The organism is Sporosarcina sp. SAFN-015, assembly GCF_051966875.1.
Classification (GTDB): domain Bacteria; phylum Bacillota; class Bacilli; order Bacillales_A; family Planococcaceae; genus Sporosarcina.
The window spans coordinates 1-57,671 of sequence record NZ_JBQCKP010000011.1; the positions used below are offsets into that span (position 1 = coordinate 1).

Below are 57,671 nucleotides of genomic sequence, written 5' to 3' on the forward strand. Positions count from 1 at the left end.
GGTCCCGTGGTGTAGCGGTTAACATGCCTGCCTGTCACGCAGGAGATCGCCGGTTCGATCCCGGTCGGGACCGCCATCTTAATTTAAACTGTCAACCGATTATGGATTTATTCCAGGATCGGTTTTTTGTTGTTTTTATCTTTTATTAGTCCATTATATACCTCCACCAAACCTCTTGGCTTTCGAAAACGCCTTATTTTCGGTACACTAAAGCAAAGTGGAGATGAAAGGAAAATACGATGACTATAGAATTCAATGTTCATTCCTTGGCGGAAACTGAACAGATTGCAAATACATTAGCGGGGCTGCTTTCGCCTCCTGACGTTTTGACGTTGGAAGGAGATCTTGGTGCAGGGAAAACGACCTTCACAAAAGCACTTGCACGCAGCTTAGGTATTACTCGAACGGTAAACAGCCCGACGTTTACAATTGTAAAGCAATACGAAGGACGGGTTCCTTTCAATCATTTGGATGTCTATCGATTGGCAGATAGTGATGAAGATCTTGGATGGGACGAACTGTTCTACGGGGATGCGGTTTCTGTCGTTGAATGGGCACATCTTATAGAAGATGATCTACCGAAAGAGCGATTGGAGATACAAATTCTTCATACAGGAGAAACTTCGAGAAAATTTGTGTTCACTCCAAGAGGAGAACGTTTTGAAAAGATTTGTGAGGCGATGACGTTATGATATGGTTAGGAATAGATACGGCGAATACGCCTTTGTCTGTCGCGATTGTGAAAGATGGAGCCATTTTGGCCGAGGTGAACTCTTCGATGGCTGTCAATCATTCGTTGCGGGCGATGCCGGTTATTGAGGAGCTATTTGAGACGGTGCAACTCAAGCCGAAAGATATAGATGCAATCGCGGTATCGGAAGGACCTGGCTCCTATACAGGAGTCCGCATCGGTGTGACGATTGCGAAGACGTTGGCTTGGACGTTGAAGAAGCCATTGTTTGGCGTCTCAAGCTTGAAGGTCCTTGCAATGAATGCTGTTTATTTTGAAGGGCTGATCTGCCCGATTGTGGATGCACGAAGAAATAATGTGTACGCAGGGATTTACGAATTCGTGAATGGCGAGCTAATCGCCAACGCGGAGGACGGGCATTTTGCGATTGAAGATCTGCTGGATGTTTTAGCAAAGAAGGAGCGTCCTGTTCTATTTGTCGGTAAGGATGTTGCGATGCATGAAGAGCTGATCGGTACGAAGTTAAGGGAGAATGCAATTATTGCACCGTTTCCGCTGCAGCTTCCACGGGCGTCTTCATTGATTTACGTCGCGCAGCAAAGTGGACAAGAGGAGAATATACATGCATTTACGCCGGAATACCGTCGTATCGCAGAGGCGGAGGCGAATTGGCTCATGCAGCAACGGAAGGATCATGGCGGTGAATAAAAGTATCGAATATCGGAAGATGACAATAGAAGATATCCCGGCAGTTGTCGAAATCGAGCAGGAAGCGTTTGCGACTCCATGGACGCAGGAGGTTTTCGAGCATGAGATGACTGGGAATGATTATGCTCATTATATTGTTGCCGTCGCGGATGGAGAAGTGATCGGGCATTTTGGGATGTGGGTTGTGCTCGATGAATGTCATATTACGAATGTGGCAGTGAGGAAGCATATGAGAGGCCATGGAATCGGTGAGGCGCTCATGCGTAAGGCGATAGAGCTGTGCAAGGTGAATGATGTGAGGCTGATGACGCTTGAAGTCCGCGTGAGCAATCATACAGCGCAAAACTTGTACCGCAAGCTTGGCTTCCAAGATGGCGGCATACGAAAAAACTATTATACGGACGACCATGAAGATGCGCTCGTCATGTGGGTGGAATTGTAATGGACAAAGATATGTATATATTAGGAATTGAAACGAGCTGTGATGAGACGGCGGCTTCGGTCGTGAAGAATGGGCATGAGATCGTCTCGAACGTCGTTGCTTCGCAAATCCAGAGCCAGCAACGGTTCGGAGGCGTCGTGCCGGAAATCGCTTCTCGACATCATGTCGAACAGATTACGCTCGTCATAGAGGAAGCGTTAGCGAAGGCAGAGCTTGCTCCATCGGATTTGGATGCGGTTGCTGTGACGGAAGGTCCCGGGCTTGTTGGGGCATTGTTGATTGGCATTAATTCGGCTAAGGCGTTTGCGTTTGCTAACGGATTGCCGATTGTCGGTGTTCATCATATCGCTGGGCATATTTATGCGAATCAATTGATGCAGCCAATGGAGTTCCCGCTGCTAGCTCTTATCGTATCCGGTGGGCATACGGAGTTAGTTCTAATGGAGAAGCATGGGTCGTTCAAATTAATTGGAGAAACGCGGGACGACGCAGCAGGAGAAGCATATGACAAAGTTGCCCGTGTTCTTGGTCTCCCTTATCCTGGCGGGCCGCATATCGATAAGCTTGCGCTTGAAAGCGATGAAGCAGTCGATTTTCCGCGAGCTTGGCTAGAACCGGATTCATATGACTTCAGCTTTAGCGGGTTGAAATCCGCTGTTATTAATTACAAGCATAATATTGAGCAAAAAGGCGGGGAAGTCAATCCGGCTCACGTAGCGGCAGGCTTCCAGCAAAGTGTTGTCGACGTGTTGACAGAGAAGACGTTGAAGGCTGCGAAGGAGTTCGGTGTGAAGCAAGTTATCGCAGCAGGTGGTGTAGCTGCGAATAAAGGATTAAGAGCGTCATTGGATGCAGCGTTTGAAAAAGAAGGAATTCCTTTTTACGTCCCTCCGATTTCCCTTTGCACAGATAATGCAGCAATGATTGCGGCAGCAGGCAGTGAGATGTATGCGAGCGGCAAACGGGGTACGATGGGAATGAACGGCAGACCTGGCATGGAGCTTGCTTCATGGGATGAATAATAATAAATGAAGGAAATCGTCGAGTTGTGACGATTTCCGTTTTTATTTGTCCTATAACGAGTTCGTCTTGTCAAGAGGGAACGTTCGTACTTATGCACAATTGTTAATAAGTTGTGGATAATTAAAAGATTCGTGTGAATGACTATGACATCTTTTGGATAACTATGTGGGTATTGAATACAGTTAATGTGGATAACGTGGATAACTATGTTCATATCCTATTATATCAACGTGAATGATGTTGATAAGATTGTGGAAATCAAAAGGGAACCCTTGTCGAAAACAAAAGAAAGCTGTCGAAATGGCGTTCGTTCCATTCGACAGCTTTCTAATCGTTATGAATTCAATTGTTCAAGTTCTTCCTGCAAATTCAACCATTCCTCTGATTGGTTGTCGTGCTGCATTTGGAGTTCGTCGATCTGTTCTTGGAGCTCCATCAGTTTCACATGGTCATCAGCGAAATCGGGGTTCAACAACTCTTCCTGCAGAACAGCGATGTCGGCATCCATTTTTCCGAGTGACTCTTCAATTTCAGCAATCGCCCTTGTCAATCGGCGTTCTTGCCGTTTGAATTCCTTGTCTTCCTCATTCCGTCCGTTTTTCTGCTGTTTTGGCTGTTCCGAATTGCTATTGTCGGCTTTCAACTCTTCCAGCTCATTTTTCTTTTCAACGAAGTAATCATAATCACCAAGATACTCTGTGACACCGGAAGGACCGACGTCAATCACTTTCGTCGCGATCCGATTAATGAAATAACGGTCATGGGAGACGAAGAGGATTGTTCCCGGAAAGTCGTCTAACGCATTTTCCAGCACTTCCTTGCTGTCGAGGTCAAGATGGTTTGTCGGTTCGTCAAGCACGAGTGTGTTCGATTTTTGAAGCATGAGCTTCGCTAATGAAAGACGTGCTTTCTCGCCGCCGGACAATGAAGCGACAGGCTTCTCGACGTCTTCACCCGTGAACAGGAAGCGTCCGAGTACGGAGCGGACGTCCTTTTCATTCATCATCGGCCACTCATCCCACAGCTCTTGAAGGACTGTCCCCGTACCGAGGATCGTCGCTTGATTCTGGTCATAATACCCGAATTGGACATTTGTTCCGTAGCGGATCGTTCCGTCGATCGGCTCCTGTCTTTTGACGATCGTCTTCAGAAGCGTCGACTTTCCGATCCCGTTCGGTCCGATGATCGCGATCCGGTCCCCTTTGTATGCATGCATATTAATATGCTCAGAAACGGCTTGGCCGTTATAGCCGACAGCGATATTGTCCAATGTGAGCACATCGTTGCCGCTTGGCCGTTCGATGGAGAACGAGAAGCTTGCAGACTTTTCATCCCCATCAGGCGCGTCCATCCAATCCGTTCGTTCGAGCAGCTTCCGCCGGCTTTTCGCCATTTTGGAAGTCGAAGCACGGGCGATATTCCGCTGGATGAAGTCCTCAAGTTTCGCTTTTTCACTCGTCTCGCGTTCGTACAACTTCTTATCGCGTTCATAGTTCTTCGCCTTCTCAACTAAATAGGCGCTATAGTTGCCGACGTACTTCGTCACTTTCTTCCTCGACACTTCATACGTGATCGTCACGATCTGGTCGAGGAAATAGCGGTCATGGGAAACAATGAGGATCGCGCCTTCATAGGAGACGAGGTATTTTTCAAGCCAGCCTAATGTCTCGATATCCAAATGGTTCGTCGGCTCGTCCAATATGAGCAGATCCGGTTTGCTAAGCAGCATTTTCGCAAGCGCCAGCCGCGTTTTTTGCCCTCCGGACAACAGATTGACTTGCTTCTCGTAGTCTTCAGGATAAAATCGCATTCCGTGAAGAACCGAACGCATATCAGATTCGTATTGATACCCGCCCGAATCCTTGAATTCGATTTGCAACGTGTCATAATCTTTCATGACACGCTCATATTCTTGCTGGTTCTCGTAAACGGAAGGATCCGCCATTTGTGTTTCTAGTCCACGGAGCCGCTTTTCCATTTCAAGCAACGGTCCAAAAACGGTCAGCATCTCTTCCCAAATTGTAAGGGAAGAATCAATTCCCGCATGTTGTTCGAGATAGCCGACTTGTACGTCTTTCGGCATGATTAAGTCGCCGGAGTCAGCGGACATTTCTCCCGCAATGATTTTTAATAATGTCGATTTGCCGGCGCCATTCCGTCCGACGAGCGCAACCCGGTCACGGTGCTGCACTTCGAGGCGGACGTTTTTCAATATATCAGTTCCAGAAAAGGATTTCGTAATTCCATTCACTTGTAATACGATCATTCAGCACACCTCTATTCCACTTTTAGTGTAATCGAATGGGCCTGTCGGTGCAATGGTTGGCTTTACATCAGCACGTATCTAGAGTACGATAAAAAAAGGTCCATTTGCACGTATAGGAGGTAAGCTATGGCTGATACGACTCAGAGAGTTCCACAGGCGACGTCAAAACGCCTTCCTTTATATTATAGATTTCTGCAAAATTTCGCGAATGCGGGTAAGAAACGCGTCTCTTCCAGTGAATTGAGCGAGGCAATGAAAGTCGATGCTGCTACAATTCGCCGTGATTTCTCCCATTTCGGGGCGCTCGGGCGCAAAGGCTACGGCTATGACGTGAACGACCTCCTTCTATTCTTCCGAAGGGCGTTGGATCAAGACGAAGAGACGGATGTCGCGTTGATCGGCGTTGGAAGCTTAGGGAATGCATTCTTGAAATACAATTTTCAAAAGAACCATAATACGAGAATTGTTGTCGCATTCGACCCGAAAGCACCAAAGGAAGGGAAGATGGTCAGCAATATCCCGGTGTTCCATCCGGATATGATGGAAGAGAAAATTAAAGAGTTAGGCATTCAACTCGTCATCTTAACTGTTCCGACAAGGGCGGCGCAAGAAATCGCCGATCGGATGGCGGCTATCGGCGTGAAAGGAATTCTCAATTTCACACCGGTCCGGCTGGCAGCACCCGACTGGATGCGTGTTCATACGATCGATTTGTCGGTGGAGCTGCAGACAATGATTTATTTCATAAAAAATGACGAAAAAGATTCACAAATATAAAGGCATTGTCAATAGTAATACAAGCTGTTTTCATGTAAGATGGATTATATATGAAGGAGGTGTCCGAAATGGCTCCAGGTGTAGGAAGTCTACTTATAATCGCTGTCATTGCATTGCTCATTTTTGGACCGAAGAAGTTACCGGAAATCGGAAAGGCATTTGGCTCTTCATTGCGTGAATTTAAAAACGCGACAAAAGGTCTTGCAGCCGATGATGATGACACAGTCAAAAAAGTGGAAGATAAGAAAAATGATGTGCAATAAGTAAGGATGTCTGTCCGATGAAAGAAAAAAATTTAACAGTCATTGAACATATAGATGAAATTAGAAAACGACTGATGGTAATCGTCGTTTTCTTTGTTATTGCAGTAATCGGCAGCTTTTTCATTGCGAAGCCGATCATTAAGCTTTTGCAAGCAGAAGCCGGGTATGAGGAATTTCACGCATTCAATGTTGTGGATCCGATTGCCCTGTACTTGAAAGTCATCATCTTTTTAGCAGTGGTGCTCATTTCACCGGTCATCATGTATCAGTTCTGGTCGTTCATATCGCCGGGACTTCACGAGACGGAGCGGAGAGTGACGTTAAGCTATATCCCGTTCGCGTTTATCCTATTGCTTGTAGGGATTGGTTTTTCCTACTTCGTTCTCGTGCCATTCGTCATGAACTTCATGAAGGAATTATCGGGAGAGCTTGGGATTACACAGACGGTCGGCATTAATGAATATTTTACGTTCCTGTTTCAAATACTGATCCCGTTCGGAATCGTCTTTCAGTTGCCGATCGTCCTTTTATTCCTATCGCGGCTCGGCATATTGAACCCGAATAAGTTAGTGAAAATCCGGAAGGTAGCATATTTTGTCCTGTTTATCATTGCGGCGTTCATCACACCGCCGGATATTATGTCGCATTTATTAGTAACCGTCCCGTTATTTGCACTTTATGAAATTAGCATCATCATCTGCCGCGTCGGGTATCGAAAATTCCTGAAGGCGGAGGAGAAGCGGAAGCTGGAAGAAATAAAGGCAGAGCAGCAACGCCAAATCGATGAAGTGATGGGGAATTTAGAAAAATAAAGTAGTGTCCCGCTTCCCGCGTTATTATTGGGGGAGCGGGATTTTTGTAATGAAATCCCAAAAGGATTCCCGTATGATAGGACTTGTAGAGATTTCATATACATAAGAAGTAAAGGGGGATATACATGAATCCATTACTATCCATTTGGAGCCAGCCGACGAAAACGCTGCAATATATGCTGGAGAAAAAGTCGGCGGGATATGGCTTTCTCATTTTTCTGCTAAGCTCGATCAGCGGCGGCTCAATCGCGATGGCGACGACTGGCATTTTTGGTGGCATGCCGTTAGCATTCATCATTATTTTATCCATCATCATGACGTACGGTTTTGCGCTTATCGGTTGGGTGATCAATGCTGGACTTTATACGTGGGTCGGAAAATGGCTAGGCGGGAAAGGGAAGTTCTCCGATATGCTTAAAATCACTCCCGCGCCTGCGATTCCGACGATCTGGCTCGCTCCGATGAACTTCCTGCTTATTGCGGTGTACGGGTCTCGTCTATTTGAGGTGCCGACCGATAATTTCGGAATTACGAATTTGCCGCTCGGAATTTATTTCTTGCAGAATCTTATTATCATTGGAGTTGGCATATTCGGAACAGTCATCGCCTGTAAAGGAATCGGTCTCGTCCATGGATTCTCTGCTTGGCGCGGTCTTGGTGTAGTGGCAATCATCTTTGGCATCGTTTTCGTCATTATGTTAATGATTATGCTTATTTTTGGGGCTATCATCTTTTCATTAATTGCAACACTTGGGTGAAATGAAAAACGACTTCCTTTAAACGGGAAGTCGTTTTTCATTGTTGGAAAAAGATGAACGTTTGCTGAAGATTTTTTTGCCACTGCTCGAGCTTTTCGTAATTCAGTTGAACGACCATGACGAAGCTGTTCATGAGAAAGTGGGCAATCATCGGAGCCCAAATGCGCTTCGTGTAATAATAAATAAACGCAAATACCATTCCCGGCGCCATATAGACCAATGTATGCTCAAGCTCGCCGTGGACAACTGCGAAAATGACTCCACTCAAAATGGCTGCAATCCAGAAATTCGATTTTGCATAAATGCCGCCGAATAGTACCCTTCTGAATACAATCTCCTCTAATAGAGGTGCAAAGATGACGATGGAAAAGATAATGATCGGCGACAGTTTGGCAATGTCGCTCAGCAAGGTTGTGTTTTCAGAGCCGGGCATGATGCCGAGCGCCACTTCGATAATGCTAGCAAGCATTTGTCCAGCCATCGCCATGAAAAATCCTAGGACACCCCATAGTACTGTCATCCAAGGTGTCGCTTTCTTCCCTTTTTTAAAGATATCCCAAAATCGCTTGTTGCGCGTTGTCATGAACAGGATTAAAGGGGCTGCGATCAGATTTGTGAGGAAAAGCGCCCAGGCGAAGCCGTAATAGACCGCGGCTTCCTTTTCCATGCCAGCGGTGTTTTGAAAATAGTGGAAGAGAGCCTTCGAAATAGGGACGCTTCCGAACTGCATGGCGATATATAAAAGAACGATCGAAATAGAGATTTTCCAGTTTTTCATTGCCAACTTCCTTTCTTCTACTGTTTATTTTAGCTGTTTCAATGATGACAAGCAAAGAGAAAAGGATACAAGGAATGCAGACTGCCAGAAAGCATGGAAAACGGTCAAACATTGTTCAGTTTTTATCTATGAGGACATAAGTATTTTGCTTGCAATTTTTGGGCAACTTTATTATGATAAGAAATGTATTAGCACTCTTGATTGATGAGTGCTAAAAAAGAAGATAATATGTCGAGGAGGTTGTTTCACTTGTTGAAACCATTAGGTGACCGTATCGTAATCGAACTAATCGAAGCAGAAGAAAAGACGTCTAGCGGTATCGTATTACCGGATTCTGCGAAAGAAAAACCGCAAGAAGGAAAAGTTGTAGCGGCAGGTACTGGACGAGTTCTTGAAAACGGCCAGCGTGTTGACCTGGAAGTAAAAGAAGGCGACCGCATCATCTTCTCAAAATATGCTGGAACTGAAGTGAAATATGAAGGCAATGAATATTTGATCCTGCGTGAAAGCGATATCCTAGCTATCATCGGCTAAGTCGCCCCTTATAAATAAGTACAATCAAAACCAGGAGGGAATTCATAAATGGCTAAAGAAATTAAATTTAATGAAGACGCGCGCGGCGCAATGCTACGCGGTGTAGATACACTTGCTGACGCTGTTAAAGTGACGCTTGGACCTAAAGGACGCAACGTCGTTCTTGAAAGAAAATTTGGTTCACCACTTATCACGAATGACGGTGTAACAATCGCAAAAGAAATCGAACTTGAAGATGCATTCGAAAACATGGGTGCAAAACTCGTAGCGGAAGTTGCTTCCAAAACGAACGAAATTGCTGGTGACGGTACGACAACAGCAACGGTTCTTGCACAAGCGATGATTCGCGAAGGCTTGAAAAACGTAACAGCTGGTGCGAATCCTGTCGGCATCCGTAAAGGGATCGAAAAAGCGGTTGCAACAGCAATTGAAGAGTTGAAAGGCATTTCCGACGAAATCGAAAGCAAGCAAGAGATCGCACAAGTTGCGGCTATCTCTTCAGGCGACGAAGAAGTCGGCGAATTGATCGCTGAAGCGATGGAGCGCGTCGGCAACGATGGCGTCATTACAATCGAAGAGTCAAAAGGCTTCACGACTGAGCTTGACGTCGTGGAAGGTATGCAATTCGACCGCGGATACGCGTCTGCTTACATGGCTACTGACACAGACAAAATGGAAGCGGTTCTCGACAACCCTTACATTTTGATCACAGATAAGAAGATTTCCAATATCCAAGAAATCCTACCGGTTCTTGAGCAAGTTGTTCAACAAGGCAAACCATTGTTGATGATTGCGGAAGACGTAGAAGGGGAAGCACTTGCAACTCTCGTTGTGAATAAGCTTCGTGGTACTTTCAACGCGGTAGCTGTTAAAGCACCAGGCTTCGGCGATCGTCGTAAAGCAATGCTTGAAGATATCGCAATCCTTACAGGCGGGGAAGTCATTACTGAGGATCTTGGCCTTGACCTTAAATCCGCTGACATCACTCAACTTGGACGCGCTGCGAAAGTCGTTGTTACAAAAGACCATACGACAATCGTTGAAGGAAACGGAGATACTGATCAAATCGCATCACGTGTCGGCCAAATCCGCGCGCAACTTGAAGAAACAACTTCCGAGTTCGACAAAGAGAAGCTGCAAGAACGCCTTGCGAAACTTGCTGGCGGCGTAGCAGTCATCAAAGTCGGAGCAGCAACTGAAACAGAATTGAAAGAGCGCAAACTTCGCATCGAAGACGCATTGAACTCAACTCGTGCGGCTGTTGAAGAAGGAATTGTATCCGGTGGTGGTACAGCGCTTGTGAACGTCTATACAAAAGTTGAAAAACTTCTTGAAAGCACAGAAGGCGACGTCGCAACTGGCGTGAAAATCGTTCTTCGCGCTCTTGAAGAGCCAGTGCGCCAAATCGCGACAAACGCTGGTCTCGAAGGCTCCATCGTCGTTGACCGTCTAAAACGCGAAGAAGTCGGCATCGGCTTCAACGCAGCAAACGGCGAATGGGTCAACATGATGCAAGCGGGTATCGTAGACCCTACAAAAGTTACTCGTTCTGCACTTCAAAATGCAGCGTCCGTAGCGGCAATGTTCTTGTCCACTGAAGCGGTCGTTGCAGATATCCCAGAACCAGCTGCAGCAGGCATGCCTGACATGGGCGGTATGGGCGGCATGATGTAATAAGAAAAGCGGAAGCGGCTTGCTCAGCCCCGACAAGCATAAGACGATCTAAGCAAGAAGGCGCCCTTTGCCTTCTTCTTAGAGTGGCTTATGACCTCGAGGGGCTAGCCGCAGGAGCTAGACATTACTTCATACTAAAGAAGCTTCCCACAAGTTCAATGAACTTGTGGGAAGTTTTTTGTTCATTTCCAACAATAATGTTAGCCAAAGTGAACAAGTCCTGCTATAATTGCATAGCACTCAGAGTGGTTTAGAACAGCTTTTTCAGTGCATACTTCGGTTAGTAAATATTTATCAAGAAGGGAAATCGTATTATGAGCAACTATAACGCAGTAGCAGCAAGAAATACGGAGAATGCTCCAAGTGGTAACGGTCTATATTCACAAACTGTTGCATTCTCTCATTACAACAATCTGTCAGCACAATTGCCGATCGATCCAACAACAGGGAAATTGGTAGCTGGTGGAATAAAAGAGCAAGCTGAACAGTGCTTTAACAATATTAAAGCGATTGTAGACAGCATCGATCACGTTATGAGCGATATTGTACGAATTACAGTATTCGTTAAAGATATTAAAGACGTTGACGCTGTAGATGAAGTTTATAAAACGTTCTTCCCAACTTATGTTCCTTCACGGACAACAGTTGCAGTAGCAGCTTTGCCAATGGATGCTTTAGTGCAAGTTGAAGCACTTGTTTCACACGGTGAAGGTACAATTCCAAACGCTCCACAAGCAGGCGACCTCATCAAACTTACAAATAACACGGCAAACGCGCCAACAAGTCCTCTATCTACACAAACCGTGTCGTTCTCTCATTACAACAACCTTTCAGCTCAATTGCCGATCGATCCAAAAACGGGCAGATTGGTAACTGGCGGTGTAAAAGAGCAAGCTGCACAGGCTTTGAAAAATATCAAGGCAATTTTAGAAAGCATCGATGTTCCTTTTGACGATATTGTCAAAATTAATATCTTCCTTAAAGACCTTGCAGATACGGAAGCTGTCAATGAAGTATATTCTACATTCTTCCCAGACTCCGCTATCGCTAGAGCTGTTGCCTATGTCCCTGCACGCACAGTTGTTGCAGCTGCAGCGTTGCCAATGGATGCTTTAGTACAAATCGAAGCAGTCGTATCACACGGAGACGGTACACCTCCACAAGCTATTGAAGACAGACACGGAATCGTTATTTGGGCACGCAACACTGACAATGCACCAAAGGATTCTCTATCTACACAAACTGTAGCGTTCTCTCATTACAATCACCTTTCAGCTCAATTACCTGTAGATCCAAAAACGGGCCAAATGGTAGCTGGCGGCGTAAAAGAGCAAGCTGAACAGTGCTTGAAACACATCAAAGCAATTGTTGAAAGCATTGACCACGTTATGGACGATATCGTTAAAGTAAATATCTTCGTTAAAAATATTGCGGATATGGACGCTGTAGACGAAGCATACAAAACATTCTTCCCGAGCGGTGTTCCTGCACGAAGAACAGTTGGCGTATCTGCTTTACCTCAAGATGCTCTAATCCAAATCGATGCAATTGTAGGAAACGCTGAAGGAACTCCTCCAAAAGCATAATAGAAATAAAATGGCTAAACCTCTTTCAAGTCCTATTTGCGGACTGGGAAGGGGTTTATTTTATTACAGTAAGATTTTTTCACTTACAGACAGGTTAGTGCGATAATGGAGCCTAGAATAAACAGGATAATGTTAGAGTATCGTAGAAAAAGAAGATTATTCGCTTATTTACTCATGATATGATAGTTGAAATCTATAAAAGAATGAATCTTTCAGAAAGGCGGCTAGCACATGGCGAGTAATCGTATGAACAAGAGGGATGCCCAATCGGCTTTGGTACAAAGCTACGTCGGTTCCCCGGAAAAACAACAGCAATTATATAAAAGAACGTTAATCGTTGTGATCATTTCCCAAATCTTCGGAGGGGCAGGGCTTGCTGCCGGTATTACGGTAGGGGCACTTCTAGCTCGTGATATGTTAGGCGTGGACAGTGTAACGGGAATCCCGACAATGTTATTCACGTTAGGTTCAGCTGGGGCTGCGCTGCTCGTAGGTCGTCTTTCTCAACGGTACGGACGTCGTTCCGGACTAGCCGCAGGATTTCTGGTCGGTGGTCTCGGTGCAATTGGAGTCGTTCTCGCAGCGATAACAAATAACATTTTCCTTCTATTCGGTTCATTGCTTATATACGGTGCTGGATCAGCGACAAACTTGCAAGCGAGATATGCGGGGGCTGACTTGGCTAGCTCGACGCAAAGGGCAAAGGCTGTTAGTATGGCCATGGTATCTACTACATTCGGTGCTGTTGCCGGACCGAACCTCGTAGGAATAATGGGTGGGGTTGCTACATCCATTGGAATTCCTTCTTTGGCGGGGCCGTTTTTATTAGCTGCGACCGCTTATATACTTGCCGGCTTGGTTCTCCTAATTTTACTTCGTCCGGATCCTTTACTTGTCGCGAAAGCTATTGCGACTGCTGAAAGTGCAAACAGCAAGTTGCAGGCAGGAGGGGATTCTGTTCCGTTCTCAATGAACAAACGAGGTGTTATTGCAGGAGCTACAGTAATGATCATTACTCAATTCGTGATGACGGCGATCATGACGATGACCCCTATTCATATGGGGCATTACGGTCACAGTCTACAAGCGGTGGGAATTGTTATCGGATTCCATATTGGAGCTATGTTTTTGCCTTCGTTAGTGACGGGCTATCTTGTCGATAAAATCGGACGTGGTGTAATGGCGATCGCCTCGGCCGTCACATTGCTTTTGACGGGCATCATAGCGGCAATCGGACCAGCCGATTCAATGTTTGCACTTGTGACAGCCCTTGTGTTGCTTGGTCTTGGCTGGAACTTTGGATTGATTAGCGGTACGGCGATTATTGTGGACGCCACATCGACATCCACTCGGGCGAAGACGCAAGGTTCTGTTGACGTAGGAATTGCATTGTCCGGAGCGATAGGTGGAGGATTATCCGGATTGGTTGTCGCACATTTCAGCTATGGAATCCTCTCAATCGCCGGAGGAATGTTCTCATTACTATTGATTCCGCTTATTATATGGGCTCGTATCGGCAAGCAGAAGGAGCCGAGTCGCATCCAAGCGACCGAAAACTAACTATCAAATTGTTTGGGTGCCTGTGCAGCACACTATTCAGATAATGCACTACAATTGTATAAAGTAAAATAAAGAAGCTGATCAACTTAACGTTTGATCAGCTTCTCTTTGTATTTATATAAAAAGCCTTGAATTGTCATAAATGTGTGCTGCACAGGCACCATACATAAATTCACTACTCTAAATTATCATCAAAAAATGAATTTATTGCACAATTAGTTGTGCAATGTTAACAGATTGGATTTTTTTATTGTATTTTCTAAACAATGCAACTTGATTTAATTGGATAGAAGGTCTAACGACTTAAGCGTAGTAAGCCTGTATAATAAGCAGAGTTAACGATTGTAAGCGAGAATAATGCAGGCTACTGGTTTAAAAATCGTTGATAAAAAACATTCGATTCATTCGTCTGTATAAATTTACTTAATGGAGGTTACTAATGCAAAAGGAAAAAAGAGAGAAGAAGTTTCAACTTCCCCATATTTACGTCATCCTATTTATTTTCAGTGCTCTGGCGGCCATTTCGACGTACTTTATTCCTGCAGGGCAGTTTGACCGTGTGCCAGGTCCGGACGGAAGAACATCGATTGACCCGAACTCATTCACAGAAGTGGAAGCTACTCCAATTGGAATAGCTGATTTTCTTACTGTTATTCCGCGTGGATTGATTGACGCGGGAGAGATTGTATTTTTCACGTTTGTAATCGGTGGTATGTTTGCGGTGCTAAAGGCAACCGGAATTATTGAAGTGGTTGTTGACAGGCTAGCAAACCGTTTTGCAAAAAATAGTATCTTGCTGATCCCAATTTTGACAACAGTATTTGCGATTGGAGCAACATTAATTGGAACCCCTGAACTATCGCTAGTTTATATTCCTGTCATTATGCCATTAATTATCGCTTTAGGGTACGATTCAATTGTTGCTGCTGCAATTGCTCTTGTCGGTACGAGTGTCGGGTTTACTGCCGGAGTTTTGAACCCGATTAACGTCGGATTGGCGCAAAAAATTGTAGGCATTCCTGTTTTTTCAGGACTGGAAATGCGCCTAATTCTATTTGTCGTTTCTTTATCGGTCGGAATCATTTTTATCATGCGCTATGCGAAAAAGGTACAGCAGAATCCTTTAAACAGCTATGTTTATGAAGATGACGAAGAAAAAAGATTGCTTTACAAGCAGAAAGAAAAAATTGAAGCGAAGAGCATGAACACAAGACAAAAATATGCTTCGATTGCTGCGCTCCTCTTCCTTGTTATATTAGTATTTGGTGTGCTTCAGCTCGGCTGGTTCATGGTAGAGATGGCAGGTCTGTTTATCTTTATGGGTGCTGTTGTCGGCCTGATTGCTGGACTCAATGCTACACAGATTTCTAATGCATTTACGGAAGGTTTCCGTGAAGTGCTCATGGGAGCCATTATTGTTGGTCTAGCCAGATCTGTAGCTGTCGTGCTTGAAGACGGTCAAATTATGGATACAATCGTTCACAGCATGGGCTCATTAGTCGGCGAATTGCCATCTGTCCTCGGTGCAGTAGGGATGTACCTTGTTCAGCTTGCCATTAACTTTATTATCCCGTCAGGAAGTGGACAAGCCTTAGTCACGATGCCGATCATGGGGCCGCTTGCAGACATTATTGGTGTAACAAGACAGACAGCAGTACTAGCGTTCCAGATCGGAGACGGGTTTGCTCATATTTTATATCCGACTTCAGGTTACTTTATGGCTGCACTCGTTATTGCCGGCGTAACTTGGCAAAAGTGGATTCGCTTCTTTTTACCGGTATTTGCTGTATTTTCAGCCATTGGGATTGTCACATTAGTGATCGCTCAGATGATTCAATATACAGGCTGAGCACATTTGGATATAGAAAAATCCCGCACCTTCGTTATAAAAGGCGCGGGATTTTATATTGCTTAAGACACTGCATACAATTTCAGTACTCCACACCACTTCGGGAATGCGTCTTGAACGCTTCTTCATCCGGTTCGAAGTAATCTTCTGTGTAGTTTGCTACAAACTCACCGTCTTTTATATAGCCGGCGCCCCATGTCGGGTCCATTGTGAGCCATTCGCCGTCCACCTTCACTTCCACCCATGCGTGGCGGGACCAGTTGAAGCCGGATCCGGCAGTGCCTGCTATATATCTTGCTTCCATGCCGGATGCACGAAGTAGGGCAAGGGCGAGATACGTGTAATCCTGGCAAATTCCTTTTTCGAGCTCTAGCACTTTTAATGCGCTATCATCCCACTCGAATTCACTGTTTTTCTGTTTTTCCACGTCATACGCGATTGACTTTGCCGTAAATTCATAGATGGCCTTCGCTTTCTCGCGATCTGACATATCGTCGGTTATAAGACCTTCCGCAATCGCGATAATATCAGGGGCATCCGATTGAACTCCCCGTGATGGCAATAAATCTCGTAAGTCCTCTGTGCCCGTGCTTTCGACTGTGAATTTAGCTACGTCATAATAATAAAACTTGGAACTGTTTTTCTCTTTTATTTCCGGTACACTGACGGTTACGTCATATGTACCCGGTCCGAAGCGCAAGTAGAATTCATCATCAAACTTGTAGTTGACAACAGGAATGACGGCTAATGCCTTATCGTCATCTTTCTTCGTCGTAATATACAGATGTGTCGTCTCTTTTGCGAATGGTGCGTCTTTATCGATGGTGCCTTTTATGCGATACGTTAAGTTGGTTTCTTCACCGCCGGCTGTCGGGTAGGTGAGATTGACCCCACGTTCGTTATAGGTCGTCATGTAATTGATCGGTTCAGTGACAACGTCTGATTCATTGTCGATGTAAAGGATCGTTCCTTCTTGAAAATAATTGTCTCTCTCCTCGTCAGGAACGTAGACTTTTAGCTGATGGACGCCTTTTCCGTAAAATAAAGGAACGTCATATGCGAATTCACCGTTCTTAACAGGAAGCACGTGCTTCCACATTTCACCGTCCTTTTTGAGTTCGAGCATCAGCTGCTCGTTTGTCCCTTTGATGGAAGGGATTTTCCCTTTCAATGTGAACACTTCGTTTTCATTCACATAACCGCTTGCAGGCGCTTCAAGTGATAATCCTGCATCCTGGGCAAAAGGAGTATACGTAAGATCTCGCTGCATCGCAGGGTTGACGTTAAAGACAGTGAATTTTGCCAGATCATAATAGTAATTTTTCCGGTCCTTGCTTGGGAGCATAACAGTAACTTGGTATTCTCCCTCTCCATTGAACAATCTTACGTCCTGTTTAAATTTACCGTCTTGGATAGGCGCATAGTATTCCATCGAGTCGTCGGAAAGCGCTTCTCCATCAAATCTGATTTTGATCCATACATACTTTTCTTGTAATTGGTCCTGATTTTCAACAGTTCCCACCACTGTGAAGACTTCATTCACCGCAAAGTTTGTATGCGTCGGTTCGAGTAACGCAGCTCCCACTTCTTCGCTATAGGATGTTAATTCCAATGGAGCCATTTCAAGTTCAGCGTTTTTCTTTTCCACAATCGCTTCATAATCAACCTTCTGCTCCTGCTTTTGCTCGGTAGGTTGATGCGTTTCTTTTATAGCAGCAGACTTATCTGCACAGGCGCTTAATAAAAGCAGACATAACAACGAAACAATCGGTATATGTATTTTTTTCATAGACGACGGATTCCCCCCGGGATTTTTTTGATAACTATACTATAACAAGTTTTCAAAACTAAATCCTAAGCCTCTCGAATGAGGTAGTAAGTACTGGATTTCACCAAAAGCTAATTTATTTTGTTAATTATACATAACTTAATGTTAATAATACTTTACATGATGTTAAGAATACTGTACATTTAATATAGGAGGAGTTTACATGCTGAAAAACAAGGTTCGTGAGCTGCGTGCCCGTCAAGAGTTTACACAAAGTGACCTCGCCAAAATGGTAGGTGTCACAAGGCAGACGATCGGCTTTATTGAAAAAGGGGAGTTTTCACCATCTGTTACGTTGGCATTGAAAATTGCGCAAGCATTCCAATGTGATCTTAATGAAGTATTTTGGTTGGAAGGGGAGGAATGAAATGAAAGGCGATATGAGGTATACGTATCCGATATGGCAAATGGGTTGTATTTTATTGCTAATCGCTCTCACGTCGATAATTGGATTCATGTCGGACTTTGAATACTCAAATAGTCCGGAAAGCTTTCTATTTCAGTTTAATTTAGAAGGCCTCGGCTTTTGGTGCCTTCTCGCTTGGCTCATCGTCTTAGTTATGTATCTACTTATATTTAGATGGAAAATTCATCTCCATAATAAGCGGAATCCGAGTCATCGGCTGAAAATCATGACATTAAAGCCGCAGGAATATATGGATGATGACGAGTTGTTTGAGGAAGTGACACGACGTGCGACGCAGAAAGTCTATTCTTATTTCACAGTCGGCCTTCCGTTCTTGGCAACCATCTTTTTGATTTTACCGATTGGGAAGGTCGGAATGCTGAACATTTTGCTCTTGCTCGCCATTGGACAATATTTTATTTATTACCGGACAATGAGGCGGTATATGAAAGAGGATACCGAATAACTAGGGGGAAATTGAATGCATGTTTAAAGAAAAGGGGTTTATGGAGTTATTTCCTTATTCGGAAGACACAAGATTGGGCGAAGCAAAGTTTCAATGAGGTTAAACAAAGAAGCTGATCAACCCAATCGTGGTCAGCTTCTTTTGGTATTTATATAGATTACGATGAATTGTCATAAGTGTGTGTTGCACAGGTACCGTTGCTGATAAATCTGTACTACACTGAAATAAATTTATAGTTTTAATTCTGATTTTCCAATCCGAATCTTTTTGCATTACGAGCCCGAGCCCGTTCAGCTTCAATTTCTCGATTTCGGGGTTCGGCATTTGTTACCAATGTGTTTAGTAATTTTTGTGTAGCGATCGCCACTTCCTTAACAGCGAGATTGATAGCGTCCTCGTTTACCTTGGAAGGCTTGTTATATCCAGAAACTTTCCGAACGTATTGGAGCGAGGCGGCATGAATTTCATCCGTGGTAGCTGGAGGGGAAAAGTTGAACAGCGTTTTAATGTTTCGGCACATGTCGTCTACCTCATTTATGTAGTATTTTTACGATTGTACCATATTCCACTTATTCACATCACGGCCTGTATAGGAGGCTGAAGAAAGTGGAGACCCCTTACTTCTGTTATAATGGAAAGCAGATTACGTAAAGGGGAGAGATAGATGAATTTTATTCGTAACCGGCTTTTAGGTTACGGAGTGGATGACGCTTTGGTTGACACGCTGTCATTTGTCATCCTGGTAACTATAATCACACTCCTATGTATCATTGCGAACTTTATTACAAAACAAGTGATTATCCGATTTATCGCTCATATTGTGAGAAAGCACAATATTAAGTGGGGTAATATTCTGTTGGAGAGGAAAGTGCTCCGGAGATTGTCCCATTTTGTGCCGGCGATCATTATTTATTCCTTTGCAGCCAGCTTTCCCACGTATCGTGCGGCGATCGAAACGTTGGCGCTGACATATATGATGATAGTGGCATTCAGTGTCATCAATCGATTATTAAGTGTGTTTAATGATATTTATCAGACGTATGAAATATCAAAAACGAAGCCGATAAAAGGGTATATTCAAGTTGCTAAAATAGTTGTCATCATCGTTGGTATCGTTTTGGTCATTGCCAATTTGATGGGGAAAAGTCCGCTTATCTTGCTTAGTGGAATCGGGGCTCTGTCAGCGGTGTTCATGTTAGTGTTTAAGGATTCGTTATTAGGTCTTGTGGCGGGTGTCCAGTTATCAGCAACTGAGATGGTTCGCATGGGCGACTGGATTGAAATGCCGAAATACGGTGCAAATGGGGATGTCATTGATATCTCTTTAAATACGGTAATGGTGCGAAATTTTGATAAGACGGTGACGATGATTCCGAGCTATGCGCTCATATCGGATTCATTCATCAACTGGCGCGGTATGCAGGAATCTGGCGGACGACGCATTAAGCGGGCTTTGCATATCGACATGACGAGTATTACGTTTTGCACGGATGAAATGATCGAGCATTTTAAACAGATCCGCTATCTATCGGATTATATTGTTAGCCGTGAACAGGAAATTCTGGAGTACAATATTGCAAATAAGATCGACCGAAGCAATATCGTAAACGGTAGGGCGATGACGAATATCGGCGTCTTTCGGGCTTACATTATTGAATACCTTAAACACCATCCCGGCATCCATCAAGAAATGACATTAATGGTAAGACAATTGGAGCCCGGAGAGAATGGCTTGCCGATTGAAATATACGCGTTTGCGAATAGCACGCAATGGGCTATTTATGAGGGCGTCCAAGCGGATATTTTTGATCATTTATTTGCCATTGCAGGGGAATTTGGACTCCGCGTGTTCCAAAACCCGGCAGGAAGCGATTTAAAAGCATTGGCCCGAGGAGTACAGAATGAATGAATCGTTTGAATTGTTTCGGTGCCTGTGCAACGAACAATTCAGATAATACAATACAATTGCATAAGATAAATGAAGAAGCCAACCAAATCAAGACTTGGTTGGCTTCTATGCTTATTATTATAAGAGACAATGAATTGTCATAAATGTGTGGTGCACAGGCACCGCATTAGTTTTAATTTATATTAATTTCGCCGTGGGGCATACGGTTTAGGCAGGGAATAATGATATCCCCTGTTAGTATGGGATGCATTGCTTATTCAGTTTTAGTTTTAGTTTGTTGCTATCTTATTTTTTAAGCAATCCGAAAAATGAGTTGTATGCTGTGACAACTTGGTTGTAGTATCCAACGAGTTTGTCCCAAACTGTTGTTTGAACATCTTCTGTAACTGTTTCTTCAGGAGCTTCTTCTTCAGTAGCAGGTTCTTCCACTACATCTTCACCGTCACCGGGTACTTCTGTTGCATTTTCTTCATCAGCCGGAGCATCAGTAGCTTCTTCTTCGTCAGCAGGAGCGTCGGTAGCTTCCTCTTCGTCAGCAGGAGCGTCGGTAGCTTCCTCTTCGTCAGCTGGCGCATCAGTAGCTTCTTCTTCATCAGCTGGTGCATCCGTAGCTTCCTCTTCATCTACAGGTGTATCTGTAGTTTCTTCCTTGTCAGCAGGTACTTCTTCTGCTTCTTCACCTGGCAAGACAATCCCAAGATGATTTTGGATAGCAAGATTGTAGTAGTCAATCAAACTTACATAATTTTGTAAGATGGATTTGTACTCATTTACTTGCTCGTCTGTTATAATAGAATCGGTTGATTGGTCAGTTGGCGTAGTATCTTCATTGATATTTTCGTCAGCTGGCTTTTCTGTTTCTTTGGCATCTTCTTCTACAGGTGCATCCGTAGCTTCTTCATCTTCAGTTGGAGTATCTACGGCTTCCTCTTCGTCAGCAGGAGCGTCCGTAACATCCTCTTCATCTGCAGGAGTCTCTACAGCTTCCTCTTCATCAGCTGGTAGCTCAACAGTTTCGTCTTCCTCAACTGGAGCGTCCGTAGCTTCCTCTTCATCCGCCGGAGCATCAACAGTTTCTTCTTCATCCGCCGGAGCGTCTACAGCTTCTTCATCGTCAGCTGGAGTATCTACAGCTTCTTCTTCATCCGCCGGAGCGTCTACAGCTTCTTCATCGTCAGCTGGAGTATCCACAGCTTCTTCTTCATCAGCAGGAGCATCTACAGCTTCTTCTTCATCAGCCGGAGCGTCTACAGCTTCTTCTTCATCAACTGGAGCGTCTACAGCCTCTTCATCGTCAACTGGAGTATCAGTAGCTTCTTCATCGTCAGCTGGAGTGTCAACAGCTTCTTCATCGTTATTAGGTATATCTGTTGTATCATCGTCATCTGTAGAATCATCATCACCTGGTTCAGCGGCTACAAAGTTTTTATTGGCAATTGTACGCATGAATTGTCCTTTTTCAGGTGAGCCCGGAATAGTTGTTGCGTAATGGGAAACCTTTTCACCGTGGTTATTAAACTCTTTTTCGCCATTTTCAGCTGCAAAAGCTGAACCGCCTGCTCCAAAAATAGCAGCAGTTAGCATTGATGTCGACATGACAAACGGTAAAATCTTCTTTTTCGTGTTCTTCTCATTACGATTCGTTTCGTTAACCAAGAATGATCAAACTCCCTTTTCATAAATTTTTTTTGACTTGCTTACTAGATAATGAAGCGAAATAACACTCATTCTTTCAAGTCGTTATGTACATCCGCCTCCTTCTCAAGTAAAAAGTATAGGGATCGTTTTTTACTATTCTCTCAAAACTTCCAACCGAATAGTGTAGCAGTGTCCCTTCTGCACATGACTAACAATAACAAAAGAAAATAACAGTGGTGTGACAACCAATTAACAAGTATTCATGGAAATATTAACCGTTGTAATAATATAAATACGTGTGAAAAGACTAAAAAGAGGGTTAAACCTAATTAATTCGACCCTCATTATCCAAATTATTCCTATCTGAAAAACGTTAACAACATGCTATGCGTCTGCGATATATTACTTTGTAAATACATTTTCGAATGGACTAAATGGTCTAGCGTTGTTTATTTCCAAATATTACAGCCGGGTTAATCAATGATGTCACAACCTTGCGAAACTACTAAACTATGTTATAGTGGAGATGAAAACTGAAAAGAGTTAACCACTGGGGGAGTCTTTGTGAAAGACTGAGACGTGTATCGATACGCGGACCCTTCGAACCTGATCTTGCTCATACCAGCGTAGGGAAGTGGATCGCACATCTTCCAAAGGTTATCTTACGCCGATTTGCGAGCCGCTTCTTCAACGATTGTGTTGAGTGAAGCGGCTTTTTTGGTTTTCCAAAACAAAAGAGGAGTGGTTGGAATGACGTTTTGTGAAGAGGTACGGAAGGAATGCAACGATGTTTGGGAGGCAAGCTTTCATCACCCGTTCATCGCAGCACTTGCTGAAGGGACATTGCCTGAAGAGGTGTTCAAACATTATGTTCTGCAAGACTCCTATTATTTGAAGCATTTTGCGAAAGTGCATGCGATGGCAGCTGTACAGGCAACGGATTTATTGACGGTGCAACGGTTTGCGCAACATGCGGATGGAACTTGCGGGGCGGAAATTTCATTGCATGAAGGCTTCTTTGGAATGTTGGGCGTTACAGATGAGGATATTGAAAAATTCGAGCCGGCGCCGACGGCATATGCGTACACGTCGCATTTATACCGGGCGGCGTTGGAAGGTGACTTGGCCGCTACATTATCCGCATTATTGCCATGTTATTGGCTGTATTACGAAATAGGCGAGCGGTTGAAGGACGCGAAACCGAATCATCCGATTTATGACAAATGGATTGCTACGTACAGCTCTGAATGGTTCGAACAGGCAACCCGTGAACAGATCGACCGTTTGAATAAACTGACCGAACAACTTCCAAAGCAAAGACGTGAACAATTGAAAGCTCATTTCATTAAGAGTACCCACTATGAATTGCAGTTTTGGGAAATGGCATGGACGAAGCAAAAATGGTCACTTGAAACAAACGAGGTACATGTATGACAGACCAATTACCATTGTTGGATGAACTGCGTCAGCAAAACCCGTTAGTGCATTGCATTACGAATCATGTCGTTTCAAACTTTCAAGCGAACGGCCTGTTGGCATTGGGGGCTTCTCCCATCATGGCGGATGCAATCGAGGAGGCGGCGGAAGTATCTGCCATTTCCTCGTGTACATTGCTTAATATTGGAACGTTGGACAGTTCGGCTGTTGAATCAATGATCGCTGCCGGAAAAAGCGCTTCCTTTAAAGGTAAGCCCCTCGTACTGGATCCTGTCGGAGCAGGAGCGACTGCTTTCCGAAAACGGACGGTCGCTAAACTTCTAAAGGAATTGGATATTACACTCATCCGCGGAAATGCAGGTGAAATTGCATCCATCGCGGGTGTTGAATGGAAAGCGAGAGGCGTCGATGCGGGTGTCGGTTCGGCAAATATTGCCGAGGCTGCTAAAGAGGTGGCCAGCCGCCATCGTTGTCTCGTTGCGGTAAGCGGTGAGACTGACATCGTGACGGATGGTGAAAAAATAATCCGTATAACAGGAGGGCATTTGCTCATGACGCGAATTACGGGCATGGGTTGTCTGTTAAGTGCTGTGTCCGCCGCTTTTCTTTCGGTCGGTAAGGATGCGCCGATTGATATAGTTGCATATAGTCTTGCGTTTTACAAAAAAGCGGGTGAATTGGCGGCAAAGCAAGCTTCTGGCCCAGGAGATTTTGCTGTTCATTTCCTAAATGCTTTACACCAATTGGACGGTGAAGCAATCAACTTCGATCACCATTGTTTTATAGAGGAGGTTGTCAAATGACTTCGGTTGCACTCACAATTGCAGGCTCGGACAGTGGAGGCGGGGCAGGCATCCAGGCGGATTTGAAAACATTCCAGGAACTTGGGGCGTTCGGAACGTCCGCATTGACGGCCGTAACCGCTCAAAATACGTTAGGTGTCCATGCGGTCCAGCCGATAGAGACGGAAATTGTCATTGCCCAAATTGAAGCGGTGCTAACTGATTTCACAGTCGGAGCTGCCAAAACCGGGATGCTGTTCTCTGCAGAAATTATTGAAGCGGTTGCCGATACATTGAATCGTCACGAGCGAATCCCTTTAGTCATTGATCCCGTGATGATAGCGAAAGGCGGTGCTTCGCTTCTTCAGCATTCAGCGATTGCAGCATTGAAAGAGCACCTCATTCCAACAGCGACACTCTTGACGCCCAATATTCCTGAAGCGGAAGTGTTGACGGGAATGACGATCGTTTCAATGAAAGACATGGAGAATGCCGCAAATCAACTGCTCCAGATGGGAGCTGGAGCCGTACTGCTGAAAGGGGGGCACCGGGTAGATACTCCTTATGCAGAGGATTTATTCATGTCAGCGAACGGCGAAAGCTTTCTTATGAGAAGCAAGCGGATCGATACGAAAGACACGCATGGCACGGGATGTACTTTCGCTGCAGCCATTACGGCAGAGCTTGCGAAAGGGATGCCAATGAATGAAGCAGTTGTTACCGCAAAATACTTTATCCATGCAGCAATTGAAGAGGGGCTATCCATTGGCAATGGACACGGGCCGACAAACCATACGGCGTTTCGGAATCGGGGCAATGCTGAACGGAAGGAAGTCGAATTGATTGAGAAACGTTGACGTTACGCTTTACTTCATAATGGGTTCGACGAATGCTGAGAATCCGCTCTCCGTATTGGAAGACGCTTTAAAAGGCGGAATCACTTGTTTTCAGCTCCGTGAAAAGGGGGCACACGCACTTGTCGGGAAGGAGAAGAAAGCATTCGCGCAAAGTTGCCAGCAGTTATGTGCACAATATGGCGTGCCGTTCATCGTGAATGATGATGTCGATCTTGCCCTAGAAATTGACGCGGATGGCGTCCATGTCGGGCAGGACGATGCTGAGGCGCGATTTGTCCGAAAAAGGATTGGGCCCGGAAAGATATTGGGGGTTTCCGTCCATACAATAGAAGAAACAGAAGCGGCTATGTCAGCGGGAGCGGATTATGTCGGCATGGGGCCTGTATATCCGACGAAATCGAAAGACGATGCGAAACCGGTTGCTGGCACAGCGATGATCGAAGAAGTCGCAAAGTTACATCCTGATTTGCCGATTGTCGGAATTGGTGGCATTACGTCATTCAATGCCGAGCCGGTCTTCAAGGCAGGCGCAAATGGCATATCTGTCATTTCAGCGATTGCTTCATCTACTAATCCTGAAAAGGCGGTGCGCCTTCTAAAGGAAGCTTCATTAAATTGGAGTCGTGAAAGGAGCGTGTTGTGATGAGTACGCGAAAGCTTGTCTTGATGACTGTATTCACGGCGATTGCGGTGGCGGGATCCGCATTCGTCTCTTTTCCTGCAGGGATTGCACGCGCCTATCCGATCCAACATGCAGTCAATGTCATCGCCGCAATCCTGCTAGGACCGATTCCCGCCGTCATCATTGCTTTCATGACCGGATTGGTTCGCATATTGACAGGCACTGGGTCATTGCTCGCTTTTCCGGGAGGGATGATCGGCGCGGCACTTGCCGGGCTGCTGTATAAGCAGTCGGGGCGAGCATGGTTGGCAGCAATTGGAGAAATCATCGGGACCGGTATTATCGCGTCGTTGTTTGCGGTTCCATATGCGGCTGTCCTTATGGGCACGACCGTCACCGCATTCTTCTTCATGCCCCCTTTTCTCGTTTCAAGCGTAAGCGGGGCAGTAATCGGCGTCGTTGTTGCGGTTCGGCTGCAAAGCATGCCTGTGGGCAAGAGGTTGCAGAGTTTCTAAGGTTATACGTTTTCCATTATCATTCTCGTCGCGTTCATCAAAATGATATCAAAACAAAAAGCGTCAACCCCAATCAATTGGGTTGACGCTTTATTAGTATTTTGTATTAATGCTGGCTTTTCAACCATTGCATTGCTACGTTTGCGTGTAATGCAGCACCGTATTTAAAGATGTCCTCATTTTGTTTCATGCGAGGGTTGTGAACAGGAGCTTCGCCTTCTTTCCCTGTACCTAACACAACAAAGGCAGACGGTACTTGTTGGGAGATATAGGAGAAATCTTCTGAACCGCTTAATACCCCGTTATCGAGAATGTTATCTGCCCCGACCACATCTTTAAGGAAAGGGGCGATTGCGTCGATGAAATCAGGATTGTTGTACGTCGTTGGTGTATGGAATTCTGTTATGCTGTATTCACCGCGCCATGCTTTTACGACATGGTCGATCATTTCAGGAATCCTTTCACATAAATGATCCCGGGTTTTTTGATCATAACTGCGCATATTTCCGCTTAATACCGCTTTTTCTGGGATGACATTCGTCACAGTGCCGCCATTCATGGCACCGATTGAAAATGTAACACTTTGACTAGGATCCGCTTCACGTGTGAATAATAGATTTAAACTTGTATATAACTGATTCATAATCATATTGGCATCAATCGTTTTATGGGGCTGCGAGCTATGACCGCCATATCCTTTAATATCCACAATATACGTATCCATTGCCTGTGATAGTGTTCCTTTGCTAACTGAAAGCGTGCCAGCTTCCTGGTCCGGCATAATATGAATGCCGAACGCGGCATCCACTTTCGGGTTTTCCAATGCGCCGTCATCGATCATTAGCTTCGAACCGTATCCCCATTCTTCTCCTGGTTGGAAAAACAACTTAACCGTCCCTTTTAAGTCGGCTTCATGATTCTTTAAAATTTGGGCAGCTCCTAAAAGCATAGCAACATGTGAATCATGGCCGCAGGCATGCATGAGGCCGGGCTTTTCAGATTTGAATTCCGACTCCACTTCTTCTTGAATAGGCAGGGCATCCATATCGGCACGAAGAAGGATACAAGGGGAACCTTCACCGATTGTTGCTACAATACCTGTGCAATTTGCCTGATCGCCAAATCCAGCCCTTACATACTTTTCCCTAATCTCGGGCGGCACGACACCACATTGCTTGTGGGTAATTCCCATCTCATCAAGGCGTTGCTGAATATATTTTTGTGTATTTGGCAAATCAAACCCGATTTCCGGATGTTGATGCAAATATCGGCGATCTTTAACAATCTGTTCTTCGTATTTTTTTGCTTCTTCCACAATGTTCATCATTCAAACATCTCCTTCTTATTACGAGATTTCAAGCTGGCCCTAACCCCATATAATGAGCAATGACGATTAAAATAAAGGCAGCAAAATGTAGCAACATAAATAATTTAAATGAGAATTTCACCCAATCGGCATAATTCACATTGGACATTCCAAGCGCAGCCATTAACCCTCCGGAAGTTGGCCATAAATAGTTCGTAAAGCCATCCCCGAATTGATATACGACAACCATGACTTGTTGATTGATCCCTAATATTTTTCCGAGCGGCCCCATGATCGGCATTAAAATCATTGCTTTTCCACTTCCGGAAACGACAAAGAAATTGAAGAAAATGACCACTAAGAAAAGAATCAATAACGTAATTATGGATCCAGTGTGGCTTAATAAGCCTGATAACGAATGGACAGCTGTATCAATGATTTGGGCTTGGTCCATCAAAATCATGACAGATCGAGCAAAACCAATCGCTAATCCTGTTGGGAGAAGTCTTGCTGCCCCCTCACCGAATGTGACTGCTGCTTCACTTGGGCTAAGTCTTAAAATGATGACTAAGAATACAGCATAAATCGCGTAGACTGCTGACAACTGTGGCATACCCCAACCGAGTTGGATGGCACCAAAGGCACTTCCTACTAAAACACCAACCAACCCTAATAATGCAATCTTTTTAGGTAATGTAAATTCCTCTTCTTCATATTCCGCAGATTGGGTGTTTTGCAGTTGTTCTGCATACTCTTCCATTACAATACTCTTCGTAGGATCCGCTTTTGTTTTATTCGCATATCGAAGAATATAAACAGCAGAGATGACGACAAAGATGAGTAAAGATATGATCCGGAATCCGAGCCCGGAATAGATCGGCAATCCTACAATCGATTGACTGACACCTGTCGTATAGAAGTTCACGACACCTGCTGTAAAGCCAATCGCCAAACCAACTGTTGACGTAGCGAAGGCCGTAATTCGGTCATATCCCATCCCCATCACTACAGCCATTGCCAGCGGAATGAATGGGATTCCTCCTTCTCCGAAACCGATTGTTCCCATAATGGCAAACAACGTGAGCAATGCGAGGATGATTAGTTTTTCTTTTCCACCGGCAACCCGCAATAATTTGTGAATACCTGCAGCAATGGCTCCGGACTTTTCAAGAATATAAAGCGCACCACTTGCAAATAAAAGCATCACAATGATATCAGCAGATTGTACAACCCCGTTATGTAAAGCCGAGAAAAAGTCCATAAATCCAATTGACTTGGATTGATCAACATACTTGAATACTTCTGTGTTCAGTTCGGTAATACCTGTTTCCGGATTCACTGTTCGTTCATATTGTCCACTTGGTACGATCCAAGATAAGGCGACCACTAGCAGCATCACTAGTAAGAACATAATATAAACGTGAGGGAAGTTGATCCCTTTTCTTTTTTCACCCTTTGCCATCTCAATTCCTCCCAATCTCTCTGTCTATCAAAGTCTTACAATTCAGCTAGCCCCTTAAATAGCTCGACGCCCGATTCAATCAGTTCATCACGGAAGTCATATTCATGGGTATGAACATTCGGGTAATCTTCTCCGTTGCCAATAAAGCAATAAGCACCCTTTGTGAGCTTTGTGAAATGTCCGAAGTCTTCGGATCCGCGAAATGCCTCTTCCAATTCAACTACATCAATTCCTTTTTCTTTTGCAAGGAAGCGGATTTTATCAGCGCTTTCTTTATGGTTTATCGTTTCTGGAAATTCATCATTATATTCGAAACTCACTTTTAAGCCATGTTCTTCTGATTGAGATATTGCAAAGTTTTCAAGAGCTTCTTGGAGTCGATCCAGCTCTTCTTCGTATAATGCACGAAGCGTCATACGAATAACGCCTTTAGAAGCGGCAAGGCCAAAAGCTTTTTCCCCTACATCGATTTGTACAACCGTACAAAGGACAAGGCCCTTATGTTTTTCCGGTACGATGAACTCAGGAATTTTTTTGACGATATTAGCAATTGCTAGTGAAGGGTTAATGCCGTCTTCGGGTTGACTTGCATGGGCAGGAGTCCCCTCCATACGTATGGTCATGCCTTTTGATGCGCATAGCATTGTGCCATCCATAATCCCCACAGCTTTGTATGGCAAACCACTCATATTGTGGTAGGCAAATATTTCATCTATTTTGTTGTCGGTAATGAAGTCAACACATTGGATTGCGCCATCTCCTGTTTCTTCAGCAGGTTGGAAGAGGCAAAAAATATTTTTATCAGCTCCGTTTTGATCAATTTCAAGCGCAAATGCTGCGAGAGTTGCGGAATGTCCATCATGCCCGCATTTATGTGCTTTTCCTTCGAATTCTGAGGCCCACGGGAGGTCGATGACTTCATCCATCGGAAGAGCGTCAAAATCTGCCCGGAAAGCAATATTAGGCTTATTTTTTCCTGCTCGATAAACGGCATAAAACCAATTCCCTTTATCGACAATTTCAAAATTGGATGTATGCGTTTTCAAAAAGTCTAGTAAATATTGTTTTGTCCATACTTCCTCGTTGGAAAGTTCAGGATGCCGATGAAGTTCATGACGAAGGTTCTTTGCTAATTCAAAATTTCGACTCTTCAATTTGTGAATTCTCCCATCTATCTGTTTTGAATAATTTTGTATATTATATATTGTACATTATATTTATGTGGATTCAATAAAAAAATTCTGTCAGCGACAGAATTTTTTTAGGTATTGAAAATTATAGAGGGATGAGCTCTGCTTTATCTACATTCCAATGGACTTCTTTCATGAAACGCTCTAATTCAGCTGTTTTGCCATTTCGAAACAGTTCCATCATTTTTCTATGTTCGTTATTTGTTTGTGTCAATCGTTTTGCAGTTAACTCGGGATTATCCGTTCCATCGAAAGTTTTTAAAAATTTCTTTTCCAATTGAAGTAATAGGGTTACGAGGCTTTTATTGGGACAAACTGATAGGTAGACATTATGAAAGGATTCTTGCATTTTATGATACATCGAAAAATTTCCCGTTTGAATGGCCAAATCTATACTTTCAATATAGAATTCCATTTCACGCAAATGCTTTTCAGTCAATAAAGGGGTAGAGAGTGAAGCGGCTAGACCATCCAATGCGCCGATAATAAAAAAGGTTTCTTTTGCTTCTTCCTTTGTAAGCTCTTTTATGACAAAACCTTTGCGCGGGATATTTTCCAACAAACCTTCGGAGGAAAGTTGGATAAGCGCCTCTCTAACTGGTGTTCTGCTTACCTTTAAAGCCTCGCTGATTGCATTTTCATTCACTTTGCGATTAGAGAGTAATGTCCCATTGTTAATTTGATCGACGATATAGTTATATACATGGTCCTTTAGCGATAAATAATTATTCATGTAATTACCTCAGTATCTTTTTACAGTCTATTATATATATAGCCTTCTGAAAACTCAATTTCACATAAACTATTAACTCTTGCAGCCCCAGTTTTAAGCTTTCGCCTTCCGATAACTGTCATAGATTTCAATTACAGCAGTCACGATAATGACTGTGATGACAGTCCATACCGCCCAATCGATGAAATTATTGACCGATGACATATTGATGTTTAGTTCAGTTGCTAAGTAAGGGATCATCGCTTCGTTAAGGAGAGTGGGATTGGTAGCGATAATCGTCAAGACGACTACGCTGAATACTTTAAGGACAGCATTCACAGTTACAAGCCTCATAGTCCATTGCCGTTCTTTCCATTTAAAGAGCGCCAATCCAATTTCGAGTAATGCAAATGGTAAAACGATAGGCAAGTATGACATCAATACATCTTGATTAAGAGCTCGCATCACCATTTGAAGTCCTTCGCCATCCATTGATCGATAGACGCCGGCAAGATGGTCCGCATTGAAATAAAGAACGACCCAAATCGCTGTCCATACTAAACTAAAAATCACTTCACCCCGTGGAATCACCTTTTTCTTCGAAATGACAAGGACAGTTTTCAATTGTTCGGGAGTCCATTCAGTACCGTATTTTGTAAGGGAGCCATCGCTTTTCGCCATGCCGATTCTTTCAATGAAAACAAAAACGATCGTGACCCAAAAGAACGTTTGAATAAGCACATGTATAATATTGGCGATGATAATGCCAAAACTCTTTATCACGACAGAGAGTACGCTTTCTTCTCCTGAAAAAAGGACAATCGTTTCAACGACATGAACTAAGACGGTAATTAAAATCGCCCACGGAATGATCATTTTCAACGTCCAAAAATAAGCATCGTATACTTTCGGGCCAATCAAATGCATCGGTGTATCACGATAGCTTGCAGCAAGACGTGCTGGATCCCCAAGTTTCGAAAGGACTTCCATTTCTTCTTCCTCGGAATAGTGATCGGGCAACATATCCTCGATAGTGGATCTAAGTTCAAGGGCGATGTCATTCCGTAATTTTTCAGGCAGTCTTCTCGTCACCTCATAAATATAGGCTTCAATCAGTTTCATCATTCTCTTCTCCTTCCAATAATGTCTTCAGTTCAGATGTCATCGTTTCCCATTCCTTTTTCAACTGCTCATAAATTTCACTACCATACTCACTAATTACATAATATTTTCGGGGTCTGCTTTCCGTCGTATCCCAACTGCTCGTCAACAGTTCCTGTTTCTCCAATCGGCGAAGCAACGGATATAACGTACTTTGCTCAATGGCAACGCCTGCTTTCTCAAGACGCTGGACTAATGAATATCCATATTGAGGCGTCCGCAATTGACTCAATACAGCAAGAGTTAACGTCCCTCTCCTTAATTCCGTCGTAAATGATTCCAATAATGGCCCCATAGATGTCACCTCGTCTTCTTATACTATGTATCGTACAGTATTATGATTCACATAACAATAGAGGATTATAAATATAAGTTGTGAAAATTGTTTTGGTGCCTGTGCAGCAAGCAATTCAGACAATGCACTACAATTGAATAAAATAAAAAGTAGAAGCGGCCGAATCAATCTTGGGTTAGCTTCTACTTGCATTTATATTCCTTCTATTGAATTGTCATAAATGTGTGGTGCACAGGTACCGAAAATATACATTCGCAAAAATTTTATTATATTACTTATATTGCGTTTATTTTAAATATTAAATAATTGATAAAGAGATTGAGTAATTGAGAACCGTTGGTGTGGAAGCGGGATTTCACGTGTTGTACATATATGAAATTATGGTTTAGGAAGAACAATGGTGTATCGTTTGACAAAAAACATGCTCTATATGATAATGAATATGTAATTAGAATTATTATAGTTAAGCAGTAGAGGATTTAACAAAATCATCACTGTGGTTTAGGTTTTGATGAAATGACCTAGACTAACTATGAAAAAACATACTAGGAGGAATTTGTCTTATGTCTCTAATCGGAAAAGAAATACTACCATTCAAAGCGCAAGCTTACAATAGCGGTACTGGTGAGTTCATCGAAGTTACTGATGAAAGCCTAAAAGGTAAATGGAGCATCGTTTGCTTCTACCCAGCAGACTTCACATTTGTTTGCCCGACTGAACTTGGCGATCTTCAAGATCAATATGCAACTCTTAAAGAGCTAGGCGCTGAAGTTTATTCTGTTTCAACTGATACGCACTTCACTCATAAAGCTTGGCACGATCATTCAGATGCAATCAGCAAGCTTGAATACATCATGATCGGTGACCCTTCACAAACAATTTCACGTAACTTCGACGTTCTTGACGAAGAAGCAGGACTTGCACAACGCGGTACGTTCCTTATCGATCCAGACGGCATCGTTCAAACAGTTGAAATCAATGCTGATGGCATCGGTCGCGACGCAAGCGTTCTTGTTGATAAAATCAAAGCTGCACAATACGTACGCAACAACCCAGGCGAAGTTTGTCCTGCAAAATGGAAAGAGGGCGAAGAAACACTTAAGCCTAGCCTTGACCTTGTAGGTAAAATCTAATTTATTTCACTATGTGATGGGGGAGGCCCCCTTCCTTATAAAGGAGAGGGGCCCCCTTTATTTTTGAATCTTTTTCGGCAGATGTCTTAGATTTTGAATCGACTCTTCCGGTTTTTTTGATTCAAAATCTAAGGCAATCATGCCGAATGTTGTTTAGTTCAAGTACAAGTTAAGGAGTCGATACATGATGTTAGATGCAGATATTAGAGCGCAATTAGCCCAATACCTCGAATTGATGGAAGGCGATGTGCTCCTAAAAGTTAGTGCTGGAGAAGACAAGGTGTCCCGTGAAATGGCGTCACTAGTGGATGAATTGGCTACAATGTCATCTCACATTAAAGTGGAGCATGCGGAATTGGAAAGAACGCCAAGCTTCAGCGTTAACCGTATCGGAGAAGATACTGGCATTACGTTTGCCGGCATCCCGCTCGGACACGAATTCACTTCATTGGTGCTCGCTTTATTGCAAGTGAGTGGCAGAGCTCCAAAAGTGGATGAGAAAGTGATTGAACAAGTAAAAAAAATTGAGGACAAACTTCACTTTGAATCCTATATTAGCTTGAGCTGCCAAAACTGTCCGGAAGTTGTACAAGCACTTAACCTGATGAGCGTGCTAAACCCGAACGTTACGCATACGATGATTGACGGTGCTGCGTTCAAAGAAGAAGTGGAAAGCAAAAATATCCTTGCTGTCCCGACAGTTTACTTGAATGGCGAGCCATTTACGAACGGCCGTAAGACAATCGAAGAAATCCTTGCTGAACTTGGAAGCGGCCCGGATGCATCTGAATTTGCGGATAAAGAACCGTTTGATGTACTTGTTGTAGGCGGTGGTCCTGCTGGAGCAAGTGCGGCAATCTATGCGGCTCGTAAAGGAATTCGCACAGGTATTGTCGCTGATCGTTTTGGCGGTCAAGTCTTGGATACAGCTGCAATTGAGAACTTCATTAGTGTGAATCACACGGAAGGCCCTAAACTTGCAGCGAACCTTGAGGAGCATGTGAAAGAGTACAACGTTGACGTGATGAACTTGCAGCGTGCGAAGCGTTTAGAGAAGAAAGATCTCATTGAGATTGAATTGGAAAACGGAGCTGTTCTAAAGAGTAAATCCGTAATTCTTTCAACAGGAGCGAGCTGGAGAAATATCGGAGTTCCTGGAGAAAAGGAATTCAGAAATAAAGGTGTCGCTTACTGTGTGCACTGTGACGGCCCATTATTTGAAGGTAAAAACGTTGCGGTTGTTGGTGGCGGAAACTCTGGTATCGAAGCGGCCATCGACCTTGCAGGTTATACGACTCATGTAACAGTGCTAGAATTCAACTCCGAATTAAAAGCTGACGCTGTCTTACAAGAGCGTCTACGCAGCTTGCCGAATGTCACGGTCGTAACGAATGCTCAAACGACAGAGATTACGGGAACAGATAAAGTTAACGGTGTTTCGTATGTTGAACGTGAAACTGGCGAAGAAAAGCATATTGAGATAGCGGGAATCTTTATCCAAATCGGTCTTGTACCGAATACGGCTTGGCTCGGCGACACTGTTGAGCGCAACAAATTCGGTGAAATCCTTACTGATAAGCGTGGTGCAACGAACGTCCCTGGCGTATTTGCTGCAGGAGACTGCTCGGACAGCCCGTTCAAGCAAATTATCATTTCCATGGGATCCGGCGCAACTGCTTCATTAGCTGCGGTTGATTATCTCGTTAGGAATTAATTGGAACATCAATAGATTGGAAGAGGAACAGGTCAAGCAAGTGGACCTGTTCCTTTTTTGTTATTGTTCGTTTCGTAGGGATTCTTTCTCGTAATGTTGTCAATACGTTCCATTTTGGATGGTCGGTAAGTGCCCTTTTACATGAATTCCGTTTATCACACGCCAAATAGTGAATTGTATAGGTATTAATACTTTGCTAGAGGGAGCGTGTCAAAATGAAAAAGTGGATATGGCTAACGATGATTCTCACTTGCGCTTTTGTTTTTGCAGCATGTACCGATGGGAAGGACGACGCGGCTCCGGCCAATGATACAGAAGGAGCGACAGATGGTGAGGTCAATGAGGGGACGAATACAGATCCGGCAGACGTGGATTTGGTCGAAGATGATAAATTGCCTTTCCTTACTGTCAATCTAACAGATAGAGATGGGAAATCGGTTGGAACGGCAGAATTGACCGAGGAAGAGGACGCGTTACGGGTCATGGTGGATGCGAAGAATTTACCTGAAGGCACCCACGGTTTTCATTTCCATGAAAAAGGGGTTTGTGAAGCACCAGATTTTGAATCGGCAGGAGGGCATTTCAATCCGACAGGAGCGAGTCATGGACTTGACCATGAAGAAGGCCCGCATGCCGGCGATTTGCCGAACCTCGAAGTTGGCCCTGATGGAACAGTGAAAGAGGAATTCTTTGTTGAAAATCTTACATTGTTAGCAGGAGAGGAGAATTCTCTATACCATGAAGGTGGCACATCCCTCGTCATCCATGCGGAAGCAGACGACGGCAAAACCCAATCATCCGGCAACTCCGGCGACCGTATCGCATGTGGCGTAGTGGAATGATATTTTCAGAATTTTTCCAGTGTCTGTGCAACAAACAATTCAGATTATGCACTACAATTGTATAAAATACAGAAGGAAGTCAACCGAATCAATCATCGGTTGGCTTCTTTCTATATTTATATAGATCTTGTTGAATTGTCATAAATGTGTCTTGCACAGGCACCTGGAGGCTCTTAAAGAAAGGCTTTGATCTTGCGGAGGATGAATAGGCTGAGTTCCGTCCAAATCCAGCTATAGAAAAGTGAGAAGAAAAGAATGAGGAGCAAGAAAATCAGGTTGAATGAAGAGGCGATTGGACCGAAAACGGGAAAGCTGAGTACGAATAAGGGAAGGCAAATGCCGATACATAATAGGACCCCGTTCGTTAGGACGACATCTGTGCGCTTATTGAGTTTATATAACGCCCATCCTAGACCTAAACCGAGCAATCCGGTCGTAAAAGGAAAGATGAATAATTCGCTCGGCTCGATAAGGAACAATAATAGGATTGTTACGATATAAGTGAAAATGCCGGATCGCAAGGATATTAAGGTGACTATGATGATAGGAGCAGTGGCAAATGGGCTGATGAAAAAGCCGACCGCGGGCAGCAATCCTCCTGCAGATTGTAAGATGGTCGCCAGCGCAGCCATGAATGCCATGAATAACATTTTTTTGGTCGGTGGCCATCGATTGAGAATACGGTGAATGTACTTTGGATGGGTTGGAAGTGATGTAGTGAAATGCATAGTCTCTCTCCTTTAGTAAACAAGCTTTTCTTTATTTTATTTGGAAAAGCTGTATTCTGTGCGGGTTCGGGGTGCCGGAAAGTTGGACGTTTGAATAGAGTAATAAGGAAAATGGAGAGAGGGGATAGGCGTAGATGGCCGACCAATATGTACAAGAGCAAGCTTGGACGAATGGGGAGCAATTTCCACAACGTAGACTGGTACCTGATGATATTATGTTACCGCCAGGCTACAAAATCGAAGTGTTTGCGACCGGTTTAACTACACCGATCAATTTAACTTTTACAGAAGAAGGTGAGATGCTTGTCGCTGATTCGGGAATAACGGATGGGAATGGAAAAGTATTAAAACTGACGGAACAAGGATTTACCGTTATAGCAGATGGATTTCATCCTCCACTGACGGGGATTACGGAATATGAAGGGAATATATACGTGGCTCACCGAGGGTATGTCACAATTGTCCAGCCTGACGGGACCAAAAAGGACATTATCGAAGGGTTGCCAAGCAACGGCGACCATCATAATAACCGGGTCGTTTTTGGCCCGGATCGAAAAATGTATTTTGGCCAAGGAACTGCAACAAATAGCGGCGTTGTAGGGAAGGACAATGATTGGGTGAAAAAACATCCATTCTTTCATGATTACCCAGGCAGCCGGATTACGTTGAGGGGCGAAAACTTTCAAACATCTAGTTTTTTAAATGATTTCCAAGACAGAGTGATACAGACCGGTGCCTATGTCCCTTTTGGTGTAGAAACATATCCGGGGAAATTAGTCGATGGGGTCACACGTGCAAGTGGAAGCATATTGCGGGCAAACCCGGATGGATCGGATCTTGAGTTGGTCGCTTGGGGACTTCGGAATCCGTTCAGACTACGGTTCGATCGGAATAATCGACTGTTTGCGTCGAATCATGGAATGGATGAGCGAGGAAGCCGTCCGGTTGCCAACTCTCCGGATGAATTTCAATGGATCCGGCCGGGATTGTGGTATGGATTTCCGGATTACACAGGAGGAATGCCGGTAACGATGCCGCAATTTCGGCCTGAAGGGAAGCCGCAGCCGGAATTTCTGTTGGCGGCCCATCCAATGCAACCGCCACGTCCAGTAGCAAACTTTCCGCCACATTCTGCGACGATGGGCTTCAGTTTTAATGAAAATCCTTCATTCGCTCCGATCGGTGATGCATTCATTGCAGAGTTCGGATCCGAAGCACCTGAAACGACAGGAGGGAAACCGTCGCCTCTTGTCGGGCATCGTATTTCCAGAATTGACATGATAACAGGGCAAGTGTATCCATTTGCAATTAACCGTACGGGATTGCCCGCCTCTAAAACAAATGGCGGCGGCCTCGAACGGCCTATCGATGCGGTGTTCTCTGCAAGTGGTTCCCTCTATATCCTAGACTTCGGCCAATTTTCCGATGAAAACGCCATTCCCGGTACGGGTGTCATATGGAAAATCGACGTCGAATGAAGTGAATTGTTTAGGTGCCTGTGCAGGAAACAATTCTGACTATGCACTACGATTGCATAACATAAATGAAGAAGTCGGCCAAATCAATCTTTGGTTGGCTTCTTTCTGTATTCTTATAGAGGTAGTTGAATTGACATAAATGTGTGCTGCACAGGCACCGTATTTTGAGTGATGATGAGCAAAACTATGTTATTCTATAAAAAAGAGTCTAGTAAATTTTTACAAGTGTTCAATAAAGGAGCTGTCATAATGCTATTTCCCGAATTAGAAACAGAGCGACTTCGTCTTATCGAAGTCAATAAGGAGCATGCCCAAGGGATATTCGATAATTTTTCAAATCCGGCGGTCGTTCAGTATTATGGGATGGATCCGATGACTGAATTGGCGCAGGCGGAAAAACTGGTAGATCATTTCAGGAATTCTTTTTTAGCAAGTCGCAGCATACGGTGGGCCATGATCCGGAAGGAAGATGGTCGTTTCGTAGGGACAATCGGCTTGAATAATCTTTCGAAAGGAATGAAACGGGCGGAAATCGGATTTGAGATGCATCCGGATTTTTGGCGAACTGGCATCACATCAGAGGCAGTGAAGGCAGTATTGCAATATTCATTCGAAGAGATGGGTTTGCACCGAATGGGGGCTGTCACGTTTTTGGATAATGTGGCTTCCATTAAACTTTTAGAAAAACATGGGTTCGAACAAGAGGGAATCCTGCGCGGCTATCTTTTCCAAAACGGACAATCGCATGACGCGAGGGTATTCTCGGTTTTGAAAAATCAATGAAGGAGGGGGCCTTTTTTGAAGATCCTTTTTGCGTACAATTGGCAAGTCAGAGAGGATTGGTATCGTTGGTGTGAAGAAGTGGAGGAGGCGGAGCTTCTACGCACCCGTACTGGCGGGGTAGGCAGTATTTTAGAGACGTTGTTCCACATTATCGATGTAGAGTGGAGCTGGATCCGATTATTGCAAGGAAAGCCGGATTTTCAAGAAAGCTTTGAAGACTTTAAAAGTCTGCAAAAAGTCCGAGAGCTGGATGCCCGGTTTAAGCCGGAAGTTGAGGAGTTTGTCCGGAATTGGGAGGAAAGCATGGAGCATAACGTCCTGGAGGATACGATGCCCGATGGACGGATTGTAACAGATGCGTGGGGAGAGGTCATGCGACATATTGTTGCACATGAAATCCATCATATCGGGCAGTTGTCGGTATGGTCGAGAGAAATTGGGAAGAAACCGGTTTCTGCCAACGTGATCGGTCGAGGGCTTATTCCGCATAGGATTGATAATTAAGTTGCTTGGGGGATAATAAATGATTTTAGGGAATCCAATTGCTATTGGAAACACCGCGAAGATTTATCTTCACAAAAACAAGATAGTGAAAGTGTTTAATGAGTATTTACCTGATACTGAATCGGCTTATGAGGCGAATAAACAACGATTTGCTCATTCATGTGGACTTTCCGTTCCGAACGTTTTAGACGTCACGATAATAGATGGAAAGCAAGCGATTGTCATGGAATATATCGAAGGGAAAACTATTGGGGAGCTGTTTTTTGCAAACAGGAATCAGGCGGAGTATTACATAGACCTTTCCATTGATATACAGCGAGAAATCCATCAGATCCATGCCGATTCCCTCGAACCGATGTCACAAAAATTACGTCGGCAACTTGAGTCTGCCCCTTCTTTGCATCCAAAGCAGAAAGCGGAGCTCATACAAAAATTGGATTCAATGTCTTATGAAAACAGGCTTTGCCATGGGGATTTTCATTTATACAATTTGATAATGTCGAATGATAAAGTGACGATTATCGATTGGGTGGATGCGAGCGTGGGAGATATCCGTGCTGACGTGTGCCGGACGTATCTTTTGTATTCAGAACTGTCGGGGGAAGTCGCCGAACTTTATTTACGGTTGTATTGTGAAAAAAGCGGATTGTCTAAAGATGAAATTTTGCAATGGTTACCGATCCTTGCGGGAGCTAGGTTAGCTGAAAATGTATCAGACGAAAGTGCCGAACGTTTATTGGATATTGTGAATCTGTACTGTCCTTCGGTTGAATAAACAAGGTGGAAGTAGGTGAACTGTAATGGCTGTAGTGGAAAAAATTCTAGAAAAGAATCAATGCCCTATCCATTATTGGATTACACCCGAACATAAAGGACCATGGCTTATTTTTCTACACGGGGCCGGTGCTGATCATAGAATGTTTAGTGAGCAAATCAATGAACTCGATCCTAGGTACGGAATAATGATGTGGGATGCGAGAGGACATGGTCGATCTAGGCCGATGGGCGATGAATTCAGCATAAAACTGCTCGTTGAAGATTTACTGGCCATTATGAAGAATGAGGGGATTGAAAAAGCGACTTTTATCGGGCAATCTATGGGAGGGAATACGGCGCAAGAGATGGTCTTTTATTATCCTGACAAAGTAGAGAATCTTGTTTTGATTGACTGTGCATGTAATACGTGGAAGCTTTCCGTTGTAGAGAAATTGTCGATCCAGATGGCGCCTTTTATCGTTAAACTTTATCCGTGGAACGCCATGATTGCACAAAGTGCTCGTGCAAGCGCGGTGAAATTGGAAGTGCAGGAGTATCTGAAAGATGCTTTTTCAAAGGTTGGAAAAAAAGATTTTTCGAAATTTTTTCTCGAAACAGCAGCTTGTTTACACTTTGAGAAAGACTATCGAATTAATAAGCCGATGCTTCTTGTGTGCGGAGAACACGATGACACGGGAAATATCAAAAAGACGGCTCCACAATGGGCGAAGCAAGAGCCATATTGTGAGTTTCATTGGATTAAAGATGCAGGGCACTGTTCCAACCAAGACAACCCAGTTGCTTTTAATGAATTGTTTGGGCAGTTTTTACGGGAGTTTACGTAATTGCCTATTCAGGGATAGCATTTTGAATGTTATGGGGGATTTTGATGGAGAAGATGATGAAGAACGAATATGGCTCTCTTACGATTCCTAAGGAAGTATTCAAGTTGATTCAACTGGAGGAAGAGTTGGCAAGGGAGGGCGAGACGCTCGATACAATCGGCTTCATACCGATCGTTCAAGAATTTGCATATCCGATCACACCGATTGACCTCATTCCGTTTGCCAGTACAGGAGGGAATGGAATTCACTTTTGTTTTCTCACTGATTTTGGGCGGATTACAGATTTAAGTGAAGCCCCGATTGCATGTGTCTCACCTACGAACGACCCGCCTATTCGACTAGTGGCACCAACGATACGGGAGTTTTTAAATATGGCTTCTTCGGTGCCCCATGTCGAACTGATTGAAACATGCTGGCCGTGGAACGACATGGAGATGGCCGAAGGCATACTGGAAGAATATCGTTCGGATGAATACCAGAAGAAGAGGGATAAGCTATTGATTCGCTTACGAGAAACGTTTCCTAGCGATGAAGTAGATGTTGCGGAATGTGTTCACCGAACTCTCCAGGAACGGAACAGCAAGATTATCCTTCCCACGTATGATGGACTTGGCGTTGTACCGACCGGTGATGTCCGCACTACTAGACGCTACGATTTTAATCCGGAACGGAGTCAGGATGAAGAGGAACTTACGAATATTCGAAGCTTTTTGAGCGACGCGAATACGGTAGAGAAACTGGGGTTCATCCGCGATGCCTCTTACTGGTATATTCTCTCATCGGATTATGACGTTCAAATTATGAAGTTGGTGTGCGAGATTTTGGAAGATCTCCAATTGGAAGATGAAATAAATAGGTTTGCATTCAGAAACTAAATTGTTAGGGTGCCTGTGCAGCAATCAATTCTTTATGCACTACAATTGCATAAAATAAATGAGGAAACCAACCGTTTTAACATTCGGTTGGTTTCTTTGTGCATTACTATTACTTTTGTTGAATTGTCATAAATGTGTGGTGCACAGGTACCAAATTATCGACACTGAATTCCCAAATGGACGGAGGTTGACAAGAGCAGCTTAAGGGAACAACAAACTATATATAGAAAGGAGTCGCATATGGATCAGATACTTTACATGCTATTTACCTTCGCATATATTGCGTTACTAATTTGGGGATTAAAAGGTGTCGATGCACAAGAGTTTAGCAAATGGACGAGTGTAGTCTATCTTGTCATTATTGCCCTCATCTATGACAATGGTATTTTAGCCATCGGTCATTGGGTCGGAGAAGGGGCATTATTAGAAAGCTTAAATGCAGTTAGGTTTTGGACGCATGCCGTTGTTACACCATTATTAGCGATCTTCTCTATTGGAACGTTACGGGAAATCGACGTTTCTTGGGCGAGGAAAACGTGGGTTACCATTCTTTCCATCCTCTACACCATTGCAGCCATCATAATTGAAATCGTGCTTGTCACTGCAAACCTTCAATTACAAGTTGAAAAAGAATATGGGGTTGTCAGTTATTCATCTGCCGAATCACCTAGTGGACCGCCAATGATGATTCTCCTCATTACCTTTGCTATGCTCCTTGCCAGTGTGGTGTTGTGGAAGAAGACGGGATGGGCCGTGTTTTTCATTGGTGTGTTCATTATGACAATCGGCAGTGCGATCCCGTTTAATGTTGGCAGTAATGCCGTTACGAACTTGTTTGAATTGATTTTGTTGACATCGTTAGTTTGGACAAAGAGGAAGCTAATCCAGGGAGAGCTACATGTGAAAAAGTAAAGAAAGAATCCTACCAGAAATATAGATGGTTTATTTTTTATGGCTGGCAACATAATTTACCTTCGCCTTTTTCAAGCGCAGATGTTAGACTATCAAGCACTCCTAACCAGGCCATTTGATACCAGATAATTGCTTCATTCCAATCCTCAGTGTCTTTAAATCCAATATGTCAACAATTACCTTTGCAGACGAATCATGGATTGATTCGAAACTTACATTAACAATTGTTAATTCATTTTCATTGTTCATCAATGTCGCGAATTGGTCCGGACCTTTCCTCGTAAGTTGCAGCTCTTTTTCGTGAATAAGTTTTGTGATATTACACCCTCTAGTATTCATACCTTCACGATTTTCAGGAATAGAATAAAGTTCGAATGCGCCGTCTGATTTAGGCTCTACAACTGTTTTAAGGTGCGAACCATTCAGAAACTCTGTCAGAGATAGTCCAGGCCTACCAAACTAAATGTTATAGTGCATTAATCGTTAATTCTTTGCTAATTGCTTTATCATTTGTGGTAGTTGTCAAAAGAATCTCTCCTTTTTTGTAAGCACCTTACTTAATCGTCAAGCGATTATCGAACTCCTTCTTCAGTAGCCATGCTTAAATTAATCACGCAGCATAACTTGCAACGTTTTCTTTTTCCATTTCATTTGGAAATACGTATATTGGGCAATGAAGTTGACGCAAAACGTGATTGCGTATGCTGCCCAAACCCCATTCAATTCGAGGGACGTATGGTGGGATAGGAAATACGCGACAGGTACTTCGCATGCCCATATCGCAAGGACCAAAAAGATCGTCGGCCAAAGGACAACGCCAGTTGCACGCATCGTGGCAGTTACTGTTTGCATATGCCCAAAGATAATATAACTCCAAAACGTAATGAATAAATAATTTTTCGCGATGGAAAGGGTTTCGGCATGATCGATGAATAGTCCTAAAATCGGTTGTGCAAACAGATACATGATGCCGATGATTATGCCACCTAGTATATAGTTCAGACGCACACTAATCTGGCGTATTTTTTGAATCATCTCTGTGGAGCTTGCACCAAGGGCCTGCGCAACGAATACGGATGTGGCGATGGCGATGCTCATCGCCGGCATTTGGGCGTACCCACCGACCTGATTGACGACGCCGTAGGCAGCAGTTGCACTGGAACCATAAACGTTCACGAATCCGATTATTGCAATTTCCGCAACTGAAATCGCGACCATACTAATGCTGGACGGTATTGCCAGCTTCAATAATGATGATAAAATATCCTTCTTTAATCTAAAGTATTGCAACACGGTTTTATCCAACCGCAAACTATGTTGTGTCTTGTGTAAATATACGAGAAGCAATAGAAGCGTTATTAGATTCGACAGAACTGATGCATACGCAGCTCCATTCAAACCTAATTCAGGCAAACCGAACCATCCGAACATGAGGATAGGGAGGAATGTAATATTTGCTACAACGCTAATGACGAGGAAAATGAAAGGCGTCTTTGAATCGCCAACACCTCGCAAGAACGTTGTGTACACCATATAGATGAACATGATTGGCAGTGTGAAAAATAAAATACGTGCATACGAAACACTTTGTGCAAATATGTTTTCCGGAGTTTGCATAATGCGCAAAATCGTCTCGATGAAGACGCCCCCGAAAATGGCCACTACGATTGATAACAAAGTCGTCGCAGCTAATGTCACTCCGACGACTTGCTTCATTTTATCAATATTGCCCGCGCCAAAAGTTTGTCCGACCAATATCGAACTTCCAGAACCGATGCCGATCGCAAAGGCCATCAGGAAAAAGAAGAAGGGGAAGAACGCAGATATTGCTGCTAGAGCATCCACGCCTAAATGTCTCCCCACTAAAAACATCCCAAAGATCTGCCCGAGGGATTGTAAAATATTCGCGAACATAATAGGCAATAGAAAACTAATGAATGCTTTCTTTAATGCCTTTTCATCGCGTACTAACGTTTCTTTCATAAAAAATCCTCATTCCTCCAGATTAATAACCCATTTCCTTCAACACGCGTGACAATGTACGCAAACGCTCGCCAATCAGTTCACCGTCATTACTTAACGCTTGATTGAACAATTGGATGTCTTCTTTGATTTGATCATTGTCCGTGCATACTTCAACAGTCATCGCATCCCCTTGCAACCCTACGCGTTTAATGACCGGGTTTTCGGGATCATATAAATCTTCATAGCGATATGCTTCTTTGAAGTGAAGCTGTGCCTCACATACTAAAATGGCGAGATCTAGAACCCGATGAATCGGAAGTTCTTCAGACTGGCGAGACCATTTCCCCCCCGTATGCCGCCACACTTTAGCTGAAATATCCACTTTCCCACGGTCGTTCCATTGTGCTAGCCCAAGCGAAAGTCCTTGAGCATCCGTTTTGTAAGCTGTCCGCCCATCAATACTTGCGTAGTTCTCAGTGACAATAACAGGTTTATGCTTCAAATGAGTTGGTATTTTCATTTTCATTTCTCCTTTACTTATTTACTAAATTACTGCTTTAGTAAATATAATACGGTTTTTGATTGATGTCAATAAAGATGTTATCTGAGTATTAGTAACGAGTATCGGCGAGATTTATGTTGGGACAAGCATGAGGTTGCTCTTGCAGTAAATCATTTCTACAAAAGCACTTGTTTAACCGACTGAAACTTGATACTGGCATATCCGATCTTTAAGCGAGTTACTTTAAAGATTTAATTCAAAAAGGAGTGAGCTTATTAAATCTTAAAGCAACACTCCTTTTCCTATGAGTTATTTTGGCTTCCTGTTCTTCATCACATCTGCCATTTGACGAGAATTAAGGTCATCTTCCTCATTCAACTTATTGATAATGTTGTTGTAGTCTTCCTCATTTCGATTTTGGCTTAATTTATAGGCAGCTTGAATTTCTTGTATGTGAATTTTAAATCCAACAACACCTTTTATTTGTTTTTTCGTTTCGGAAGAAAGAGTTTCCCACAAAACTGCATTCTCGCGATGATGCTCGTATTTTTGTAATAACAGTGTAAGATCTTTTTCCAACTCCTCCTCACTCATCAAAGAAGCTGTTCCATATACATGCACTGCTTGGTAATTCCAAGTTGGTACATTTTCATGGTTATACCAAGAGGACGAAATATAAGCGTGTTGCCCTTGAAATATGATAAGGACATTCTCACCTTCAAACGTCTTCCATTGCGGGTTCGCATAAGCCATATGCCCCGTTATATAAAAAACTTCACCGTCTTTCAGTAACTGCATAGGCAAATGAGTGGCAGTAGGTTGTCCTTTTTCCGTCGTGACAATGATGCCAAACGAGTTTTCTTGAATAAAGTCCCAAACTTCATCGACAGAAGAGACTTTAAAATACTTAGGAATATACACAGCAATCCACCTTCCAAAAATTATTAGAGCGTTTTAGTTATTACATAATCAATAAAAAGAGTGGGCTCTTGTTACCGTTACGTAACGTGCCACTCCTTTATCTATCATTTTTTTCCTCAACCTCGAAGAATAAATAATACGGTTGTTTATCGAGCTCTTTCAATTGCAATTGGAAATCGAATTCATCTCGCTGTTTTTCGTTCATTGGCAAGACGTAGAACGGGATGTTTTTAGTATGCGCAAGCTCTTCCATTCTGTTTCCTTTCGCGAGACTGCCGTCATCGAGCCAGAGACGATACGTAATTTGCTCATCGTATTCGGTAATAAAGATCAATCTCCATGCAAAGTACGTTTCATCCGTCGGGTCGCTAATCGCGGCATGTTTCACGTATGGCTGGACGACAATCTCGATGATATCATCGAACGGCACGATTTGTTCCTTGCCGTTCCAGTGATGGGTTACAAGTCCGTCAACTTCATGCACACCACGATAGTCAGCCCACATCATATATTGATAACCCGCATATATACCCGTAACAACAACTGCAGCAATCGCAATTACACTTTTAATCCTTCGCGTTGTTTCATAAAAAGGGAAGGCAAACAATAATAATAAAACGAGGATGAAGCCGATAGAAAGGCCGCCTATATTATCAGACGCAATCGTTTCGAATAACACAAAATGACTGTTGGAAAACGTCTGCTCTTTCAAGTCCTCGTAACCTTCAAAGGAAAGTAGGAGGGCTGGAACGAGGACGACAACATAGATATACGCCCATAACCATCGGAAACCGTTTTCCTTCGCCTTCCTTACATTAGTCCTTACAATCTGTCCAACCGCATAAATCGGTAAGCTAATGACAAAAATGCCAAATACCGATGCTGCAAAGTCCTCTTCTAATGTGACGATACCACCTAAGGCAATGAACAGACTGAAGATGATTAGTACAATTCCAAATCTCCTTCTCATACACTCACCTCTACCACTATTACGTGGCGGTGTACCGAGAAGATTCAATTGTTTTAAAATTAAGCAGGATTTGCTAGCCAACGCACAGAAGTAAATGGTAAAAGGAGTCGATTGAAAATGATTACTGACGTAGATAAAGCGTTTCTACAAATGGCGTTAGAAGAGGCAGAGCAAGCGCTAAACGAGAATACATATCCTGTCGGGGCAATCCTCGTGGATGATCAATTCAACGTCATTGCAAAGGGGCGAAATCGGGTGCATACGTATAAAGACGCTACAGCGCATGCGGAAATTGAAGTGATTCGCAATGCAGGAGAGGCGATCTTTGACGCGAAAATACATAATAAATCGTTCACACTGTATAGTTCGTTGGAGCCGTGTCCAATGTGTACGGGTGGAATTCTGTTTGCGAAAATCCAAAGAGTTGTCTGGTTGCTGAATGACGATTTAGGATTTGGCGCTTTTCAAAAGATGAAGGATGCTGCTATTTTTGAAGCTAAGTTTCATAAAATCGAGATGATTGCGGAGCCGGATGAAGAACTCAAAAGCCGGCAACTTAATCTCATGCGTCAATGGGAGAAGAGCTCTAATCATATTGCAAATTTACGTTACGCTAGTAATATAGCGACAACTTTTAGTAAATAATGGGCTCTTTCTTTACGTTCATCTTTTCGCACTTCACTTCGTAGGATAAAGAAGCATGGAAAGCGCCTAAATTCAGGGGATAGGAGGTGTGCAAGTTGGCAAAAGTGTCTTTGCATATAAGCCGGCTGTTTTTAGGCATCGTTTTTTTAGTCGCAGGATTGAACGGCTACTTTGTCATCTTCGGCTTGGAGCCGTTCATCGCAACGAGCCCTGAGGCAATGGCGTTATTCGAATTTACATATCTTCTCATCGTAGAAAAATCAGTAGAAGTTATTTGTGGGATCTTGTTGCTAGTAAACCGCTTCATTCCAATGGCCATTGCAATACTAACTCCAATCGTCGTCAACATCTTATTACTCCATCTGTTCCTCGATCATTCATTACTACTTCTCGCCGTCCTGCTTGTCATTGCTCTTGGCTATTTGCTGTTCTCTTACAGAAAGAACTTTCTTGGAATAGTGGAGAGGAAAGCAGATCCCTCTTAAATAGCCCCGGAAGTGCGAGTGCAACAAAAATTCTTGTCTCGAAAAACAGAAAGCTGTATCATAATTGACGTAGCATCGATACGGCTACATATCGGGAGGTGATGTGAAGATGGCAAAACAAATGGCATTGCCAGCTTCTAACAAAACTCATGCAAAGCCGAATGAGGAAAAGGCGATACTTTGCATGGGGCGAATGGACGTTTAATCGCCTATAGGAAGGTTTCCATTTCTGAGTTGAACGCTTTGCGCTTTGTTTACGTACTCAAAAACAAAGGAGCTAACAGAAATGAAGAATGAACAATTTCTAAGAAACGATCAATATAATTTCATTAAAAGACAAGTACAACAACTCGTGAATGGCCACGCAACGGTGAATGACCAACATGTCATTGGCGCCCTTGAATCACTTTCTATTGAAAAAGTGACGGATTTGTTTACAGACGTGTCGGATGAGCAAAAAGAAATCCTTAACAAAATTGTAGAGATTGCGGATAAAGAAGAGGCAGAGCAATACTTATCCGATTTGGAATCCTTTATCATGCCATTCACCAAACCTTCGGAGCAAAGGCTGAAAAAGCTATTCCCGAAAGTGAAAAAAATGAAGCTGCCTGCAGATGGCTTGGACTATAAGAAAATGTCCTTTTTAAGTTTTGACGATATCGGAACGAAAAAGAGATATATTATTGCGCCGAGTCGAAAAGGCATGATTGGCCTTTTGGGCACTTACGATGAAATGAACGTCAAGCAAATATGCGCAATTTGCAACCGCTTGACGCATGTCTGCATGTTTATGACAAAAACAAAAGGTGAAATTCCAGGCACGTACACGAAAAAAGGCAATTACATTTGCCAAGATACAGAGGATTGCAATCACCATGTATGGTCTTTAGATAAACTATATGAGTTTGTTGATAACATTAAATAAGGTATTGAAGAAACCAGCCGGCCTCGGTTGGTTTTTTTTTGCTTATATAGATAAACTGAACGTATGAAGAGTACTTATGAAGGAAATGGAGAAATTAATTCTTTGAAATGAAAGGTATACATATTGTTTTTAAAAAAAGTCACCAACGAGCATCTTCAAGTGTGTTAGTAGTGAAAGGGGGTTGAGGGATGTTGCAACAAGTAGCTTGGTCGGATGAACTAGATGTAGAGCGAATCGTTGATACATACGGCAATATGCTGTTTAGGATATGTCTTGTTATGTTATCAAATGAGAAAGATGCGGAGGATGTCGTACAAGATACTTTTATTACGTATCTAACGAAATCTCCGACTTTCAACGATTCAGAACATGAGAAAGCGTGGTTGATCACGATTGCGACGAATCGCTGCAAGAATATGAGAAGGTACAATTTTATTCGTAAACATATGGATATCAGTGATGTGCAGCTATATTCCAAGGATGATGAGAACTATGGCTTGCTCGATCAACTTATGAAATTGCCAAATAGACATAAAATTGTATTGCTGCTTTATTATGTGGAGGGCTATAAAGTCGATGAAATAGCAAATATCCTTACTATTACAGTATCCGCTGTAAAAAAGCGATTACAACGGGGACGAGAGCTGCTTCGAGAAAGGTATCGAAAGGAGAATGAATATGGACTTTGAGAAGATTAAAGATGCTGTTAACTCTATTGAAATGTCAAAAGCTATGGAAGAACGTGTGAAAGAGAATATGGGAAAGAGAAAATCGGGACAAGTGCTTTTTAAAAGGTGGATTCCGATAGCAAGTGCGTTGGCGATCCTATTGGCAATCATGATGGGGATTCCTTATTTTAATAAAAATGGTGAGCTCCAAGTTGCAAATTTTGCAATCACGGCTTATGCATTGAGTGATGATGCGAATCAGCTGAATACAACGATTACATCAGAACAAGCTTCTATTGAATTAGCAACTGAAGATAGATTGGGGATTATGAGTATAGGCGGTGACGGAGATAGGTTAATCTTTACAGATGTTATGCTTAAAATAACTGGAGAACAGATTGAGTCAATTACGTATACAATGAGCCAAGGCAAGTTTGTGGAAGATGTTACATTTACATCTGAAAAGCATCCAGGCACTGAATGGTTACGATCGGAAAAGATAAATTTTGTTATTAGCGAACCTGGTTCAGGTGTATATGAAGGTATAAGGAATATCGGGAGAACGTACACAGTTGCCTATAATGAACAGGATAAATATAAATATACCCTTGCCATTCCTCACGACGGTAATAATGTAATAGTTGACGACGTAATCATCAACGTACTTGTGAAATATACAGATGGAAGCACAGAACAACAAGATATTGTTGTAACGCAAGAAGCAAATTCCATTTCATTGAAGCTTAAATAAATTGTGTCGGTGCCTGTGCAGTGCACTATTCAAATTATAAGCTACAATTGCATGAAATATATTGAGAAGTCAACCGTATCAACATTTGGTTGACTTCTTTCTGTATTTAAATAATTTCTAGTGAATTGTCATAAATGTGTGCTGCACAGGCACCTGGATTTTGGCACGTTTTCGGAAAGTGTTTCGTACGCTAAAGGGATAGTGAAAACGTGTAAGGGGGATTGGCAGTGGCTACTATTGAAAATTTATGTAAGCAATTTGGCGATATGTTGAATGGAGAAAGTAAGGTGGACAAAGGGGTTTGTACAGTATCGCTTCACCGGGCTTTTCACGCGACAGTTCAAGGGAAGGGGAGCACCAAAGTAATGCCCGCTAATGTGTCGTTTGAGTCACTTGATCAAAATGGCCGGGCGTTGAACTTGGTAGAAATAGCAGTTCTCCAAGAAGAAATTCCGGCATTTATGCAATCTCTGACGCAACAAGGGCTGATCGTTAGTGCATTGCATAATCATTGGCTCTACACGAATCCATTGATCATGTATATGCACATCCAATCCGTAGAGCCGCCTCTCGACTTCGCGAGAAAATTGGCTTATTCTTTCCAGTATTTGAGCAGCTACCCTATTGCAAAATAAGCGTCCCATACCTGAATTTGGTTCAAAGACACGTAACGCGTATAATTAGGAATACTAGACCAAACATTCATGAAGGCGGCGTTTACGATTCAACATATACATTTATTGCAAAAGGTCATCGATACGATTGAAGAACATATAAAGGAAGAGATCAAACCTGAAGAATTGGCGAAAATGACCGGGTACTCACCTTTCCATTTTTACAGGATCTTTCATCAGCATATCGGCTATACCGTTATGGATTATGTCGTAAAAAGGAAGCTGCAGCACGCATTATTCGAGTTGGTGAACGGTAAAAAAGTGATAGAGATTGCTCTCGACTACGGATTTGAAACCCATTCGGGATTTACGAAAGCGTTTAAACGAGTTTTTGGAAGTCCTCCAAGTTTATACCGGCTGCATTGTCCAACTTCATTGTCACCGAAACTGGATTTACTGAACTTGCGCCAAAAAGAAGTCGGCGGCATTGTGATGCAACCGAAAATTGTGCAGAAGGACGGCTTTACGATTGCTGGTAAAACATATGAAAGCAAGGTCGACAGCGTATTTTACACGAGGGATGCCCCTGCTTTCTGGGATCAGCGCATCGCGCCAGAAGAGGCAATTGAAACGATGTTGTATGAAAAGCTATCTCCGAAAAAGCACGGGGAATATTGCGTTAATCTGAATGAACGGGAAATGAATGATTCATTCACGTATTTATTCGCAGTCGATTGTGATCATGAAGATGCCCAATTACCAGAAGGTCTTACAAAGCTGCAAATAAAACCCGCGACATATGCCGTATTTAAAATTCCACCAGTAGATGTGGAGCGGTTCGTTCCGGCGATTAAAGGGACATGGAAATTCATATTGGAGGATTGGCTGCCACAATCGTCTTACGAAGTCGATGAACAAGGATATGATTTCGAGTACTATGATGAACTGTGCCACCACTGGCTGTACAAAAAAATCACAATGGAAATTTATGTGCCAATCAAAGAAAAAGACAAAGTGTGATCCATTCACACCTTGTCTTTTTTTAAGACGACCGTATACAGATACAAAACTGGCATGACGAAGCAGGCGCTTGCGACAATAGCGGTTTTCACTGCGAATCGTGATGCGATCACTCCAATGATCGGCCCGCCGCCAATTTGGCCGATGGCATCGACTTGGCCTTTTACCGAAAAGAAGGTCGCACGTGTCGAGGAATCGGGGATGATTTTATTCAGCCAAATATCCTCCAACGGATACATCACTTGCCTTGTCACTTCGACCAAGACGTAAAATAGTAGCAAACTGACGACAAGAGCTGAGTATGCGAAGCCGATGAGTGAAGCAACTATAAGAGCACTGCCTATGAAAAGGGCTACGTAAATATGTCTCAAATTCAAATGGATCATGCTTCGGTTCATAAAGTGAAGCACCGTGAACGAAAGTAAGACGACAATGAATTGAAGTCCGCCCATGAACAGGACTAACTTTTCGTTCGTTAATGAAGCTAGAGAAGACGCTTCAATAAAATGCGTCATCCATAAACGATCGAATCCTTCGCTGTACAATCCGATAAACAATGCAATGAGAAGCAGCATTCTCATGAGGAAACTCGCTTTGGCATACACAACGATTTTTTTCATATTCCCTTTCATGCTTTTCCACGCCGAAACCCTTTCGCCTGTCCGCAACGGTTTGAAGTTCTTCTCTTCCATGAAAAACAGTAAGTAAACGGCGAGCCCAAGCATGCAGATGCCGCCTATAATGATGGGCAAGTTAATCATAAAATAGCCCGTCAATATACTCAGAGGAATGGCAATGATTTGCCCAAGTTTCCCAAACTTCGCTCCTCTAATAAATGCAAGAGACGCCCGTTCTTCCCCGATTTCATCAGCAATCCAAGCCTGTTGAGCCCCACTTGTAAACGTATAGCCGATGCCCCATGCGATTTGAGAGAAAATGACAGCGGCAAATAAAGGGAAAATCCCTTCCATCATAAATCCGAATCCGATTAAGAAATAGCCGATGATGAGTGAAAGCTTCCGGCTTTTGACGTCTGCAATTACTCCGGTCGGGATTTCAAATAGGAAAACCGTCAGCTCCAATACGGTCCCAACCAAAACGAGCTGAAGCGGATCGAGCTTCACGACTTGTACATGATACAGCAAGTTCACGGTAAAGATAAAAGTGAAAAACAGTTGTGATAAAAAGCAAGTGAATAAGTAAACTGCATATGGATCTTTCTTGTTGAATGTTCTCATAATCTTCCCCCTCGACCTAATTATAGGGAAAGGGCATTCTGGCATCTGTTCCAAATTTGCGGTTTTGAGTATTTGAAGGAGAATGGCTTGGATTCATTTGGTGATACATCAACCGTTGTTGTTCACATTAAACGACTGCGAGAAAAGATAGAATTCGATCCGAAAAACCCAGTATTTCTAGAAACGATCTGGGTTCTGGATATCGATTTAATAATAATTGAAATTTGTCAAAAGCATATTTAGATCCGATGAAAATATGTACTTAGTATATGATTTCATCGGGTTTTTTATTGTTGTTCCAACTGTTAATTAATGAATTTTAGCGATATACAACTATTTCTCTTTGACAAACTATATACTTAGTATATAATAAATCGAGAATGGGAGGAATTCATATGATTAAAGTTAGCAATCTACAAAAAGAATTTTTGAATGGGCAAGAGCCAACACAAGTGTTAAAGGGTGTAAATTTACATATTGAAGAGGGAGAATTCGTAGCGATCATGGGACCAAGTGGCTCCGGAAAAAGTACGTTGCTCCAATTGCTTGGAGGTCTCGATGTACCGACTGATGGAGAAATTGAAATCGATCATGCACCAATACATGACATGAAGGAAAGGGAACGAACAGTTTTCCGGAGAAAGAAACTGGGCTTCGTATTTCAAAATTATCAATTGCTTCCCAACTTGACGGTCGAAGAAAATATAGCGTTTCCCCTTCATGCAGACGGAAAACTAACGCCAGAAAACATTGAATGGATCCATGAGTTAACCCGATCTGTTGGATTAGAAGGATTGAATGGCAAGCGTGCGAATCTTTTAAGTGGAGGCCAACAGCAACGTGTCGCGATTGCACGAGCGTTAGCGAACCACCCAACCGTTTTATTGGCTGATGAACCGACAGGGAATTTGGATCGAGCCAGGGCGGAGGAAATCCTCGTTTTGCTGTCCACTTTTCATCGTAAAAACAAACAAACGATTGTAATGGTGACTCATGATATTTTTGCGGCTGGATTTGCGGATCGCATCATTCTCTTTAAAGATGGAATCATCGATCAAGTTATCTCTAGGGAGGATAGTGACTATGCTAAGTATTTGGCGAATTTCATGGCGTAACATGACGCAAAACAAAAAAAGGTTATTCTTCACTTTACTTGCGATGGTTTTAGGAACGGCTTTTGTAACGTCCATGTTAATTGCCGACAAAACGACGGATGATGTGTTTGATTACTATGAGCAAATGTATGTGGCGAATGCGGATTATTGGGTTTTAAGTGATGACTATACATTCCCTGAAGATCTGATTTCACCTATCCTCCGTGAACCCATTGTGTCAAACTCATTGCTTGCGCTTGATAAGCAAGCTTTCTTCGAGCTTGCGGATGATCGGTCCCTCAGTCAAAGGGCCGTGCGAATTACAGGGGTGAGCGATCAAAGCAGTCCTTTACTAACACTTCCGGTCATTGAAGGTAAGTTGGATAATGAAGGACTCGTCGTCCCAGAACCGGTCGCAGACCTTTTAGGTAAGGGTGTCGGAGATACAATTCAGTTTACCGGAATGGGGGAAGCACAAATTTCCGCCATCGTCGAGTACACCCAACTACTAGCAAGTCCCTCCAATTGGGAACGGGCTGAATCGACTAGTTTTCGTGTAATGGCTCCTCTTTCATTACTTAGAGAATGGACTGGAAAACAGGATGAAATCACTTATATGCGATTTCAAGTGGAAGGGGATGGAGAGGAACTTTTTAACACTTTCCAGCAAAACTTCCAAGGAACGAGCGCATATATTGAACCGGTCGTTGCGGATGACTTACAGAGCAATGACATCGGTGGGCTTTACACGTTTTTCTATTTAATCGCCGGTTTATCCATTTTCATAAGTGGGTTTATCGTTTTTAACATGATCTACACAAGTGTGATTGAGAGAAAAAAAGAATTTGCTATCATGAAAAGTCTCGGTTATACGCAATCTTCCGTTTCCAAGCTTGTATTGATTGAAATGACGCTATTGGCATTTATCGGTACTGCGATTGGCGTACCGCTTGGAATTTGGCTTGGAGATCTGTTCATGAAAGCTCTTCTCGGAGTATTTGAATTCGATATGGTTTATACATTGAATTGGGAAATGCCTTCATTAATAGGTGTTCTCATCGGTTTGTTATTTCCGATTGTATTTTCTCTCTTCCCAATCTATTATGCGGGAAAGACTTCAATCTTATTAACAATGAAGATGGCAGATCGTACGACTTCCACATCGAAACGGCATTATGTAAAAGCGTTTTTCGGCGTCGCGCTCCTTTTACTGGGAACAATCGATCACCCTGTTTCCTATGCAGCGATTATCGCAGGAGCTATTCTTTTATTCCCGTACCTGTTAAATGGTCTCAGTACACTCATGAAACCGGTGTTTGTTACCTTTTATAAGTATCCCGGTACATTGGCGTCCCGTAATGTTACGCAACAATTAAACCGAAATGGAAATACAGCGGCTATCCTAGCCATTGGTATAGCAGTTATTTTGTTGTTAAGCGCTGTAGTAGAATCTGCACCAAGAGGAATCGATAATGATATTAGAAGCACTTATGGCGGAAATATGAGAGTCAAATCAGAGGCGCCGTGGTCAGCTGAAGATATGGAAAAAATACTTTCGTATGGTGGCGTGACAAATGTTGAATCGTTAGCTGAGGCAAATCCTATTACATGGGAAACGATTGAAGGGCAAATGAGGCAATTCTCCGTTCTGGCGGTATGGGAAAACGGCCCTGCCATATATACTCACGAACAGGAAAAGGACATTACTAATCGTTTACGGCAAAATCCTTCCGTCCTGCTTGGCGAACGAGCTTTTGCTGAGTGGGGAGGTACAATTGGCGAAAGTATTGTCTTGAATACCCCGAACGGAAAACAGTCTTTTGAAGTGATCGGTGTTGGGAAAACATCGCATTATGCTGGTTATGTTGCTTTTATGGATGCTCTCGTCATGAATGATGTATTCGGATGGACAAACAGTTTTGATTTGCTGCTGTCCGTAGATAAGGAGTCGTATGATACAATACGGGATCAATTATGGACTGATTTTAGTAGCCACCTTTCCAAGGTAGAAACAGTTGAGGAGGAAATACAGTCGACAAGCTCCGCAATTTCGGGAATGAACGAGCTTCTCGTTGTCATGTTGGTCCTCGTCGTCGGGTTAGCTAGTATCGGTACAGCAAATACATTGTTGATGAATACGTTGGAACGCGTATCGGAGCTTGGAACGATGCGGGCCCTCGGGTTTACGAAACAGCAGATACGGAATATGATATTGGCTGAAGGCGTGCTCATTGGACTGGCAGGAGTGGTGGGAGGACTGGCAACAGGTATCCTATTAATCTTTTTGACAAGCAAATCACAGCTGATGGACGGGTTTCTATCTTTCCAACTGCCATATAGTGACATGTTGCTAGCAATAGTCGCAGGGGTTTTGCTAAGCTTGGCCGCAGCCTGGATTTCCAGTAAGAGTGCAAGTAAAATGGATATCCAAACATTACTCAAAGAAGGTTGATAAATTGTCAGTCAAGTACGGTATTTTAACGTTATTATACAAGCAAAAAAATCATGGGTATGAATTGAAGTTAGAATTGGATTCCCTGCTTGGCACGAAAGGAAAAATCAATCCGGGTCAAATCTATACGACTTTGGATCGTCTTATTCGCGATCAGCTTGTCTCTTCGGCGGGAATAGATCATCAGGAGAGAAAGTTATACGAATTGGAGCCAAAAGGCAAGGAAGAATTGGAAAAGTGGTTGCTGGAGCCGGTGCCTTACAACACAACAAAAGAGGATTTCTTCTTTAAATGGAGTTGTGCTCGCAAAATTCAGTTCCATGAAGAACAGCGGATGCTGGAGCAACAGAAAACGTTAATCATTCAAGAAGTGATGGAATTGACCCAATTAAAAACGGAATTTCTATTGGAGGGGGACGAAACGAAATATTTATTGACCACCGGCATGTTATTCCATTTAGACGCAGATTTAAACTGGATCAACCAAGTCGTAAACCGGAACCGTTGAAACTTAACCCAATTTCTCGATTTATTAAGGAGAAAT

General features: G+C 43.3%; 59 protein-coding genes, 1 tRNA gene and 1 riboswitch. Of the genes, 43 read left to right on the forward strand and 17 right to left on the reverse strand.

The genetic code is table 11. The annotated features are described in order from the left end of the window. The 5 genes from ACTHPA_RS16505 to tsaD all read left to right on the forward strand — a co-directional run bounded on the left by ACTHPA_RS16505 (window position 1) and on the right by tsaD (window position 2,863). A tRNA-Asp gene (locus tag ACTHPA_RS16505) sits at window positions 1-76 on the forward strand. Window positions 77-239: 163 nt separating this feature from the next. Then, window positions 240-692: a tRNA (adenosine(37)-N6)-threonylcarbamoyltransferase complex ATPase subunit type 1 TsaE gene (tsaE, locus tag ACTHPA_RS16510; protein WP_440501775.1), complete on the forward strand. Its 453-nt coding sequence runs from the start codon at window positions 240-242 to the stop codon at window positions 690-692. Further along, window positions 689-1,399 carry a tRNA (adenosine(37)-N6)-threonylcarbamoyltransferase complex dimerization subunit type 1 TsaB gene (gene tsaB / locus ACTHPA_RS16515; RefSeq protein WP_440501777.1) on the forward strand — a complete coding sequence of 237 codons (711 nt, stop codon included), beginning with the start codon at window positions 689-691 and terminating at the stop codon, window positions 1,397-1,399. Before tsaE ends, tsaB begins: the two co-directional genes overlap by 4 nt. Beyond that, the gene (gene rimI / locus ACTHPA_RS16520) at window positions 1,392-1,841 is read left to right on the forward strand and encodes a ribosomal protein S18-alanine N-acetyltransferase (RefSeq protein WP_440501778.1); all 450 of its coding nucleotides are present in this window, start codon (window positions 1,392-1,394) and stop codon (window positions 1,839-1,841) included. The genes tsaB and rimI overlap by 8 nt, the downstream gene beginning before the upstream one ends. Continuing rightward, window positions 1,841-2,863, forward strand: a complete 1,023-nt coding sequence (tsaD, locus tag ACTHPA_RS16525) for a tRNA (adenosine(37)-N6)-threonylcarbamoyltransferase complex transferase subunit TsaD (RefSeq protein ID WP_440501780.1) — start codon at window positions 1,841-1,843, stop codon at window positions 2,861-2,863. The genes rimI and tsaD overlap by 1 nt, the downstream gene beginning before the upstream one ends. Window positions 2,864-3,198: 335 nt before the next feature. Here tsaD and ACTHPA_RS16530 read toward each other — a convergent pair whose 3' ends face one another. Continuing rightward, window positions 3,199-5,130: an ABC-F family ATP-binding cassette domain-containing protein gene (locus tag ACTHPA_RS16530; protein ID WP_440501782.1), complete on the reverse strand. Its 1,932-nt coding sequence runs from the start codon at window positions 5,128-5,130 to the stop codon at window positions 3,199-3,201. Window positions 5,131-5,256: 126 nt separating this feature from the next. Between ACTHPA_RS16530 and ACTHPA_RS16535 the strand changes: the two genes are divergently transcribed. The 4 genes from ACTHPA_RS16535 (at window position 5,257) to ACTHPA_RS16550 (ending at window position 7,740) form a co-directional block, all read left to right on the forward strand. After that, complete coding sequence (locus ACTHPA_RS16535) at window positions 5,257-5,907, forward strand: redox-sensing transcriptional repressor Rex (RefSeq protein WP_440501784.1); 651 nt, start codon at window positions 5,257-5,259, stop codon at window positions 5,905-5,907. A 68-nt stretch (window positions 5,908-5,975) separates the two neighbouring features. Continuing rightward, window positions 5,976-6,170 (forward strand): twin-arginine translocase TatA/TatE family subunit, encoded by a 195-nt coding sequence (locus ACTHPA_RS16540; RefSeq protein WP_440501786.1) that lies wholly within the window; start codon window positions 5,976-5,978, stop codon window positions 6,168-6,170. 17 nt (window positions 6,171-6,187) lie between these two features. Continuing rightward, complete coding sequence (gene tatC / locus ACTHPA_RS16545) at window positions 6,188-6,982, forward strand: twin-arginine translocase subunit TatC (protein ID WP_440501787.1); 795 nt, start codon at window positions 6,188-6,190, stop codon at window positions 6,980-6,982. A gap of 125 nt (window positions 6,983-7,107) precedes the next feature. Next, complete coding sequence (locus tag ACTHPA_RS16550) at window positions 7,108-7,740, forward strand: YIP1 family protein (protein WP_440501789.1); 633 nt, start codon at window positions 7,108-7,110, stop codon at window positions 7,738-7,740. Between the two features lie 37 nt (window positions 7,741-7,777). On the opposite strand, the gene ACTHPA_RS16555 is transcribed toward ACTHPA_RS16550, so the two are convergent. Beyond that, a complete protein-coding gene (locus tag ACTHPA_RS16555; protein ID WP_440501791.1) occupies window positions 7,778-8,518 on the reverse strand; it encodes a lysostaphin resistance A-like protein in 741 nt (246 codons plus the stop codon). Between the two features lie 249 nt (window positions 8,519-8,767). Here ACTHPA_RS16555 and groES point away from each other — a divergent pair, with 249 nt between their 5' ends. The 5 genes from groES (at window position 8,768) to ACTHPA_RS16580 (ending at window position 15,721) form a co-directional block, all read left to right on the forward strand. After that, entirely contained in the window at window positions 8,768-9,052 is a 285-nt protein-coding gene (groES, locus tag ACTHPA_RS16560; RefSeq protein WP_251628351.1) for a co-chaperone GroES, read from the forward strand. Window positions 9,053-9,100: 48 nt separating this feature from the next. Beyond that, the gene (gene groL / locus ACTHPA_RS16565; protein WP_440501793.1) at window positions 9,101-10,726 is read left to right on the forward strand and encodes a chaperonin GroEL; all 1,626 of its coding nucleotides are present in this window, start codon (window positions 9,101-9,103) and stop codon (window positions 10,724-10,726) included. Between the two features lie 314 nt (window positions 10,727-11,040). Further along, a complete protein-coding gene (locus ACTHPA_RS16570) occupies window positions 11,041-12,312 on the forward strand; it encodes a RidA family protein (RefSeq protein ID WP_440501794.1) in 1,272 nt (423 codons plus the stop codon). A gap of 231 nt (window positions 12,313-12,543) precedes the next feature. Next, window positions 12,544-13,872, forward strand: a complete 1,329-nt coding sequence (locus tag ACTHPA_RS16575) for an MFS transporter (protein ID WP_440501796.1) — start codon at window positions 12,544-12,546, stop codon at window positions 13,870-13,872. Between the two features lie 439 nt (window positions 13,873-14,311). Continuing rightward, window positions 14,312-15,721, forward strand: a complete 1,410-nt coding sequence (locus ACTHPA_RS16580) for a YfcC family protein (protein ID WP_440501797.1) — start codon at window positions 14,312-14,314, stop codon at window positions 15,719-15,721. Window positions 15,722-15,803: 82 nt separating this feature from the next. Here the strand turns inward: ACTHPA_RS16580 and ACTHPA_RS16585 are convergent, their stop codons facing one another. Next, window positions 15,804-17,510, reverse strand: a complete 1,707-nt coding sequence (locus tag ACTHPA_RS16585; RefSeq protein WP_440501799.1) for a transglutaminase domain-containing protein — start codon at window positions 17,508-17,510, stop codon at window positions 15,804-15,806. 202 nt (window positions 17,511-17,712) lie between these two features. On the opposite strand from ACTHPA_RS16585, the gene ACTHPA_RS16590 reads away from it, so the two are divergent. Together ACTHPA_RS16590 and ACTHPA_RS16595 are read left to right on the forward strand one after the other, a co-directional pair. Then, window positions 17,713-17,916, forward strand: coding sequence for a helix-turn-helix transcriptional regulator (locus tag ACTHPA_RS16590; protein ID WP_440501801.1), 204 nt, complete (start codon window positions 17,713-17,715; stop codon window positions 17,914-17,916). Window position 17,917: 1 nt separating this feature from the next. Beyond that, window positions 17,918-18,421: a hypothetical protein gene (locus ACTHPA_RS16595; protein ID WP_440501803.1), complete on the forward strand. Its 504-nt coding sequence runs from the start codon at window positions 17,918-17,920 to the stop codon at window positions 18,419-18,421. A gap of 238 nt (window positions 18,422-18,659) precedes the next feature. On the opposite strand, the gene ACTHPA_RS16600 is transcribed toward ACTHPA_RS16595, so the two are convergent. Then, the gene (locus tag ACTHPA_RS16600) at window positions 18,660-18,941 is read right to left on the reverse strand and encodes a DUF2277 domain-containing protein (protein ID WP_440501805.1); all 282 of its coding nucleotides are present in this window, start codon (window positions 18,939-18,941) and stop codon (window positions 18,660-18,662) included. 144 nt (window positions 18,942-19,085) lie between these two features. Between ACTHPA_RS16600 and ACTHPA_RS16605 the strand changes: the two genes are divergently transcribed. Further along, complete coding sequence (locus tag ACTHPA_RS16605; protein ID WP_440501807.1) at window positions 19,086-20,330, forward strand: mechanosensitive ion channel family protein; 1,245 nt, start codon at window positions 19,086-19,088, stop codon at window positions 20,328-20,330. Window positions 20,331-20,615: 285 nt separating this feature from the next. On the opposite strand, the gene ACTHPA_RS16610 is transcribed toward ACTHPA_RS16605, so the two are convergent. Continuing rightward, window positions 20,616-21,986, reverse strand: a complete 1,371-nt coding sequence (locus ACTHPA_RS16610) for a hypothetical protein (RefSeq protein ID WP_440501809.1) — start codon at window positions 21,984-21,986, stop codon at window positions 20,616-20,618. Window positions 21,987-22,510: 524 nt separating this feature from the next. Next, window positions 22,511-22,618: riboswitch (TPP riboswitch) on the forward strand. A gap of 100 nt (window positions 22,619-22,718) precedes the next feature. On the opposite strand from ACTHPA_RS16610, the gene tenA reads away from it, so the two are divergent. Genes tenA through thiW form a run of 5 tightly spaced genes read left to right on the forward strand, consistent with a single transcriptional unit; the run spans window position 22,719 to window position 26,181 of the window. Continuing rightward, window positions 22,719-23,402, forward strand: coding sequence for a thiaminase II (tenA, locus tag ACTHPA_RS16615; RefSeq protein ID WP_440501810.1), 684 nt, complete (start codon window positions 22,719-22,721; stop codon window positions 23,400-23,402). Then, window positions 23,399-24,208: a hydroxyethylthiazole kinase gene (gene thiM, locus ACTHPA_RS16620; protein ID WP_440501812.1), complete on the forward strand. Its 810-nt coding sequence runs from the start codon at window positions 23,399-23,401 to the stop codon at window positions 24,206-24,208. The genes tenA and thiM overlap by 4 nt, the downstream gene beginning before the upstream one ends. After that, complete coding sequence (thiD, locus tag ACTHPA_RS16625; protein WP_440501813.1) at window positions 24,205-25,044, forward strand: bifunctional hydroxymethylpyrimidine kinase/phosphomethylpyrimidine kinase; 840 nt, start codon at window positions 24,205-24,207, stop codon at window positions 25,042-25,044. Before thiM ends, thiD begins: the two co-directional genes overlap by 4 nt. Before the next feature lie 19 nt (window positions 25,045-25,063). Continuing rightward, complete coding sequence (gene thiE / locus ACTHPA_RS16630) at window positions 25,064-25,687, forward strand: thiamine phosphate synthase (protein WP_440501895.1); 624 nt, start codon at window positions 25,064-25,066, stop codon at window positions 25,685-25,687. Next, the gene (gene thiW / locus ACTHPA_RS16635) at window positions 25,687-26,181 is read left to right on the forward strand and encodes an energy coupling factor transporter S component ThiW (protein ID WP_440501815.1); all 495 of its coding nucleotides are present in this window, start codon (window positions 25,687-25,689) and stop codon (window positions 26,179-26,181) included. Before thiE ends, thiW begins: the two co-directional genes overlap by 1 nt. Window positions 26,182-26,287: 106 nt before the next feature. Here the strand turns inward: thiW and ACTHPA_RS16640 are convergent, their stop codons facing one another. The 6 genes from ACTHPA_RS16640 to ACTHPA_RS16665 form a co-directional block, all read right to left on the reverse strand. Beyond that, on the reverse strand, window positions 26,288-27,508 hold the full coding sequence (locus ACTHPA_RS16640; RefSeq protein ID WP_440501817.1) for a M20 metallopeptidase family protein: 1,221 nt from the start codon (window positions 27,506-27,508) through the stop codon (window positions 26,288-26,290). A gap of 28 nt (window positions 27,509-27,536) precedes the next feature. Continuing rightward, complete coding sequence (locus ACTHPA_RS16645) at window positions 27,537-28,949, reverse strand: YfcC family protein (protein WP_440501818.1); 1,413 nt, start codon at window positions 28,947-28,949, stop codon at window positions 27,537-27,539. Window positions 28,950-28,984: 35 nt separating this feature from the next. Then, entirely contained in the window at window positions 28,985-30,103 is a 1,119-nt protein-coding gene (locus tag ACTHPA_RS16650) for a M20 metallopeptidase family protein (protein ID WP_440501820.1), read from the reverse strand. A gap of 121 nt (window positions 30,104-30,224) precedes the next feature. Next, window positions 30,225-30,872, reverse strand: a complete 648-nt coding sequence (locus ACTHPA_RS16655; protein ID WP_440501822.1) for a GntR family transcriptional regulator — start codon at window positions 30,870-30,872, stop codon at window positions 30,225-30,227. Window positions 30,873-30,965: 93 nt separating this feature from the next. Continuing rightward, window positions 30,966-31,973, reverse strand: a complete 1,008-nt coding sequence (locus tag ACTHPA_RS16660; protein ID WP_440501823.1) for an HAAS signaling domain-containing protein — start codon at window positions 31,971-31,973, stop codon at window positions 30,966-30,968. Beyond that, on the reverse strand, window positions 31,960-32,307 hold the full coding sequence (locus ACTHPA_RS16665) for a PadR family transcriptional regulator (protein ID WP_440501824.1): 348 nt from the start codon (window positions 32,305-32,307) through the stop codon (window positions 31,960-31,962). Before ACTHPA_RS16665 ends, ACTHPA_RS16660 begins: the two co-directional genes overlap by 14 nt. 563 nt (window positions 32,308-32,870) lie before the next feature. On the opposite strand from ACTHPA_RS16665, the gene ahpC reads away from it, so the two are divergent. The 3 genes from ahpC to ACTHPA_RS16680 all read left to right on the forward strand — a co-directional run bounded on the left by ahpC (window position 32,871) and on the right by ACTHPA_RS16680 (window position 35,996). After that, window positions 32,871-33,440, forward strand: a complete 570-nt coding sequence (gene ahpC / locus ACTHPA_RS16670) for an alkyl hydroperoxide reductase subunit C (RefSeq protein WP_440501826.1) — start codon at window positions 32,871-32,873, stop codon at window positions 33,438-33,440. A 184-nt stretch (window positions 33,441-33,624) separates the two neighbouring features. Next, window positions 33,625-35,154, forward strand: a complete 1,530-nt coding sequence (gene ahpF / locus ACTHPA_RS16675; protein WP_440501828.1) for an alkyl hydroperoxide reductase subunit F — start codon at window positions 33,625-33,627, stop codon at window positions 35,152-35,154. Between the two features lie 215 nt (window positions 35,155-35,369). After that, a complete protein-coding gene (locus ACTHPA_RS16680; protein WP_440501830.1) occupies window positions 35,370-35,996 on the forward strand; it encodes a superoxide dismutase family protein in 627 nt (208 codons plus the stop codon). 173 nt (window positions 35,997-36,169) lie between these two features. On the opposite strand, the gene ACTHPA_RS16685 is transcribed toward ACTHPA_RS16680, so the two are convergent. Beyond that, complete coding sequence (locus ACTHPA_RS16685; protein ID WP_440501832.1) at window positions 36,170-36,724, reverse strand: hypothetical protein; 555 nt, start codon at window positions 36,722-36,724, stop codon at window positions 36,170-36,172. Window positions 36,725-36,858: 134 nt separating this feature from the next. On the opposite strand from ACTHPA_RS16685, the gene ACTHPA_RS16690 reads away from it, so the two are divergent. From ACTHPA_RS16690 to ACTHPA_RS16720, 7 genes are all read left to right on the forward strand, one after another. Next, window positions 36,859-38,202: a PQQ-dependent sugar dehydrogenase gene (locus tag ACTHPA_RS16690; protein WP_440501834.1), complete on the forward strand. Its 1,344-nt coding sequence runs from the start codon at window positions 36,859-36,861 to the stop codon at window positions 38,200-38,202. A 249-nt stretch (window positions 38,203-38,451) separates the two neighbouring features. Continuing rightward, window positions 38,452-38,985, forward strand: a complete 534-nt coding sequence (locus ACTHPA_RS16695) for a GNAT family N-acetyltransferase (protein WP_440501836.1) — start codon at window positions 38,452-38,454, stop codon at window positions 38,983-38,985. Between the two features lie 15 nt (window positions 38,986-39,000). Next, on the forward strand, window positions 39,001-39,489 hold the full coding sequence (locus tag ACTHPA_RS16700) for a DinB family protein (RefSeq protein ID WP_440501838.1): 489 nt from the start codon (window positions 39,001-39,003) through the stop codon (window positions 39,487-39,489). 19 nt (window positions 39,490-39,508) lie between these two features. Then, window positions 39,509-40,264 (forward strand): phosphotransferase family protein, encoded by a 756-nt coding sequence (locus ACTHPA_RS16705; RefSeq protein WP_440501840.1) that lies wholly within the window; start codon window positions 39,509-39,511, stop codon window positions 40,262-40,264. Window positions 40,265-40,289: 25 nt separating this feature from the next. Next, a complete protein-coding gene (locus tag ACTHPA_RS16710) occupies window positions 40,290-41,090 on the forward strand; it encodes an alpha/beta fold hydrolase (RefSeq protein WP_440501842.1) in 801 nt (266 codons plus the stop codon). Window positions 41,091-41,134: 44 nt separating this feature from the next. Beyond that, on the forward strand, window positions 41,135-41,965 hold the full coding sequence (locus ACTHPA_RS16715) for a hypothetical protein (protein WP_440501843.1): 831 nt from the start codon (window positions 41,135-41,137) through the stop codon (window positions 41,963-41,965). 240 nt (window positions 41,966-42,205) lie between these two features. Further along, the gene (locus ACTHPA_RS16720) at window positions 42,206-42,877 is read left to right on the forward strand and encodes a phospholipid phosphatase (RefSeq protein WP_440501845.1); all 672 of its coding nucleotides are present in this window, start codon (window positions 42,206-42,208) and stop codon (window positions 42,875-42,877) included. 606 nt (window positions 42,878-43,483) lie between these two features. Here ACTHPA_RS16720 and ACTHPA_RS16725 read toward each other — a convergent pair. The 4 genes from ACTHPA_RS16725 to ACTHPA_RS16740 all read right to left on the reverse strand — a co-directional run bounded on the left by ACTHPA_RS16725 (window position 43,484) and on the right by ACTHPA_RS16740 (window position 47,235). Next, window positions 43,484-44,860, reverse strand: a complete 1,377-nt coding sequence (locus ACTHPA_RS16725; RefSeq protein WP_440501846.1) for an MATE family efflux transporter — start codon at window positions 44,858-44,860, stop codon at window positions 43,484-43,486. Between the two features lie 22 nt (window positions 44,861-44,882). After that, complete coding sequence (locus ACTHPA_RS16730; RefSeq protein WP_440501848.1) at window positions 44,883-45,362, reverse strand: DUF6530 family protein; 480 nt, start codon at window positions 45,360-45,362, stop codon at window positions 44,883-44,885. 291 nt (window positions 45,363-45,653) lie between these two features. Then, complete coding sequence (locus ACTHPA_RS16735; RefSeq protein ID WP_440501850.1) at window positions 45,654-46,265, reverse strand: FMN-binding negative transcriptional regulator; 612 nt, start codon at window positions 46,263-46,265, stop codon at window positions 45,654-45,656. A gap of 97 nt (window positions 46,266-46,362) precedes the next feature. Beyond that, window positions 46,363-47,235, reverse strand: coding sequence for a hypothetical protein (locus ACTHPA_RS16740; RefSeq protein ID WP_440501852.1), 873 nt, complete (start codon window positions 47,233-47,235; stop codon window positions 46,363-46,365). Between the two features lie 117 nt (window positions 47,236-47,352). Here ACTHPA_RS16740 and ACTHPA_RS16745 point away from each other — a divergent pair, with 117 nt between their 5' ends. The 7 genes from ACTHPA_RS16745 to ACTHPA_RS16775 all read left to right on the forward strand — a co-directional run bounded on the left by ACTHPA_RS16745 (window position 47,353) and on the right by ACTHPA_RS16775 (window position 52,343). After that, the gene (locus tag ACTHPA_RS16745; RefSeq protein ID WP_440501854.1) at window positions 47,353-47,880 is read left to right on the forward strand and encodes a nucleoside deaminase; all 528 of its coding nucleotides are present in this window, start codon (window positions 47,353-47,355) and stop codon (window positions 47,878-47,880) included. Window positions 47,881-47,984: 104 nt separating this feature from the next. After that, the gene (locus tag ACTHPA_RS16750) at window positions 47,985-48,365 is read left to right on the forward strand and encodes a DoxX family membrane protein (protein ID WP_440501896.1); all 381 of its coding nucleotides are present in this window, start codon (window positions 47,985-47,987) and stop codon (window positions 48,363-48,365) included. 286 nt (window positions 48,366-48,651) lie between these two features. Further along, window positions 48,652-49,290: a FusB/FusC family EF-G-binding protein gene (locus ACTHPA_RS16755; RefSeq protein ID WP_440501856.1), complete on the forward strand. Its 639-nt coding sequence runs from the start codon at window positions 48,652-48,654 to the stop codon at window positions 49,288-49,290. Window positions 49,291-49,478: 188 nt separating this feature from the next. Further along, window positions 49,479-49,979 (forward strand): RNA polymerase sigma factor, encoded by a 501-nt coding sequence (locus tag ACTHPA_RS16760; RefSeq protein WP_440501857.1) that lies wholly within the window; start codon window positions 49,479-49,481, stop codon window positions 49,977-49,979. Further along, entirely contained in the window at window positions 49,969-50,709 is a 741-nt protein-coding gene (locus ACTHPA_RS16765; RefSeq protein WP_440501859.1) for a hypothetical protein, read from the forward strand. Before ACTHPA_RS16760 ends, ACTHPA_RS16765 begins: the two co-directional genes overlap by 11 nt. A 266-nt stretch (window positions 50,710-50,975) precedes the next feature. Then, a complete protein-coding gene (locus ACTHPA_RS16770; protein ID WP_440501898.1) occupies window positions 50,976-51,344 on the forward strand; it encodes a DUF1259 domain-containing protein in 369 nt (122 codons plus the stop codon). Between the two features lie 69 nt (window positions 51,345-51,413). After that, window positions 51,414-52,343 carry an AraC family transcriptional regulator gene (locus ACTHPA_RS16775; RefSeq protein ID WP_440501861.1) on the forward strand — a complete coding sequence of 310 codons (930 nt, stop codon included), beginning with the start codon at window positions 51,414-51,416 and terminating at the stop codon, window positions 52,341-52,343. Window positions 52,344-52,348: 5 nt separating this feature from the next. Here ACTHPA_RS16775 and ACTHPA_RS16780 read toward each other — a convergent pair whose 3' ends face one another. Beyond that, entirely contained in the window at window positions 52,349-53,581 is a 1,233-nt protein-coding gene (locus ACTHPA_RS16780; protein ID WP_440501862.1) for an MFS transporter, read from the reverse strand. An 87-nt stretch (window positions 53,582-53,668) separates the two neighbouring features. Between ACTHPA_RS16780 and ACTHPA_RS16785 the strand changes: the two genes are divergently transcribed. The 4 genes from ACTHPA_RS16785 (at window position 53,669) to ACTHPA_RS16800 (ending at window position 57,635) form a co-directional block, all read left to right on the forward strand. Continuing rightward, a complete protein-coding gene (locus tag ACTHPA_RS16785; protein WP_440501863.1) occupies window positions 53,669-53,824 on the forward strand; it encodes a winged helix-turn-helix domain-containing protein in 156 nt (51 codons plus the stop codon). Between the two features lie 152 nt (window positions 53,825-53,976). Then, entirely contained in the window at window positions 53,977-54,696 is a 720-nt protein-coding gene (locus tag ACTHPA_RS16790) for an ABC transporter ATP-binding protein (protein WP_440501865.1), read from the forward strand. Continuing rightward, window positions 54,665-57,127: an FtsX-like permease family protein gene (locus ACTHPA_RS16795; RefSeq protein ID WP_440501866.1), complete on the forward strand. Its 2,463-nt coding sequence runs from the start codon at window positions 54,665-54,667 to the stop codon at window positions 57,125-57,127. Before ACTHPA_RS16790 ends, ACTHPA_RS16795 begins: the two co-directional genes overlap by 32 nt. A gap of 4 nt (window positions 57,128-57,131) precedes the next feature. Continuing rightward, on the forward strand, window positions 57,132-57,635 hold the full coding sequence (locus tag ACTHPA_RS16800) for a PadR family transcriptional regulator (RefSeq protein WP_440501868.1): 504 nt from the start codon (window positions 57,132-57,134) through the stop codon (window positions 57,633-57,635). The last annotated feature ends 36 nt before the right edge of the window (window positions 57,636-57,671 follow it).

Coding starts and splice junctions, on each gene's coding strand:
- ACTHPA_RS16685 (WP_440501832.1), bottom strand. CDS start 36,724: ATGCATTTCACTACATCACTTCCAACCCATCCAAAGTACATTCACCGT.
- thiM (WP_440501812.1), top strand. CDS start 23,399: ATGACAGACCAATTACCATTGTTGGATGAACTGCGTCAGCAAAACCCG.
- thiE (WP_440501895.1), top strand. CDS start 25,064: ATGGGTTCGACGAATGCTGAGAATCCGCTCTCCGTATTGGAAGACGCT.
- ACTHPA_RS16655 (WP_440501822.1), bottom strand. CDS start 30,872: ATGAATAATTATTTATCGCTAAAGGACCATGTATATAACTATATCGTC.
- ACTHPA_RS16765 (WP_440501859.1), top strand. CDS start 49,969: ATGGACTTTGAGAAGATTAAAGATGCTGTTAACTCTATTGAAATGTCA.
- tenA (WP_440501810.1), top strand. CDS start 22,719: ATGACGTTTTGTGAAGAGGTACGGAAGGAATGCAACGATGTTTGGGAG.
- ACTHPA_RS16585 (WP_440501799.1), bottom strand. CDS start 17,510: ATGAAAAAAATACATATACCGATTGTTTCGTTGTTATGTCTGCTTTTA.
- ACTHPA_RS16680 (WP_440501830.1), top strand. CDS start 35,370: ATGAAAAAGTGGATATGGCTAACGATGATTCTCACTTGCGCTTTTGTT.
- ACTHPA_RS16555 (WP_440501791.1), bottom strand. CDS start 8,518: ATGAAAAACTGGAAAATCTCTATTTCGATCGTTCTTTTATATATCGCC.
- tatC (WP_440501787.1), top strand. CDS start 6,188: ATGAAAGAAAAAAATTTAACAGTCATTGAACATATAGATGAAATTAGA.
- ACTHPA_RS16715 (WP_440501843.1), top strand. CDS start 41,135: ATGGAGAAGATGATGAAGAACGAATATGGCTCTCTTACGATTCCTAAG.
- ACTHPA_RS16695 (WP_440501836.1), top strand. CDS start 38,452: ATGCTATTTCCCGAATTAGAAACAGAGCGACTTCGTCTTATCGAAGTC.
- ACTHPA_RS16665 (WP_440501824.1), bottom strand. CDS start 32,307: ATGGGGCCATTATTGGAATCATTTACGACGGAATTAAGGAGAGGGACG.
- ACTHPA_RS16590 (WP_440501801.1), top strand. CDS start 17,713: ATGCTGAAAAACAAGGTTCGTGAGCTGCGTGCCCGTCAAGAGTTTACA.
- ACTHPA_RS16645 (WP_440501818.1), bottom strand. CDS start 28,949: ATGGCAAAGGGTGAAAAAAGAAAAGGGATCAACTTCCCTCACGTTTAT.
- ACTHPA_RS16755 (WP_440501856.1), top strand. CDS start 48,652: ATGAAGAATGAACAATTTCTAAGAAACGATCAATATAATTTCATTAAA.
- ACTHPA_RS16720 (WP_440501845.1), top strand. CDS start 42,206: ATGGATCAGATACTTTACATGCTATTTACCTTCGCATATATTGCGTTA.
- ACTHPA_RS16580 (WP_440501797.1), top strand. CDS start 14,312: ATGCAAAAGGAAAAAAGAGAGAAGAAGTTTCAACTTCCCCATATTTAC.
- thiW (WP_440501815.1), top strand. CDS start 25,687: ATGAGTACGCGAAAGCTTGTCTTGATGACTGTATTCACGGCGATTGCG.
- ACTHPA_RS16540 (WP_440501786.1), top strand. CDS start 5,976: ATGGCTCCAGGTGTAGGAAGTCTACTTATAATCGCTGTCATTGCATTG.
- ACTHPA_RS16575 (WP_440501796.1), top strand. CDS start 12,544: ATGGCGAGTAATCGTATGAACAAGAGGGATGCCCAATCGGCTTTGGTA.
- ACTHPA_RS16725 (WP_440501846.1), bottom strand. CDS start 44,860: ATGAAAGAAACGTTAGTACGCGATGAAAAGGCATTAAAGAAAGCATTC.
- ACTHPA_RS16570 (WP_440501794.1), top strand. CDS start 11,041: ATGAGCAACTATAACGCAGTAGCAGCAAGAAATACGGAGAATGCTCCA.
- ahpF (WP_440501828.1), top strand. CDS start 33,625: ATGATGTTAGATGCAGATATTAGAGCGCAATTAGCCCAATACCTCGAA.
- ACTHPA_RS16710 (WP_440501842.1), top strand. CDS start 40,290: ATGGCTGTAGTGGAAAAAATTCTAGAAAAGAATCAATGCCCTATCCAT.
- ACTHPA_RS16745 (WP_440501854.1), top strand. CDS start 47,353: ATGATTACTGACGTAGATAAAGCGTTTCTACAAATGGCGTTAGAAGAG.
- ACTHPA_RS16595 (WP_440501803.1), top strand. CDS start 17,918: ATGAAAGGCGATATGAGGTATACGTATCCGATATGGCAAATGGGTTGT.
- ACTHPA_RS16790 (WP_440501865.1), top strand. CDS start 53,977: ATGATTAAAGTTAGCAATCTACAAAAAGAATTTTTGAATGGGCAAGAG.
- ACTHPA_RS16705 (WP_440501840.1), top strand. CDS start 39,509: ATGATTTTAGGGAATCCAATTGCTATTGGAAACACCGCGAAGATTTAT.
- ACTHPA_RS16775 (WP_440501861.1), top strand. CDS start 51,414: ATGAAGGCGGCGTTTACGATTCAACATATACATTTATTGCAAAAGGTC.
- ahpC (WP_440501826.1), top strand. CDS start 32,871: ATGTCTCTAATCGGAAAAGAAATACTACCATTCAAAGCGCAAGCTTAC.
- ACTHPA_RS16600 (WP_440501805.1), bottom strand. CDS start 18,941: ATGTGCCGAAACATTAAAACGCTGTTCAACTTTTCCCCTCCAGCTACC.
- tsaB (WP_440501777.1), top strand. CDS start 689: ATGATATGGTTAGGAATAGATACGGCGAATACGCCTTTGTCTGTCGCG.
- ACTHPA_RS16550 (WP_440501789.1), top strand. CDS start 7,108: ATGAATCCATTACTATCCATTTGGAGCCAGCCGACGAAAACGCTGCAA.
- ACTHPA_RS16660 (WP_440501823.1), bottom strand. CDS start 31,973: ATGAAACTGATTGAAGCCTATATTTATGAGGTGACGAGAAGACTGCCT.
- ACTHPA_RS16730 (WP_440501848.1), bottom strand. CDS start 45,362: ATGAAAATACCAACTCATTTGAAGCATAAACCTGTTATTGTCACTGAG.
- tsaE (WP_440501775.1), top strand. CDS start 240: ATGACTATAGAATTCAATGTTCATTCCTTGGCGGAAACTGAACAGATT.
- ACTHPA_RS16770 (WP_440501898.1), top strand. CDS start 50,976: ATGTTGAATGGAGAAAGTAAGGTGGACAAAGGGGTTTGTACAGTATCG.
- thiD (WP_440501813.1), top strand. CDS start 24,205: ATGACTTCGGTTGCACTCACAATTGCAGGCTCGGACAGTGGAGGCGGG.
- ACTHPA_RS16605 (WP_440501807.1), top strand. CDS start 19,086: ATGAATTTTATTCGTAACCGGCTTTTAGGTTACGGAGTGGATGACGCT.
- ACTHPA_RS16640 (WP_440501817.1), bottom strand. CDS start 27,508: ATGATGAACATTGTGGAAGAAGCAAAAAAATACGAAGAACAGATTGTT.
- ACTHPA_RS16760 (WP_440501857.1), top strand. CDS start 49,479: ATGTTGCAACAAGTAGCTTGGTCGGATGAACTAGATGTAGAGCGAATC.
- ACTHPA_RS16535 (WP_440501784.1), top strand. CDS start 5,257: ATGGCTGATACGACTCAGAGAGTTCCACAGGCGACGTCAAAACGCCTT.
- groL (WP_440501793.1), top strand. CDS start 9,101: ATGGCTAAAGAAATTAAATTTAATGAAGACGCGCGCGGCGCAATGCTA.
- ACTHPA_RS16795 (WP_440501866.1), top strand. CDS start 54,665: ATGCTAAGTATTTGGCGAATTTCATGGCGTAACATGACGCAAAACAAA.
- tsaD (WP_440501780.1), top strand. CDS start 1,841: ATGGACAAAGATATGTATATATTAGGAATTGAAACGAGCTGTGATGAG.
- ACTHPA_RS16740 (WP_440501852.1), bottom strand. CDS start 47,235: ATGAGAAGGAGATTTGGAATTGTACTAATCATCTTCAGTCTGTTCATT.
- ACTHPA_RS16780 (WP_440501862.1), bottom strand. CDS start 53,581: ATGAGAACATTCAACAAGAAAGATCCATATGCAGTTTACTTATTCACT.
- ACTHPA_RS16530 (WP_440501782.1), bottom strand. CDS start 5,130: ATGATCGTATTACAAGTGAATGGAATTACGAAATCCTTTTCTGGAACT.
- ACTHPA_RS16690 (WP_440501834.1), top strand. CDS start 36,859: ATGGCCGACCAATATGTACAAGAGCAAGCTTGGACGAATGGGGAGCAA.